The sequence below is a fragment of the Arthrobacter sp. TWP1-1 genome (genome assembly GCF_049897845.1).
Taxonomy (GTDB): Bacteria; Actinomycetota; Actinomycetes; order Actinomycetales; family Micrococcaceae; genus Specibacter.
In genome coordinates this window covers 25231-81047 of sequence record NZ_JAFCXC010000011.1, presented here as the reverse complement: position 1 = coordinate 81047, position 55817 = coordinate 25231, and the positions used below count along the sequence as shown (strand labels likewise).

At 61.4% G+C, this 55817-nt stretch carries 52 protein-coding genes, 4 tRNA genes and 1 pseudogene (1 of these 57 running past the window's edge); 24 read left to right on the top strand and 33 right to left on the bottom strand.

Annotated features, from left to right (window positions below; genetic code table 11):
• From ACP7B9_RS16160 to ACP7B9_RS16150, 3 genes are all read right to left on the bottom strand, one after another.
• A protein-coding gene (locus ACP7B9_RS16160; RefSeq protein WP_425864986.1) for a carbohydrate ABC transporter permease crosses the window boundary here: on the bottom strand, positions 1 to 751 show its 5' portion. The gene continues 140 nt to the left of window position 1, outside the view; 751 of the gene's 891 nt are visible here — the first part of the coding sequence; it begins with the start codon at positions 749 to 751; the stop codon falls past the left edge of the window.
• Complete coding sequence (locus tag ACP7B9_RS16155; protein ID WP_425864985.1) at positions 748 to 1779, bottom strand: carbohydrate ABC transporter permease; 1032 nt, start codon at positions 1777 to 1779, stop codon at positions 748 to 750. The genes ACP7B9_RS16160 and ACP7B9_RS16155 overlap by 4 nt, the downstream gene beginning before the upstream one ends.
• Before the next feature lie 123 nt (positions 1780 to 1902).
• Positions 1903 to 3192 carry an ABC transporter substrate-binding protein gene (locus tag ACP7B9_RS16150; RefSeq protein ID WP_425864984.1) on the bottom strand — a complete coding sequence of 430 codons (1290 nt, stop codon included), beginning with the start codon at positions 3190 to 3192 and terminating at the stop codon, positions 1903 to 1905.
• Positions 3193 to 3350: 158 nt separating this feature from the next.
• Here ACP7B9_RS16150 and ACP7B9_RS16145 point away from each other — a divergent pair, with 158 nt between their 5' ends.
• Positions 3351 to 5081 carry a glycoside hydrolase family 13 protein gene (locus ACP7B9_RS16145; RefSeq protein WP_425864983.1) on the top strand — a complete coding sequence of 577 codons (1731 nt, stop codon included), beginning with the start codon at positions 3351 to 3353 and terminating at the stop codon, positions 5079 to 5081.
• 73 nt (positions 5082 to 5154) lie between these two features.
• Here ACP7B9_RS16145 and ACP7B9_RS16140 read toward each other — a convergent pair whose 3' ends face one another.
• From ACP7B9_RS16140 to ACP7B9_RS16100, 9 genes are all read right to left on the bottom strand, one after another.
• Entirely contained in the window at positions 5155 to 5451 is a 297-nt protein-coding gene (locus ACP7B9_RS16140; protein ID WP_425864982.1) for a CsbD family protein, read from the bottom strand.
• A 69-nt stretch (positions 5452 to 5520) separates the two neighbouring features.
• A complete protein-coding gene (locus ACP7B9_RS16135; RefSeq protein ID WP_425864981.1) occupies positions 5521 to 6141 on the bottom strand; it encodes a hypothetical protein in 621 nt (206 codons plus the stop codon).
• Positions 6138 to 6722, bottom strand: coding sequence for a DUF6286 domain-containing protein (locus ACP7B9_RS16130; RefSeq protein WP_425864980.1), 585 nt, complete (start codon positions 6720 to 6722; stop codon positions 6138 to 6140). Before ACP7B9_RS16130 ends, ACP7B9_RS16135 begins: the two co-directional genes overlap by 4 nt.
• Entirely contained in the window at positions 6719 to 7093 is a 375-nt protein-coding gene (locus ACP7B9_RS16125) for a hypothetical protein (RefSeq protein ID WP_425864979.1), read from the bottom strand. The genes ACP7B9_RS16130 and ACP7B9_RS16125 overlap by 4 nt, the downstream gene beginning before the upstream one ends.
• On the bottom strand, positions 7090 to 7281 hold the full coding sequence (locus ACP7B9_RS16120) for a hypothetical protein (RefSeq protein ID WP_425864978.1): 192 nt from the start codon (positions 7279 to 7281) through the stop codon (positions 7090 to 7092). Before ACP7B9_RS16120 ends, ACP7B9_RS16125 begins: the two co-directional genes overlap by 4 nt.
• Before the next feature lie 2 nt (positions 7282 to 7283).
• Complete coding sequence (locus ACP7B9_RS16115; protein ID WP_425864977.1) at positions 7284 to 7796, bottom strand: Asp23/Gls24 family envelope stress response protein; 513 nt, start codon at positions 7794 to 7796, stop codon at positions 7284 to 7286.
• A gap of 174 nt (positions 7797 to 7970) precedes the next feature.
• Positions 7971 to 8043: transfer RNA gene (locus ACP7B9_RS16110), tRNA-Phe, on the bottom strand.
• Positions 8044 to 8102: 59 nt separating this feature from the next.
• Positions 8103 to 8176 (bottom strand) — tRNA-Asp (locus ACP7B9_RS16105).
• A gap of 100 nt (positions 8177 to 8276) precedes the next feature.
• Positions 8277 to 8349 (bottom strand) — tRNA-Glu (locus ACP7B9_RS16100).
• A gap of 182 nt (positions 8350 to 8531) precedes the next feature.
• On the opposite strand from ACP7B9_RS16100, the gene ACP7B9_RS16095 reads away from it, so the two are divergent.
• The gene (locus ACP7B9_RS16095; protein ID WP_425864976.1) at positions 8532 to 8939 is read left to right on the top strand and encodes a metallopeptidase family protein; all 408 of its coding nucleotides are present in this window, start codon (positions 8532 to 8534) and stop codon (positions 8937 to 8939) included.
• Between the two features lie 162 nt (positions 8940 to 9101).
• Entirely contained in the window at positions 9102 to 10604 is a 1503-nt protein-coding gene (locus tag ACP7B9_RS16090; RefSeq protein ID WP_425864975.1) for a C40 family peptidase, read from the top strand.
• 39 nt (positions 10605 to 10643) lie between these two features.
• Here the strand turns inward: ACP7B9_RS16090 and ACP7B9_RS16085 are convergent, their stop codons facing one another.
• Entirely contained in the window at positions 10644 to 11639 is a 996-nt protein-coding gene (locus ACP7B9_RS16085) for a universal stress protein (RefSeq protein ID WP_425864974.1), read from the bottom strand.
• Positions 11640 to 11882: 243 nt separating this feature from the next.
• Here ACP7B9_RS16085 and ACP7B9_RS16080 point away from each other — a divergent pair, with 243 nt between their 5' ends.
• The 3 genes from ACP7B9_RS16080 to ACP7B9_RS16070 all read left to right on the top strand — a co-directional run bounded on the left by ACP7B9_RS16080 (position 11883) and on the right by ACP7B9_RS16070 (position 15263).
• Entirely contained in the window at positions 11883 to 13229 is a 1347-nt protein-coding gene (locus ACP7B9_RS16080) for an amino acid deaminase/aldolase (protein ID WP_425864973.1), read from the top strand.
• The gene (locus ACP7B9_RS16075; RefSeq protein ID WP_425864972.1) at positions 13226 to 14533 is read left to right on the top strand and encodes a D-arabinono-1,4-lactone oxidase; all 1308 of its coding nucleotides are present in this window, start codon (positions 13226 to 13228) and stop codon (positions 14531 to 14533) included. Before ACP7B9_RS16080 ends, ACP7B9_RS16075 begins: the two co-directional genes overlap by 4 nt.
• 85 nt (positions 14534 to 14618) lie before the next feature.
• Positions 14619 to 15263, top strand: a complete 645-nt coding sequence (locus ACP7B9_RS16070; RefSeq protein ID WP_425864971.1) for an FAD-binding protein — start codon at positions 14619 to 14621, stop codon at positions 15261 to 15263.
• Positions 15264 to 15280: 17 nt separating this feature from the next.
• Here the strand turns inward: ACP7B9_RS16070 and ACP7B9_RS16065 are convergent, their stop codons facing one another.
• Complete coding sequence (locus tag ACP7B9_RS16065) at positions 15281 to 15895, bottom strand: copper resistance CopC family protein (protein ID WP_425864970.1); 615 nt, start codon at positions 15893 to 15895, stop codon at positions 15281 to 15283.
• A 240-nt stretch (positions 15896 to 16135) separates the two neighbouring features.
• Between ACP7B9_RS16065 and ACP7B9_RS16060 the strand changes: the two genes are divergently transcribed.
• Together ACP7B9_RS16060 and hutG are read left to right on the top strand one after the other, a co-directional pair.
• Positions 16136 to 17590, top strand: a complete 1455-nt coding sequence (locus ACP7B9_RS16060; protein ID WP_425864969.1) for an NCS2 family permease — start codon at positions 16136 to 16138, stop codon at positions 17588 to 17590.
• 172 nt (positions 17591 to 17762) lie between these two features.
• A complete protein-coding gene (gene hutG / locus ACP7B9_RS16055; RefSeq protein ID WP_425865035.1) occupies positions 17763 to 18716 on the top strand; it encodes a formimidoylglutamase in 954 nt (317 codons plus the stop codon).
• A 140-nt stretch (positions 18717 to 18856) separates the two neighbouring features.
• On the opposite strand, the gene ACP7B9_RS16050 is transcribed toward hutG, so the two are convergent.
• The 3 genes from ACP7B9_RS16050 to ACP7B9_RS16040 all read right to left on the bottom strand — a co-directional run bounded on the left by ACP7B9_RS16050 (position 18857) and on the right by ACP7B9_RS16040 (position 23877).
• Positions 18857 to 20884 (bottom strand): ABC transporter ATP-binding protein, encoded by a 2028-nt coding sequence (locus ACP7B9_RS16050; RefSeq protein ID WP_425864968.1) that lies wholly within the window; start codon positions 20882 to 20884, stop codon positions 18857 to 18859.
• The gene (locus ACP7B9_RS16045; protein WP_425864967.1) at positions 20884 to 22614 is read right to left on the bottom strand and encodes an ABC transporter ATP-binding protein; all 1731 of its coding nucleotides are present in this window, start codon (positions 22612 to 22614) and stop codon (positions 20884 to 20886) included. The genes ACP7B9_RS16050 and ACP7B9_RS16045 overlap by 1 nt, the downstream gene beginning before the upstream one ends.
• A gap of 171 nt (positions 22615 to 22785) precedes the next feature.
• Positions 22786 to 23877 carry an NADH:flavin oxidoreductase/NADH oxidase gene (locus ACP7B9_RS16040; protein ID WP_425864966.1) on the bottom strand — a complete coding sequence of 364 codons (1092 nt, stop codon included), beginning with the start codon at positions 23875 to 23877 and terminating at the stop codon, positions 22786 to 22788.
• A 104-nt stretch (positions 23878 to 23981) separates the two neighbouring features.
• On the opposite strand from ACP7B9_RS16040, the gene ACP7B9_RS16035 reads away from it, so the two are divergent.
• Positions 23982 to 24293: an ArsR/SmtB family transcription factor gene (locus ACP7B9_RS16035; RefSeq protein WP_425864965.1), complete on the top strand. Its 312-nt coding sequence runs from the start codon at positions 23982 to 23984 to the stop codon at positions 24291 to 24293.
• A 95-nt stretch (positions 24294 to 24388) separates the two neighbouring features.
• On the opposite strand, the gene hutH is transcribed toward ACP7B9_RS16035, so the two are convergent.
• Both hutH and ACP7B9_RS16025 read right to left on the bottom strand, forming a co-directional pair.
• Complete coding sequence (hutH, locus tag ACP7B9_RS16030; protein ID WP_425864964.1) at positions 24389 to 25960, bottom strand: histidine ammonia-lyase; 1572 nt, start codon at positions 25958 to 25960, stop codon at positions 24389 to 24391.
• A 130-nt stretch (positions 25961 to 26090) separates the two neighbouring features.
• On the bottom strand, positions 26091 to 26936 hold the full coding sequence (locus ACP7B9_RS16025; protein ID WP_425864963.1) for an IclR family transcriptional regulator: 846 nt from the start codon (positions 26934 to 26936) through the stop codon (positions 26091 to 26093).
• A 191-nt stretch (positions 26937 to 27127) separates the two neighbouring features.
• Here ACP7B9_RS16025 and ACP7B9_RS16020 point away from each other — a divergent pair, with 191 nt between their 5' ends.
• Positions 27128 to 28561 carry an amino acid permease gene (locus ACP7B9_RS16020; protein ID WP_425864962.1) on the top strand — a complete coding sequence of 478 codons (1434 nt, stop codon included), beginning with the start codon at positions 27128 to 27130 and terminating at the stop codon, positions 28559 to 28561.
• A 10-nt stretch (positions 28562 to 28571) separates the two neighbouring features.
• Here the strand turns inward: ACP7B9_RS16020 and ACP7B9_RS16015 are convergent, their stop codons facing one another.
• From ACP7B9_RS16015 to ACP7B9_RS16005, 3 genes are all read right to left on the bottom strand, one after another.
• Positions 28572 to 29435, bottom strand: a complete 864-nt coding sequence (locus ACP7B9_RS16015; RefSeq protein WP_425864961.1) for a spermidine synthase — start codon at positions 29433 to 29435, stop codon at positions 28572 to 28574.
• A 94-nt stretch (positions 29436 to 29529) separates the two neighbouring features.
• Entirely contained in the window at positions 29530 to 30033 is a 504-nt protein-coding gene (locus ACP7B9_RS16010; protein WP_425864960.1) for a GNAT family N-acetyltransferase, read from the bottom strand.
• A gap of 59 nt (positions 30034 to 30092) precedes the next feature.
• Positions 30093 to 30425, bottom strand: coding sequence for a thiamine-binding protein (locus tag ACP7B9_RS16005; RefSeq protein WP_425864959.1), 333 nt, complete (start codon positions 30423 to 30425; stop codon positions 30093 to 30095).
• A 114-nt stretch (positions 30426 to 30539) separates the two neighbouring features.
• Between ACP7B9_RS16005 and ACP7B9_RS16000 the strand changes: the two genes are divergently transcribed.
• Positions 30540 to 31214 (top strand): DUF5684 domain-containing protein, encoded by a 675-nt coding sequence (locus ACP7B9_RS16000; RefSeq protein WP_425864958.1) that lies wholly within the window; start codon positions 30540 to 30542, stop codon positions 31212 to 31214.
• Here ACP7B9_RS16000 and ACP7B9_RS15995 read toward each other — a convergent pair.
• From ACP7B9_RS15995 to ACP7B9_RS15980, 4 genes are all read right to left on the bottom strand, one after another.
• On the bottom strand, positions 31191 to 31502 hold the full coding sequence (locus ACP7B9_RS15995) for an AzlD domain-containing protein (protein ID WP_425864957.1): 312 nt from the start codon (positions 31500 to 31502) through the stop codon (positions 31191 to 31193). The two genes, ACP7B9_RS16000 and ACP7B9_RS15995, sit on opposite strands and share 24 nt — an antisense overlap.
• On the bottom strand, positions 31499 to 32296 hold the full coding sequence (locus tag ACP7B9_RS15990) for an AzlC family ABC transporter permease (RefSeq protein WP_425864956.1): 798 nt from the start codon (positions 32294 to 32296) through the stop codon (positions 31499 to 31501). The genes ACP7B9_RS15995 and ACP7B9_RS15990 overlap by 4 nt, the downstream gene beginning before the upstream one ends.
• A gap of 62 nt (positions 32297 to 32358) precedes the next feature.
• A complete protein-coding gene (locus tag ACP7B9_RS15985; RefSeq protein ID WP_425864955.1) occupies positions 32359 to 34206 on the bottom strand; it encodes a glycoside hydrolase family 15 protein in 1848 nt (615 codons plus the stop codon).
• Positions 34207 to 34218: 12 nt separating this feature from the next.
• Positions 34219 to 35145 (bottom strand): glycerophosphodiester phosphodiesterase, encoded by a 927-nt coding sequence (locus ACP7B9_RS15980; protein WP_425864954.1) that lies wholly within the window; start codon positions 35143 to 35145, stop codon positions 34219 to 34221.
• Positions 35146 to 35167: 22 nt separating this feature from the next.
• On the opposite strand from ACP7B9_RS15980, the gene ACP7B9_RS15975 reads away from it, so the two are divergent.
• Positions 35168 to 36463, top strand: a complete 1296-nt coding sequence (locus tag ACP7B9_RS15975; RefSeq protein WP_425864953.1) for a DUF445 domain-containing protein — start codon at positions 35168 to 35170, stop codon at positions 36461 to 36463.
• 98 nt (positions 36464 to 36561) lie between these two features.
• A complete protein-coding gene (locus ACP7B9_RS15970) occupies positions 36562 to 37617 on the top strand; it encodes a zinc-dependent alcohol dehydrogenase family protein (protein WP_425864952.1) in 1056 nt (351 codons plus the stop codon).
• Between the two features lie 67 nt (positions 37618 to 37684).
• On the opposite strand, the gene ACP7B9_RS15965 is transcribed toward ACP7B9_RS15970, so the two are convergent.
• From ACP7B9_RS15965 to ACP7B9_RS15955, 3 genes are all read right to left on the bottom strand, one after another.
• Entirely contained in the window at positions 37685 to 38587 is a 903-nt protein-coding gene (locus tag ACP7B9_RS15965) for a hypothetical protein (RefSeq protein ID WP_425864951.1), read from the bottom strand.
• 120 nt (positions 38588 to 38707) lie between these two features.
• A complete protein-coding gene (locus tag ACP7B9_RS15960; protein WP_425864950.1) occupies positions 38708 to 39157 on the bottom strand; it encodes a DUF2871 domain-containing protein in 450 nt (149 codons plus the stop codon).
• Positions 39158 to 39275: 118 nt separating this feature from the next.
• Entirely contained in the window at positions 39276 to 39917 is a 642-nt protein-coding gene (locus ACP7B9_RS15955) for an alpha/beta hydrolase (RefSeq protein ID WP_425864949.1), read from the bottom strand.
• Between the two features lie 138 nt (positions 39918 to 40055).
• On the opposite strand from ACP7B9_RS15955, the gene ACP7B9_RS15950 reads away from it, so the two are divergent.
• The 7 genes from ACP7B9_RS15950 to ACP7B9_RS15920 all read left to right on the top strand — a co-directional run bounded on the left by ACP7B9_RS15950 (position 40056) and on the right by ACP7B9_RS15920 (position 49994).
• Positions 40056 to 42113: a PhoX family protein gene (locus ACP7B9_RS15950; protein WP_425864948.1), complete on the top strand. Its 2058-nt coding sequence runs from the start codon at positions 40056 to 40058 to the stop codon at positions 42111 to 42113.
• A 228-nt stretch (positions 42114 to 42341) separates the two neighbouring features.
• Positions 42342 to 43130 carry a DeoR/GlpR family DNA-binding transcription regulator gene (locus tag ACP7B9_RS15945; RefSeq protein WP_425864947.1) on the top strand — a complete coding sequence of 263 codons (789 nt, stop codon included), beginning with the start codon at positions 42342 to 42344 and terminating at the stop codon, positions 43128 to 43130.
• The gene (locus ACP7B9_RS15940; RefSeq protein ID WP_425864946.1) at positions 43127 to 44074 is read left to right on the top strand and encodes a 1-phosphofructokinase family hexose kinase; all 948 of its coding nucleotides are present in this window, start codon (positions 43127 to 43129) and stop codon (positions 44072 to 44074) included. The genes ACP7B9_RS15945 and ACP7B9_RS15940 overlap by 4 nt, the downstream gene beginning before the upstream one ends.
• Positions 44075 to 44091: 17 nt before the next feature.
• Positions 44092 to 46119 (top strand): PTS fructose transporter subunit IIABC, encoded by a 2028-nt coding sequence (locus tag ACP7B9_RS15935; RefSeq protein WP_425864945.1) that lies wholly within the window; start codon positions 44092 to 44094, stop codon positions 46117 to 46119.
• Between the two features lie 29 nt (positions 46120 to 46148).
• Complete coding sequence (locus tag ACP7B9_RS15930) at positions 46149 to 47867, top strand: phosphoenolpyruvate--protein phosphotransferase (protein ID WP_425864944.1); 1719 nt, start codon at positions 46149 to 46151, stop codon at positions 47865 to 47867.
• A gap of 67 nt (positions 47868 to 47934) precedes the next feature.
• Positions 47935 to 48210, top strand: coding sequence for an HPr family phosphocarrier protein (locus ACP7B9_RS15925; protein ID WP_425864943.1), 276 nt, complete (start codon positions 47935 to 47937; stop codon positions 48208 to 48210).
• 179 nt (positions 48211 to 48389) lie between these two features.
• Complete coding sequence (locus tag ACP7B9_RS15920; RefSeq protein WP_425864942.1) at positions 48390 to 49994, top strand: MFS transporter; 1605 nt, start codon at positions 48390 to 48392, stop codon at positions 49992 to 49994.
• A gap of 107 nt (positions 49995 to 50101) precedes the next feature.
• On the opposite strand, the gene ACP7B9_RS15915 is transcribed toward ACP7B9_RS15920, so the two are convergent.
• The 3 genes and pseudogenes from ACP7B9_RS15915 to ACP7B9_RS15905 all read right to left on the bottom strand — a co-directional run bounded on the left by ACP7B9_RS15915 (position 50102) and on the right by ACP7B9_RS15905 (position 52133).
• Positions 50102 to 50863 carry an SDR family NAD(P)-dependent oxidoreductase gene (locus ACP7B9_RS15915; protein ID WP_425864941.1) on the bottom strand — a complete coding sequence of 254 codons (762 nt, stop codon included), beginning with the start codon at positions 50861 to 50863 and terminating at the stop codon, positions 50102 to 50104.
• Positions 50864 to 51199 (bottom strand): GNAT family N-acetyltransferase, encoded by a 336-nt coding sequence (locus tag ACP7B9_RS15910; protein WP_425864940.1) that lies wholly within the window; start codon positions 51197 to 51199, stop codon positions 50864 to 50866.
• Between the two features lie 99 nt (positions 51200 to 51298).
• A pseudogene (locus ACP7B9_RS15905) lies at positions 51299 to 52133 on the bottom strand (hydroxymethylpyrimidine/phosphomethylpyrimidine kinase).
• Between the two features lie 103 nt (positions 52134 to 52236).
• Here ACP7B9_RS15905 and ACP7B9_RS15900 point away from each other — a divergent pair.
• Entirely contained in the window at positions 52237 to 52884 is a 648-nt protein-coding gene (locus ACP7B9_RS15900; protein WP_425864939.1) for a cysteine hydrolase, read from the top strand.
• Between the two features lie 67 nt (positions 52885 to 52951).
• Here ACP7B9_RS15900 and ACP7B9_RS15895 read toward each other — a convergent pair.
• Positions 52952 to 53024: transfer RNA gene (locus ACP7B9_RS15895), tRNA-Lys, on the bottom strand.
• Between the two features lie 161 nt (positions 53025 to 53185).
• Here ACP7B9_RS15895 and ACP7B9_RS15890 point away from each other — a divergent pair.
• The 3 genes from ACP7B9_RS15890 (at position 53186) to ACP7B9_RS15880 (ending at position 55658) form a co-directional block, all read left to right on the top strand.
• The gene (locus ACP7B9_RS15890; RefSeq protein WP_425864938.1) at positions 53186 to 53833 is read left to right on the top strand and encodes a hypothetical protein; all 648 of its coding nucleotides are present in this window, start codon (positions 53186 to 53188) and stop codon (positions 53831 to 53833) included.
• Between the two features lie 193 nt (positions 53834 to 54026).
• Positions 54027 to 54644 (top strand): DUF47 domain-containing protein, encoded by a 618-nt coding sequence (locus tag ACP7B9_RS15885; protein WP_425864937.1) that lies wholly within the window; start codon positions 54027 to 54029, stop codon positions 54642 to 54644.
• A gap of 3 nt (positions 54645 to 54647) precedes the next feature.
• Positions 54648 to 55658: an anion permease gene (locus ACP7B9_RS15880; protein WP_425864936.1), complete on the top strand. Its 1011-nt coding sequence runs from the start codon at positions 54648 to 54650 to the stop codon at positions 55656 to 55658.
• Positions 55659 to 55817 lie beyond the last annotated feature (159 nt).

Sequence of the window (55817 nt, the reverse complement as noted above, 5' to 3'; positions counted from 1 at the left end):
AGCGGGCGATGGCCACGGTGACCGTTTGGGTAGCGTCATTGGAGAGGATGCTGGCAATCAAGTATTCGTTCCATGAAGCGATGAAGGCAAGGATCGCGGTAGTAAATACTGCCGGTGCCGCCAACGGCATGATGATCTTGCGGAACGCCTGCCCCTGCGTGCACCCGTCGATGCGGGCCGCCTCCTCCAACTCCCAAGGCATTTCCTGGAAGAAGGACGTCAGCGTGTACACGGTCAATGGCAAAACGAAGGAGATGTTCGGAATGATCATCGCCTGGTAGGTGCCGATCCAGCCAATGTTTCCAAAGAGCTGAAACAGCGGGGTGACGATGGCGACGCCCGGGAACATCGAGGCACCCAAGACCACACCCAGCACTATAAATTTGCCACGGAATTTCAGCCGGGCCAGCGCGTAAGCTGCGAAGACCCCGAACAGCAGGGCCACAACGGTGGTCACGGCGGAGATGAACAGCGAGTTCAGCAGCGCCCGGTCTAGGTGGTTGCCCATCTGGGATGAGAACGCCGTCTTAAAGTTATCCCAAGTGACGTGGGTAAAAAACGGGGTCGAATCAAAGGTGTAGCCAACGTCTCGGAAGGCGGTGACAATCATCCAGTAAAACGGCAGCAGACACCAGATGACGATGACGGCGGCGCTGACATAGGTGCGGGTGCTGGACCAATTTTCCCTGCGCCTAGCCACTGACTTGGCAGCAGCAGTATGGTCATTCACGGTAGAGATTGTGGTGCTCATTTCGTTTTCCCCCTTGCCCCGAAACTTGCGGACTCAACGGCGCTGGCCCCGAGGAACCGCACAAAGATAAATGCCACGATGAAGATGATCAGGAAGGTGATGGTGGACAGGGCCGCCGCGGAATTGAAGCCGACGCGAATCTGGTTGACCACCAAGATGGACAGTGTGGTGGTGCCGTTGGCGCCGCCCGTCATGATGGCTGGCAGATCGTACATGCGCAAGGCATCAAGGACGCGGAACAAGATGGCCACCATGAGCGCCGGCTTGACCAGCGGCAGGGTGATGAGGCGGAAGCGTTGCCACGCCGATGCGCCGTCGACCTTGGCTGCCTCATACACCTCGGCAGGGATCATCTGCAGCCCGGCTAGGATGAGCAACGCCATGAATGGGGTTGTCTTCCAAACGTCGGCGATGATGATGGCCGCCTGGGCGGGGCCCTGGCTACCGGTCCACAGGATCTCGGTGTTGAACAACGTGTTCACAATGCCATCAAAAGCGAAAATGAAGAACCACAGCTTGGCCGTAACTGCCGTGGGGATGGCCCACGGGACCAGCACGGCCGCCCGCAGGACGCTGCGGCCACGGAAGGTGCGGGCCATGATGAGTGCCATCCAGAAACCAAGAATGGTTTCAAAGAAAACTGTGACAACGGTGAAGAAGAAGGTGACACCGGTGGCGCTCCAGAACTGGGCACCCAATGTCCCAGGCGGGCAGCTGGCGGCACCCGTAGGTGTCTCACACTGTTGAAACAGCCAGTGGATGTAGTTGGCGAATCCGGCAAAACCACCGGCCACAAAACTACCCGTCACGGGGTCAAGACCCTCGTCCTGTTGGAAGGACATGAAGATGGCGTTGATCACCGGGTACAAGATGACGATGGCCAGCACGATCAGGGTTGGCGCAACCAGCAACGCTGCTACACGCCCCTGGGTTTTTTCCTTGCGGTCCTGGCCAACTTCTTTATTCTCACCACCCTTGTGGGCTCCTTTTCGACCGGGGAGTGCCTCCGGTTCAAGTTGCGTAGACATACTTCTTTCCTTTCACCACGACTCTGTGTGGCATCACGCAAGCGGTGATGCGAGGAACAGGCACTGCGGCGTTCCCGGCGCGGTTATCCACGACCGGGAACGCCACAGGTGCGCTCTAGCTGGCTACTTTGACCCTGCGGCCGAGATCGCCGCCTGCATGTCAGTCATGGCCTGATCAACACTCTTGCTCCCGTTGATGGCAGCGAAGCTGTTCTGCTGAATGGCCAAGGTCACTGCAGGATAGAACGGCGTCACAGGCCGCGGGACGGCGTTCTGGATGGAGGTCAGCAGGACCGGCAGGTACGGCAACTTTTCAACGAGCGCCGCGTCGCTGTAGAGGCTTTCCAGGACAGGTGCAAGGGATCCCTGAGTGGCATAGAACTTCTGCGTTTCCTCACTGATCATGAAGGTCACAAAATCCTTGGCCGTGGCCTTGTTCTTTGAATCAACACTGACCGCCAGGCTGTGTCCACCCAGGGAGGATGCGCCGGGGCCGTCCTTGCCGGGCAAGGGTGCAATGCCAAAGGTGTCCTTGACCTTCGAGGCACCGTCGGTCTTGGCCAGGTTGTACACGTACGGCCAGTTACGCAGGAACATCAATTTGCCGTCCTGGAAGGATGCCCTGCCCTGTTCTTCCTGGTAGGTCACTGCCTGCTTGGGGATATTGCCGTCCTTGTAGGCCTGGACCAGGTTGGTCAGCCCGGCCTTGGCCTCCGCAGTATCAACCGTGGCCTTGCCGTCCTTGTCCACGATGGTGCCGCCGGCGGTGTTGATGGCCTCGGCCACATTTACCGTCAGGCCCTCATACTGGGCAAGCTGCCCGGCATAGCAGTCGATGCCCTTTTCCTTGGCGATGGTGCACATGCCCATCATCTCTTCCCAGGTCTTGGGCGGGGTCGGCACAAGATCCTTGCGGTAGTACAGGATGCCTCCGTCGGAGGTTTGCGGTGCGGCGTACAGGGTGTCCTTGTAGGTTGCCGCTGCCACGGTTGCCGGCAGGAAGCCGGTGGTGTCAATGGTCATCGTGTCCTTCAGCGGCTGCAGCCAGCCCTTGGCCGCAAATTCAGCCGTCCACACGACGTCAACACTGGCAACGTCATAGTCGCCGTTCTTGGCCTGGAAGCGCTGGACCAGATCGTCGTGCTGCTGGTCGGCCTTGTCCGACTGCTCCTTGAACGTCACCTGCTCGTCGGGGTGGGCCGCGTTCCATTTGTCCACCAGCGGCCGAATCACCTCCGAGTTGTCCTTGCCCTGGACGTAGGTAATGGGGCCGCGGGCGTCGAGGTTCTCCGAAGCGGCACCTCCGCCACCGGAGGATCCTCCACCTGTTCCGCCGCTACAGGCGGAAAGAGCCAGGGTCAGCACTGCGACAGCCGCCATTGGCATGTACATCTTGGAAGTCTTGGTTCCCATGCTCATTCTCCTAAAGTGAAAATCTTCAGATGCGGCGCATGATTCAGGGCATCGCATTGAGTGGTCTTGAGTGGTTCATCTCACACACTAATCAGATCCAGTGCTAGAGTGCAAGCGCTTACACCTTTTCGTTACTCGTTTGTTTCAGGAGGAACAACATGACATCTTTTCAGCCAGCGCCGACCAAGCCTTGGTGGGCCAGCGCCGTGATCTATCAGATTTATCCGCGGTCCTTTGCCGATGGAAACGGTGATGGCATGGGTGATCTGTCGGGTATTTCCGGGAAATTGGAGTATCTGGCCAGCCTGGGCGTCAATGCTATTTGGTTGTCACCCTTTTACTTGTCCCCTCAGGCTGATGCCGGGTACGACGTGGCGGATTACCGCCGGGTCGATCCCTTGTTCGGTGACCTGGACGATTTTGACGACATGTTACGCAAGGCCCATGGTCTTGGTCTGCGAGTGATCGTGGATCTTGTCCCGAACCACACCTCGGATGAACATGCGTGGTTTCAGGAAGCCTTGGCGTCTCCGGCCGGATCGCCTGCCCGCAACCGCTACATGTTCCGGGACGGGTTGGGGATCGACGGGAACGAGCCGCCCAACAACTGGCGTTCCATCTTTGGCGGGAGGGCCTGGACCCGATTGACGGAGAACGGCACCCCTGGCCAGTGGTATCTGCACCTTTTCGACACGAAACAACCGGATCTGAACTGGGAAAACCCCGAAGTCCATGCCGAGATGGAGTCCGTGCTTCGATTCTGGCTGGACCGCGGGGTGGACGGCTTCCGTGTTGACGTGGCGCATGGGATGGTCAAGGCCCCCGGACTTCCGGACTGGGCGGGGCATTCAGCCATGGTCTCCGGCGATGAGAGCGAGACGACTTCAGTACAGGAGGCGGCGCACCAACAAAAGCCGGCCATGGACCCGCCGTCCCCGTTTTTTGACCAGGACGGTGTCCATGAGATTTACCGGGCCTGGAATCGTGTCCTCAAGGAGTACGACGGCGACCGCATGCTGGTTGCCGAGGCTTGGGTTGAGCAGCCCGAGCGATTGGCGCTGTACGTACGAGCCGACGAGATGCAACAGGCCTTCAACTTTGACTTCCTGCTTGCCGGTTGGGACGCCGAACGCATGGCAACGGCCGTGGATAATTCACTGGCCGCGAATGCCGCGGTCGGTGCGCCTGCCACGTGGGTGTTGTCCAATCACGACACCGTCCGTCACCCGTCCCGCTTTGGCTTGGCCGATCCAACAACATTCCCCAAGGGAATCAGCGCCGAGGATGAACAGCCGGATGAGGCCCTTGGGCTGGCTCGGGCCCGCGCGGCAACTTTGCTGATGCTGGCCCTGCCCGGTTCGGCATACATGTACCAAGGCGAGGAGCTGGGCTTGCCGGAGCATACTGCCCTTGATGCAGCTGTCCGCCAGGACCCGGCCTTCTTCCGCACAAACGGTGTCGAGCGCGGCCGTGATGGCTGCCGGGTCCCGTTGCCATGGAGGGCGGAGGAACCCGGCTATGGCTTCTTTTCCGGGGCCGCAGGTGGCGGGCAATCCACTGCGCCGTGGCTGCCACAACCGCTGTCCTTCGCCAACTATGCTGCCGACTCCGAGGTTGGAGTGGCAGGGTCCACGCTGGAGTTGTACCGCACGGCCCTCGAAATACGTGCCACGCATGCCCTAGGCGAGGGAACGCACACCTGGGCGCCGCAACACGACCCAGGTGCCGGCGTCGTTGCCTTCAGCAATGGCCCACTCACCGTCATCGCGAACGCTGGCAGCGCCCCGTTGGACCTGCCCCCGGCAGCAGAGATTGTTCTGGCCAGCGGCGTGGAGTCGGTGTCTGGCGGACAACTGGCACCCAATTCGGCCGTCTGGATCACCGGCTAAAAAAGTAGGCGCCGGGTTCCCTAGGAACCCGGCGCCTACCTGATCTGTACTAGCTGTGCAGATCCGGCTTGTGTTACTTGTCGTGCTTGAAGATTCCAGCGATCTTGGCGCCGAAGCCCTTAGCCTTCTCGGCTGCGTCGCCTGCGAATTCCTTCAGGTTCTCGCCAGCCTCGCCAGCGAATTCCTTCACGTTTCCAACCGCATCCTCGGCGAAGTCCTTGATGTTCTCGCCGGCGTCGCCAGCAAATTCTTTGATGTTTTCAGCAGCGTCGCCAGCAAATTCCTTGGCATTGTCCACTGCGTCCGCAGCGAAGTCCTTGGCCTTGTCTACGGCTTCGGCTCCGGTGTTTTCAGTGTTGTTCTCAGTCATGTTGCCCTCCATTGTGTGTCATTGCGGGCCCCCAAGCTTGTAGAACCCAAGGGTGGTGATGAATCGAGACTAGCGGACTCGTTCAGCTTTGGTGAAGCGAGACCTGGCACCGGAACCAATACTGAGCAGCACCGGAACCTCAAGTCCCAGCAATTCATCCAAGGCAGAAACCAATTCGGTGATCTCCGCGGCGATTTCATGCGGCGCAACTCCCGGGCGCGGCAAAACGCGGACTCTCAGGGCCGTCTGCCCGCGGAAGTCATAACTCGTCACGGAGACGCCAAACAAGTCGGTGCGCTCCAACAGGGCACTTTTTAGCGCCTGCTCGGCCACGGCGCAACTGAGCCTGACAGCGCCGGAGGCTCCGTCGTCGTCCGCGTTGCCCTCGTAATCATGCAGAGTGCTGGCCCGGCCCTTTCCTTGGTTGGCAATCCAAGAAATCATGACGATGACGACCATCAAGAAGAACACGGCGCCGGCGAGCCAGATCCAGCTCTGCGACGTCAGCAGCAGGCGTGTGCGGTCCGCGTAATCACCCAGCCATGCGAGCTGCGCTCCGGCCCATCCCTGCCACCAGCTGGCAGCGGTGGGGATGGTGGCAAGAACGATGGCTCCGCAGCCGGCGACGACCATGATCAGGCCGAGGAGCGTCAAGAGTAGGCGATTGAGGCCTCGAGGCGTGCCGTTCATACGCCAATCACCCCGCTCTCGGCCAATCTGACGGTGACCACCGGAGCGGGCTCGAGCGACATGGTCTCCAGCTCTGCTTCAACGGCGGTCTTGATCCCGTCTTCGTAAAGCCGAATCCCGGACGTGGGCCGAATATTGACCTGCACGGCCCGCGCCGAAACCACCACCATGACCTGCTCACGCGTAACGCCTGCGGCCATGCGGGCGGACTTGGCCAGAGCCGAAGCGATCACTTCATCATCCACAACGATGGCCACACGAGGATGGATGATGACGTGCCGAGCGCGTCGGCCCGGCAACAGTCCGTTGCACAGAAAGATCAGCCCGATCAGGGCGACAAGCAGCCCCGCGGCGCCGAGCAAAGCCGTGGGGGTAGCACCTGGCAGGCCTGCAGCCCGCCGGGCGGCCTCCATGGGGTGCAACAGCCATGCCGGCTGGCCAATCGCCCCCAACACCATTTCCAGCAAGCAATAGATTGCCACGGCCGCAACAAGGATGGCCGCAACGACAGCCACACCTGAACGTGGCGAATGGGTCTCTCGGCTAAGGATGCGCCGCAGATAATCCGTGCGATCACTCATAGAACCCGCCCGTCGGTGCGAGCAATGAGTCCGGAGATCCGGATGTCCACCCGGCTCAGCTGTGACCCACTCAAGAATTCAACCTGGTCAAGAATCCGGACCTTGGCCGCCGTTGCACGGGCCAGAATGCTGCCGCCGTTTTGCGCCGCCAGGCCTGGGTTGCGACGGATGTCGGTCAGTGACGGCGCACCCATGGCGGAGGAAATGGACAAGGCAAGGGCGCCGGCATCGTCATGCCAGGTGACCCGAACCTGGGCAGGAGCCACAGCTAAAACGTCAGCTGCTGCGACCTTTGCCACCGAGGTCAGGGCCTGCGTACTGATGCGGTTGTGCCCCGCAAACTCTGTAGATCTTGTGAGGTGCTTACTCACGACGACGAGCGCCGTCCGGTCAAGGCGTCAAGGACGCCACGCCAATCAAGCTTTCCGCCGGCGGCACGTCCCACAAAAACGCCTACGGCGATGAACACCACCGAGACGATAAACCCCCAAAACCCAAAAGCAAAAGCCATAAATGCCAAAAACGCACCAAATGCGGCGCACACTACGCTGAGATTCACGGTTATTCCCCGGCTTCCGTTGAATAGTTGATGTCGGTGGCTGGCTGCGCCTTGACTGCCGCACCCAAGCGTTCGGTGAGACGAGTGCGCGGTGCCGGCTTCTCGGCGTCGGGCGTTGGAATGAAGACATCGGTGATTTCAATATTCACTTCAATCACATGGCGGCCCACCAGCTCCTCAACGGCTGAGTAGACGGCACGCCGGACGGTGTTGGCGAGAGTCTGCAATGGATAGCCGTACTCAGCCATAAAGACGATGTCCACGGCAACCTGGGACTCCCCGACTTCCACACGGACGCCTTGAGTTAAGTCGGTTGCGCCGACAACTTCGCGGATGGCACCAAGGGATCGTGACGCACCTGAGCCGAGTGCGTGAACTCCAGCCACACCGCGAACCGCAACGCCGACCACCTTTGCCACGGCAGTCTCGGCAATGACGGTGCGCCCCTGGGTGTCCCCCGGGCTTGCAGCTACCGATGAAGATGAAGCCTGATTGTGCGAGTCGTTCGAGTCCATCAAGGGGCCCTTTCTGTTTCTCTTACGGTAAGCCTATGCACCGCAAAGATGAGGGGCAACGCCGGTGCACTTTTATCAAAGGAGAATTGTTTCGCCAATTATGACGTAAGACACAAAAGGTTATCGGGAGTTAAACAAGAAAGAACCCCTTATTTCTAAGGGGTTCTTCTGAGGTGGCTCCGACCGGCGTCGATCCGGTGACCTTTCGATTTTCAGTCGAACGCTCTACCAACTGAGCTACAGAGCCTTGGTGATCTGAAAATCCTCGTCACCAGATCATCTTGTAACTTGCCAAGACAACCAAAGCGACCCTGACGGGACTCGAACCCGCGACCTCCGCCGTGACAGGGCGGCGCGCTAACCAACTGCGCTACAGGGCCATACATATTTACTGCATTTGTTTCTCTCACACGTTTGTGTGATTTTCACGAGTCATAGCGTACCAGCATTTTTTCATCCGGTTTACCACTCACTCGCAAGTACCCCCAACGGGATTCGAACCCGTGCCGCCGCCGTGAAAGGGCGGTGTCCTAGGCCGCTAGACGATGGGGGCCTAGTCATCCTTCTTACCTCCGCGTTGTTTCCAGCGCTTCGGTCCGAAGTGGACTCCAAAAACTATAGGGGCATTTTGACCAGAACGCAAAACGAGCCTCCCCTCCTCAACTCGCCCTCTCCAGCCGGAGCCAAAAATCCCCGGAAATTCAACGTTTTCACGGCTGTCACTAGGCTGGGGGCATGCATGAGAATCCACTGGCCGGCATCCCCTCCTTCGCACCGTTCACCATGAACGAGGCAGAATTCGACGCTGCAGTGCAGGCTGCCATCGCTCAGATCCCAAAAAATATCAGTTCCGAGATGGATAATGTGGCGATCTTCACAGCCGACGACTATGTGCCTGGCCCTGGCGAAGACCCGGACACCGTCCTGTTGGGCCTTTATGAAGGTACGCCGCTCACGGAACGTGATTCTTGGTGGGAATCAGGGTCCCTGCCGGACCGGATCACCATCTTCCGCCAGCCCATTTTGGAGATCTGCCACAGCCGCGAAGAAGTCATCCATGAAATCACCGTGACTGTGGTCCACGAGATCGCCCATCACTTTGGCATCAGCGAGGAAAGATTGCACGAACTCGGCTGGGGGTAAATGACACCAGTGTGGTTCATGTTGCTGGTGTTACTGGTGTTGCCAAAGGCATCTACGCGCCGTAGGGTCAGATTAACTGTGTAAGTGTCCGTGCACCGCCAAACCGCTTTTTGCGGCCGGGCGCAGGCACCATTTACCTTCCATCTGCAGTAAGGCAACGGGATGACTTTGCGCTTTTTGGTTCGCGGCACCACCGCACTGGCCTGTGCGGCCGTGGTCTCCACTGCCTTCCTGGCCCCCGCCAACGCGGCCCCTGCGGCATCATCCTCCCCTGGCCTCGGCGCCCTGAGTGCCGCCGTCTTAAGTTCGACGGCGTCGCAACAGTTTTCGCTGCGCCCGCTGAGTCCCGCTATTCCCAGCGAGGATGAGATTGCCAAGGCCAAAGAATCCGAAGCCACCACGGCCGCGGCTTCTGCCGCGTTGGATGCGATCATCAGTTCAGCCAATGACAAGCTGCAGGCATCAACCGTGGTCGCCATGGGTGCCAACAGCGCTTACACCAACGCCCTAGTCATCCTGGAGCAGCGCAAGAGCGCGGCAGCTACCGCGAAGGCAAAGGCGGAAGCTGCGGCCAGCGCAAATAAGGCAGCCAAGGCACAGCTGGGCCAGCTCGCCGGCAGCTTGTACAAAAATGGCGGATTGGACCTGAGCGTTCAGGGAATTCTGGCCAGCTCCGACGCTGATGATGCCATGTACCAGGCCTCCACCCTGATGGCGTTGAGCGCCAGCCGTGCGCACACCTTCGACACCGCGGAGGCAACCGCCGCAACATCGACCGCGCTGCAGGCACAGGCAGACCAAGCCAGCAAGGCAGCCGATGAGGCCATCGCGGCCGCAGACGCCTCACATACTCAGGCGCAGGCCGCCGCGGATAGCCAAGCAGCAGTCGTTGCCGAAAACGAGGCCCAGCGCAGCACACTGCTGCAGCGGTTGGCCACATTGCACAACACCACCGTTGAACTCGAAGGCGCCCGCGTGGACGAGTTGACACGGAAAGCACAGGAAGAAGCGCTGAAGCAGCAGATCGCCGCCTCCGCTAACACTCCGGCACCCACCCAGCCGCCAGCAGCTGCCCAGCCCGACGCCAAACCGGTCACATCTCCCGTGGTTGTGGCCCCGAAGCCTGTCACGCCTCCCGTAACGGCCCCCAAGCCGGTCACGCCGCCGGTGGTAGTTGCTCCGAAGCCGGTCACGCCCGCACCTGCTCCAGCGCCGGCACCCGCGCCTGCACCGGCTCCCGCACCTGCGCCTGCACCGGCACCTGCACCTGCACCCGTGACGCCGCCGTCGGGCTCCTACACGCAGGTCATGGTCAATTACGCCATGTCCAAAATTGGCGGGCCATACCAGTGGGGTGGCAACGGACCCACCGCCTTTGACTGTTCAGGTTTGGTCCAACAGGCATTTGCCGCGGCCGGCATCTCCGTGCCGCGTCAAGGCACCGACCAGTTCTGGGCCGCGCCAACACGCGTTCCGCTGTCCCAGATGCGCTACGGCGATCTGCTGGTCTTCGACGACAACGGATCCGGCCAATTTGGTCATATTGCCATCTACATCGGCAACAACCAGGTGGTGCAGGCTCTGTATTACGGATACCCCATTGCCGTCACGAACTTGGCTAACATGCCCACTATGGCGCTGTACCCGTACGCTGCCCGGTACTAACCCGCTACGGCTGCGCTGATTTAGCGCAGCCGTGTCAGATCAGGCCTGCAGCAGCGGACCAAACGCTGAGCGGTCGCCCTGACGCGGATCTTCCCGGTCGCGGACAACCATGATGGGGCCCTTGGCATGGTGGCGCACACCGTCGGTCGTGGAACCCAGCATCATTCCCGCAAAGCCACCGCGGCCGCGAGTTCCCATGACCACCAGTTCGGCCGTCTCGGAGGCCGTCACGAGGGCATCAACTGCCGATCCTTCAAGGAGTTCAACTTTGATGGGCAGCTTCGGGAAGTGGCTGCGCAGCCACTTCTCTCCGGCGTCCAACTGGATCTGAATTTCCGCAAACAAGGCTTCGCGATCCACCGGTGCCGGCATCCAGGCAAGTGTTCCGGTGTAGGGCTGCACCGCACAAATGATGTGCAGGCTGCTGCCAGAGCGCTCGGCCTGTTCGGCGGCAACCAGCACGGCATACCGGGCCTGATCGGAACCGTCAACGCCTACGACAATAACTTTTTCAACCTTTGCCGCTTCGGCGGTGCCCTCATTCAGCCGTGCCGCACATTTGAGCGGGATGGTTACAGTGGGGCACTTGGCATGGGCCGGCAGGGCCGTACTAACACTGCCAAGGAGGCGGCCAATGAATCCGCCGCGGCCACGCGAACCGAAGACCAGCAGTTCAGCGGTTTCGCTGAGTTCCAACAGGACACCGGCGGCGTCACCGTTTTCAACCCGCGCGTCCATCTGAACATTGAGGTGGGAAACCTTGGCGGCCGACTCCCGGAGGACAGCCTCGGCACCCTGGCGGATGACGTCGTCGTCCACGGTGGCGTAACCGCCGTCGAGCCCTGAAGCGGCAAAGATGGGGACAGTGTAGGCGGTGACCAAATGTAGCGGAACCTTGCGGGTTTCGGCTTCCCGGGCCGCCCAAATCAAGGCACAGTTGCTTTGCTCGGACCCGTCGATCCCCACCACGATTCCCGTGGGACTGGGGACCTGCTCGGGCGTGGAGCCCTGCGTTGATTCCTCTGAGCTGCTCATGCTGCGCCTCCTCGTACCTCTATGCCGGAGGGTACAAAAACGCCGTGGCGCCTCCCCTTCGCGGCTTGTACTTGTGACTATTGCGGGTTCAACAAGGCACGTCAAGCCGCCCCGCACAAAGATCTCAAAGGTGGCGTAATGCAGGGCGCAAAAGTCGTCCCCGCAAGTAACGCTTTCGGCCGTTCACAGATGCCGTTCACATATGACAGAGTGGGTTTCAAGATCACCCATGGGAGGTTGCTTGTGACGCAGTGGACTGGAAATTCAGTGGAATTCGCCGTTCCGGAGGGGCTCGTTAAGCTGCCAGCGGCCGCTCTTGCGGACGGGCGCAGCGGTGGCCGTGCGCCGTCGGACAGCTGGGCCCTAGCCGATGCCGCGTGCGCCAATCTTCCCGCGCCGCTTGCCGTCTTGAATGTCCAGGCCCTCGCCTTCAACGCAGGCTCGCTCTTAAGACGCGCAGCGGGGAAGCCAATTCGCGTTGCCAGCAAATCCATCCGCAACAAGGACGTGCTCCGGGCTGTATTGGCCCAGCCAGGCTTCGCCGGCATCCTCGGCTTTACGCTGCCCGAGGCCCTGTGGCTGGCGACCGACCCCTCGAATGCCTTCACGGACATTGTGGTGGGGTACCCAACGGCCAACGCGCAGGCCGTTCGAACCCTGGCCGCAGATCCAGTGGCCTGCGCCCGCATCACGCTGATGGTGGACTCCACAGAGCAGTTGGAGTGGATGGCGGCCGCCCTGCAGGAAACGACCCCCAGCGCTCCCATCCGCCTCTGCCTTGACCTCGACGCCTCGTGGCGACCTACTGTGGGCGGACGGACGTTGGGCCATGTTGGCGTGCACAGATCCCCACTCCGCACCGGCGCTGACGCCCTTGCCATGACCTCGTCGATCGGCAGCTACAAGCGCGGGTCAAGCAAGCTGTTCACACTGGTTGGCATGATGGCCTACGAAGCCCAGATCGCCGGCCTGCAAGACACGCCACACACGGGCAACAAGGTGGCTGATCTTGCCAAGGGTGCCATCTTGCAACAGATCCAGCGGACGTCCATGGCCGAAATCACCGATCGCCGGGGCAAGGTGGTCGCGGCGGTGCGCAACGTCACCGAGCTGGAATTTGTCAATGGCGGCGGCACCGGCAGCCTCGAGCTGACCAGCGCAGATCCCTCCGTGACCGAGTTGGCGGCAGGTTCCGGATTGTTTGGCCCCACCCTCTTTGACGGCTATTCGCGCTTCACCCCGGCCCACGCCGTCGGATTTGCCGTGCCCGTTGTCAGGCGACCCGCCCCTGACATGATTACGGTCCTCGGCGGTGGCTGGATTGCTTCTGGACCGCATGGACCGGACCGCTCCCCTGTGCCCGTTTATCCGGAAGGGCTGAGCATGATCGGCACTGAGGGCGCCGGCGAGGTTCAGACTCCACTGCGCGGTGACGCGGCGGGCCGGCTGGGGATCGGCAGCAAGGTGTGGTTCAGGCACGCCAAGTCCGGCGAAGTCTGTGAGCACGTTGATGCCCTGGAAATTCTCGACGGCGGCCAGTTGCTGGGCAGCACGCGCACCTACCGCGGCGAAGGTAAGGCATTTGTATGAGTGAGTGGCGCAATTGGTCTGGGGACCAGCGGTGTACACCAAGCCACGTGGCGCGGCCGGCAACGGTGGCGGAGGTGTCAGCCCTCGTTGAGCGGGCCACGGCAGCCGGCACAACTCTGAAAGCGGTGGGGGCAGGCCACAGTTTCACGGACATTGCACTGACCCGCGGCATTCAATTGCGGCTCGACGGCATGAGTGGACTACTCACGGTTGACCGCGTAGCAAAACTGGCCACTTTTGGCGGTGGTACACGCCTCCATGAGATCCCGGCGCTGCTGGAGCCCTATGGCCTGGCCATGGAAAATCTGGGCGACATCGACCAACAGTCCGTTTCCGGGGCAATCTCCACCGGAACCCATGGGACGGGGCTGAAATTTGGTGGCCTAGCCACTCAGGTCAGGGCCTTGACGTTGGTGACCGGCACCGGCGAGGTGTTGCAGTGCTCCGAATCCGAAAATGCCGAGGTCTTTGCCGTAGCCCGGATTGGGTTGGGCGCCTTGGGCATCATCACTTCCGTGACCCTGCAGTGTGTGGACGCTTTCATGATTCATGCGGTGGAACGACCCGAACCCCTGGCAGATGTTCTGGAAAGTCTTGCCGAGCGCAATACAACCCTTGATCACTTCGAGTTTTATTGGTTCCCACACACCCAGATGGCCCTGACTAAAACCAATACGCGCCACGCGCCCGGGGCCCTTCCCGCCGGCGTGGGCCCGCTCTCGGCTCGTGCACATCTGGTGGATGATGTGCTGGTCTCCAACACCTTGTTTGCAGCCCTGTGCAATGTCACGGCCAAGGTCCCCTCGATCATTCCGCGCGTCAATCAGATGGCGTCCGCACTGACAGGCAACAGGGAATTCGGCGACGCCTCGCACAAGGTGTTTGCAACGACGCGGACAGTGCGTTTCAGGGAAATGGAATACGCGCTTCCCTTGGCTAGCATTCCGGAGGTTCTGGCCGAACTGGACGCCATGATTAAGCGATGTGACCTGCGTGTCTCGTTCCCTGTGGAGGTCCGTAGTGCGGCTGCCGACAACATCGCACTTTCCACGACAAACGGCCAACAAACTGGCTATATTGCCATTCACCAACACATAAATACGCAGCCCTTTGAGTACTTCAAAGCTGCCGAGAAAATCTTCCGTTCGCACTCCGGCCGACCCCATTGGGGAAAGTGGCATTTTCTCCAATCGAATGACTTTGCCGAGCTCTACCCAGACCTTGGAAAATTCTGTAAGGTTCGAGATGTTCTCGATCCCAAGCGGGTTTTTAGCAACGCATATCTGGACCGGGTTTTGCTGTAAGTCCCACCGCTCTGCGCCCCACGGCACAACCACGCTCCCGGATGTGCCGCCCATAGTTCTCCTACCGTTCAAGGAGGCATTTGCCATGTCCGCTGCGCCTGTCACTACTACGCCACGAGCTACTGCTTCCTCTTCTGCCATCACTGCTCCCGACTTGCCAGCGGAGGCCACGACCGCCGTGGTGATCGGCTCCGGTTTCTCCGCGCTGGCCGTCGCTGCCGAGCTCAACCGTCAGGGCGTCAAGGCCATCATGGTTGACAGCTTTTGCCCCGTGAAGCAAAGTTCCCCGCCACCCACCACCGGCGGCATCAGCCTCGACGCCTTGAGCGAGCGAAGCGAAGTTGTCCGGCTGCTGGAAAACTATGCCCGCCGCCATGACCTGGACATCCGCCCGGAGACCCAAGCGCTGGAGCTCACCCGGGCCGGCCACACCCTGCCTGCCGACCACCCATGGCTGATACACACGGCAACCGGCGTTCTCAACGCCCACAGTGTTGTTTTCACGCGTGCGGCACTCATTCAGCTGCGCCATGTCCTGCACAGCGTGGGAGTCACTACAGCCGCGGATATGCGCACGGGAATGCACGCCCTTGGCCTGTACCTGGTTGGTGTTGGCGATCTCGCCATTCCCACCACGGCGGAGATCCTGCATCAGGCCAAGCGCGCCGGCCAGTCCATCGCGGCGCGAGTGGTCTCCCGCGAAGTCAGCTCGGCACTGGCATTGGCTTAGCGCCTAGTCCTTAGCGCCTAATCGTCCTTGGACAAACGACGCCGGGCCACCACAACCAGCGCAACAACCAGTCCCAGCAGCACCGCCATGAGGCCGATGACACTCCACGGCACGGCGCTTTCGTCCTGCACCGCTTCCGGAGCCGCCTCGGGCTGAGCCTGGACCGAAACGATGGGTCCCGCGCCCACTGCCGCTCCAGCGGTTGAGGTCGATGCGGCCGTCGCGGTAAAACTGAATTCACCTTCGATGGGGTGCGAATCGGAGGACACCAGACGCCATTTCACCGTGAACTTGCCGGCGGGGGCGCCTGGACGCACGTTTTGCGTGGCCACGGTATCCAAGACGTCAACGCTGCCGGTACTCCAGTCGGTGCCGGTCGAATCCAGGACCAGTACTTCTGAGCCAATCACGGCCGGGGTATTACTCATGCTGATCTCAATTTTCGCCGGGACGGTGGCCACGGTTGAACCGTCCGCCGGCGTTGTCCCTGTTACGGCATCATGCGCCAGCGCCGCCGTCGAGGATCCCAGCAACAACAGCATCACGGCCAAAAGTGCCGTAAAAGCACGCCGCACCAGCGCCTGCGGTGTCATGTTCGTCTCACTGGGCCGGTGACTTGCGGGGTTCTTCACAGCGGGCAATCCTTTGAAAGTTAAGGCGAGGGCACCTCACGGTAACCCAGAATCTTGGGAGTTTCCTCAAGAACGCGGCGGCTTGGCGACCTTCGGCAGCTGCTGGGGTCCCGGCGTCGCACTTGGAACAAGCAGCGAAAACCCGGCTGCCCGATGATGGCACAATCCTGCCCCGGCGCTCGAGCGGCTAAGATTTCCTCGGTTAACTATTTTCTTTTTTCTTCGCCCGGAGGGCATCTTATGGCAACGAAGACGGCACCGCGCCTGTCGGCGGTCGACAAATACTTCAAGATCACCGAACGCGGCTCAAACTACTCACGCGAAATCCGCGGCGGCTTCGCCACGTTCTTCGCAATGAGTTACATCGTGGTGTTGAACCCGCTGATCCTTGGCGGCGCCGACTCCGCCGGCGGCGAGCTTGGGCTGGAACGCATCGCCGCCGTCACGGCGTTCGTGGCCGGTATTCTGACGATCCTCATGGGCGCCTGGGCCAAGCATCCCTTCGCCCTGGCCGCCGGTTTGGGCGTCAACGCGTTTATTGCCGTCACCGTGGCCACCAACCCGGGGCTGACGTGGCCCGATGTCATGGGCCTTGTGGTCCTTTCCGGCATCACCATGTTCGTCTTGGTGCTGACCGGCTTCCGAACAGCAGTGTTCAAGGCCGTCCCTGAGGGACTAAAAACCGCCATTGTGGTGGGCATCGGCATGTTCATCGCCCTCATCGGCCTGGTCAACGCCGGCTTTGTGCGCCGCATCCCCGACGTTGCCGGAACCACCGTTCCCGTGGGTCTCGGCTTCGACGGCAAGCTCATGGGCTGGCCCACCTTGGTCTTTGTTGTTGGCTTGGTGCTGACCATCGGCTTGGTGGTTCGTAAGGTCAAGGGCGCCATCCTGATCGGCATCCTGGTCTCCACTGTTCTGGCAAACATCCTCGAGATGACACTGCACATTGGCCCGTCCTTCGACGGCACCACCAGCAACCCGCAGGGCTGGTCGCTAGTTGCGCCTCAGTTCTCGGCTTGGTCATGGCCCGATCTGTCCCTGATTGGGCAGGTCAACATCTTCGGCGCGTTCAGCAAGCTGGGCACACTGGCGGCACTCCTGATGGCCTTCGTGATTTTGCTCAGCATCTTCTTTGATGCCATGGGCACCATGGTTGGCCTGGCCTCAGAGGCCGGAACCCTGGACAAGGATGGCAATATCCCCAACGTTGACCGCGTACTGCTGGTCGACGCTTTCGGCGCCATCGCCGGTGGTGGCGCGTCCGCCTCCTCCAACCAGATCTACGTGGAATCCGGCGCCGGAATCGGTGAGGGTGCCCGCACGGGCCTGGCCTCGGTGGTGACCGGCTTGCTCTTGCTGGCCGCCATGTTCGCCACCCCGTTGATAAAACTCGTTCCCTTCGAGGCTGTTGCTCCCGCCCTTGTGGTGGTTGGTTTCATGATGGTCTCCCAGGTGGGCAAGATCGATTGGTCCGACTGGGGCATCGGTATCCCGGCCTTCCTGACGTTCACGCTCATGCCGTTCACGTACTCCATCGCCAACGGCCTCGGCGCCGGCTTCATTGCCTTCGTCCTGATCCGCCTGTTCCAGGGCCGCGCCAAGGAAATTCATCCCTTGATGTGGGCCGTTGCCGCAGCGTTCCTGCTGTTCTTCGGCATCGGTGTCGTGGAGGACCTGTTCGGGGTCAAGTAACCCGCAGATCTGTGTGGCAGTTGTTGCACCAATTTCACCCATTTTCGGTGTTTTTGGTGCAACAACTGCCACACAGTCTTTTAAGCACTACCACTGGGTGGGATCTGTGATGGCAGACGGGGACTTCTCGGCCGGGCTGGCATTCTCCGGCTCACTGTTGTTCTCTGGAAGCATGGACTTTTCTACGCTTGCCATTGATGTTCCTCCCACCGCTTGGACCGGAAGGAACGACGGCGCCGACCCCGCCCACCGCCGCTGGTGGCAGGCCGTCACCACCTCCCCCACCCCCTCACTGGATGCAGCCCTGCCCGGACCGGCTGCGCTCATTGGCTTTTGCTCGGACGCCGGCGTGCTCCGCAACCACGGCCGCACAGGGGCAGCCACTGCTCCGGCGGCGATCCGGGCCGCCCTTGGCTCGCTGGCCTTCCACGGCTCCCGCTCCGTCCTCGACGCCGGTGACATTGTGGTCTCCGGGGACGCGCTGGAGGATGGCCAGGCCCGCGCCGGCGCCGCGCTCACGCAAATGCTCGACGCCGGATATCTCACCTTTGCCCTCGGTGGCGGGCACGAAACCGCGTTTGCCAGCTACCTTGGCGTTGCCGGAACGACGGCCGTGGCCAATGGTGCCCGGTTGGGCGTACTGAACCTTGACGCCCACTTTGACCTGAGGGACGCCCCGGCACCGAGCTCGGGAACGCCGTTCCTGCAGATGGCCCACGCGGAAGCCGCCGCTGACCGGGAACTAAATTACGCCGTCGTGGGTATCAGTGAACCCAACAACACGCGTGCACTCTTTGACACCGCCCATGAGCTCGACGTGAAATACCTGCTGGATGAGGACTGCTCGGCAGAGCGCACGGCCGGTTTTGTGGATTCGTTCTTAGAAACTGTCGACATCGTGTACCTGACAATCGATCTGGACGTGCTGCCCGCCGCCGTGGCGCCCGGTGTCAGCGCCCCCGCCGCCTATGGCGTGCCGCTGCCGGTCATTGCGGCCGTGTGTCGCCAGATAGTCGCCAGCGGGAAATTGTTCCACTTTGACGTGGCCGAGCTAAACCCCGAGTTCGATATCGACAACCGCACGGCCAAGGTCGCCGCCCGGCTCATCGACACTCTGCTGCGCTAACGGTTTCGCGAGGGCGGCGGAGCCAGCATTTTTTGTCGGATAGTCGCCGGAAAAATGGTGGGCCGCCGCCGGATTTGCTGCCCGCTCCGCCGGATCTCGACAGGCTCGATCACCGAAGTCGGGCTCGATCACCGAGGGTGTCAGTGAGCCTCCGACGCCGTCTCTTCCTCCAGCTCGTGCCCGCCCTGGAACTGGGTCATGTAGAGCTTGTAGTAGGCACCCTGGCGGGCCAGCAGTTCTTCGTGGCTGCCGTGTTCGACGATATCGCCGTCCTCCATGACCAAGATGGTGTGAGCGTCACGGATCGTGGAGAGCCGGTGCGCAATGACGAACGATGTTCGGTCGGTGCGCAGCGCCGCCATGGCGTGCTGGACCAGCAGCTCCGTGCGGGTATCCACGGAGGAGGTTGCCTCGTCCAGAATCAGCAGCGACGGGCTGGCAATGAACGCTCTGGCGATCGTGAGCAGCTGGCGTTCGCCGGCCGAAACCGTCCCGCCGTCAGCGTCGATCACCGTGTCATAGCCGTCCGGCAGCTGGCGCACGAACCTGTCGACCATGGTGGCCTCGGCCGCCGCAACGATCTCCTCGTCCGTTGCATCCAAACGGCCATAGCGGATGTTTTCGCGGATGGTGCCCTCAAATAGCCAGGCGTCCTGGAGCACCATACCCACCTGCGAGCGCACCTGTTCGCGGGTGAGCTCACGGGTGTCCACGCCGTCGAGCAGGATCCGCCCGCCGGTGATCTCGTAGAAGCGCATGATGAGGTTGACCAGCGTTGTCTTGCCGGCACCCGTGGGACCCACAATGGCGACGGTCTGTCCCGGCTCCACGGTGAGGGAAACCCCTCGGATCAGCGGGGTTTCCGGCGCGTAACTGAACGAGACATTCTCGAAGCGCACGTGTCCGTCCGTCCGTTCCGGCATGTTCTCAGATTCCTTTTCGGCTTCCTGTTCCTCGGCGTCAAGGATCTCGAAGGTCCGCTCCGCAGAAGCCACACCGGACTGGATCATGTTGGCAATGCCAGCCATTTCACCGATGGGCTGGGAGAACTCGCGGGAGTACTGGATGAACGCCGTGGCGTCACCGAGGGTCATCTGCCCCGTGGCCACCCGGACACCGCCAACGACGGCGACCAGCACGTAGGAGAGATAGGAGACAAATTGCATGGCCGGCATGATCATGCCGGAGACAAACTGGGCACCAAACGAAGCCTTGAAGAGGTGTTCGTTGCGTTCGTCGAATTCGGCCAGCATCTCCTCGTCACGCCCATAGGCGCGGACGAGTTCCAGCCCGGAGAACGTCTCTTCAATGTGTCCGTTGAGTGATCCGGTGTGCTTCCACTGGGCCGCGAACAGCTTTTGCGAACGGGTGCCGATGACACCGGCGATGATGGCCGAAAGCGGCAGGGCGATGAGGGCGATGAGCGCCAGCTGCCAGGACACGATGAACATCATGACGCCGATGCCGATGACCGTAAGCGCCGATTGGACCAGCTGCGAAAAGGCCTGTTGGAGGGCAGCCTGGATGTTGTCGACGTCGTTCGTCACCCGCGACATCAAGTCGCCGCGCTGGCGGGTGTCAAAGTAGCCCAGCGGCAGTCGGTTGAGTTTGCGTTCAATGTCTTCGCGCAGCTTGAAGACAACACGCATCACGAGCGCGTTCAGCAGGTAGCCCTGGAGCCACATGAGCGTTGAGGCCACCATGTACAAGACCAGAACAATGAGAATGAGCCTGCTGAGTTCAACAAAATCAATGCCCGCGCCGGGAACAATGTTGGCCTTGGCAAGCATGTCGGCGAACTGCCCGTTGCCGGCCGCCCTTTGTGCCTCCACGAGAACTTCCAGGGGAACCCCGGCGGGCAGCTGTGAGCCCATCACACCATTGAAGATGACATCCATGGCCGCACCAAGGATCTTGGGAGCGATAACCGTCAGGACCACCGAGGCGGCCACCAGCACAATGACCACAGAGAACATGAAGCGCTCGGGGCGCAGCAGCCCTACGAGTCGCTTGACCGATGGCCAGAAGTGCTCAGCCTTCTTGGACGGGGTCCCGCCAAACATGCCGCCGTCGGCGTCGGTGGGCTTGTATTCCTCGACGAGTTCGTCCTCGGAGTTGGCTGCTTCCACCGAAACCCTGGAGATTTGTTCCTTGCTCTTGCGCGCCATCAGGCAACCCCTTCAATGCTCAGCTGCGACTCAACAATTTCCCGATAGGTTTCGTTGTCCTCCAGCAATGTTTCATGCGTTCCGGAGCCCACCACCTCACCGTTATCCAACACAATGATGTGATCGGCCTCCCGGATCGTGGAGACTCGCTGGGCCACGATGATCACGGTTGCTCCCGTGGTGGCCTCGTGCAGGGATTCGCGCAACCGTTGGTCGGTGGTGACATCCAACGCGGAGAAGGAATCATCAAACAGGAAGATTCGGGGGCGCGCCGCGAGTGCCCGGGCAATGCACAACCGCTGCCGCTGGCCGCCTGAAACGTTGGTGCCACCCTGGGCAATGGGAGTGTCGAGCTGCTTTGGCTTCTCGGTGACAAAGTCCTTGGCCTGGGCCACGCGGAGTGCCTCCCACAGCTCGTCGTCGTTCGCGTCAGGACGGCCAAACTTGAGGTTGGAGGCTACGGTTCCGGAAAATAGGTACGGTTTCTGCGGCACGAGCCCCACGAGCTCTGCCATCTGGGACCGGCTGAGCTCACTCACATCGACCCCGCCGATGCGCACCGTGCCACCCTGCGGGTCAAAGAGACGCGGTATGAGGTTCAGCAACGTCGACTTCCCTGATCCAGTGGACCCAACAATCGCCGTGGTCTGCCCCTCGTGAGCCGTGAAACTCACGTTGTTCAGCACCGGCCGCTCGGCACCCGGGTAACCAAAGGAAACACCTGAAAATTCGACGGCGTGCCGCGCCGGGAGTTCCCTGCCAGCCGGGACGGCAAGGCTGGGTTTCGCCGTCAGGACATCGTCCAGACGTTCAGCCGAGATCGCCGCGCGCGGAATCATCATGACCATGAAGACCCCCATCATGACGGCAACCAGGATCTGGAGCAGATACTGCAGGAAGGCCGTCAGGGAACCGATCTGCATCTGTCCGGCGTCGACACGGTGCCCACCAAACCAGAGCACGGCGGCAGTGGCCAGGTGCAGGATCATCATGATGACCGGGAACATGAGCACAAACAGGTTGCCGACCCGCACCGAGACGCGAGTCAGCTGCTGGTTGGCATCACGGTAGCGTTCGGCTTCAAACTTCTCCCGGACAAAAGCCCTGATGACTCTGATACCAACAATCTGTTCACGCAGCACGCCGTTGACGGAGTCAATCCTGTCCTGCATTTCCCGGAAAAGCGGCAGCAACTTGACCACCAGAAAACCGACAACTATGAACAACAAGGGCACCGAGACCCACAGCAGCCAGGACAGCCCAATGTCTTCGCGCAGGGCCATGATGATTCCGCCGATGCACATGATGGGGGTGGACACCATGAAATTCAGGGCCATCAGCACCAACATCTGGACCTGTTGAACGTCATTGGTATTACGCGTGATCAAGGTGGCCGTCCCGAAGCGGCTCACATCCAGGGCGCCGAGGGCGTTGACGCGGTAGTACACCTCGCGACGCAGGTCCCGCCCGATGGCCATGGCGGTGCGGGCACCAAAGTAAATGCCGCCGATGGCCGCAGCCACCTGAATGAAACAGACAACCACCATGGTGAGGCCCGTGGACCAGATGAAATCGGTATCGCCGGTGGAGACACCCTGGTCAATAATCTTGGCGTTGAGGCTTGGCAGGTATAGCGCCGCAATAGTGGAAATCAATTGCAGGACCAACACCGCAGTGACCCACGGCCAATACGGGCGCGCGTGATGGAAGGCCAGTCGGGCAAGTTTCACGAGGGATCCAATTCGAATAGATGTTTGAACTTCCGCTACCTCCGAACATTATGCACGCCAAGCCCCCATCTGGCAATAGTTAAAAAATGCCCCGAAACGGGGCACTTGAGAGTGGCGTTTCGGGGCAATTTTTCGCTCTATCTGGAGCGGGCTAACTACTGGTCCGAAGGGTTAAACAGCGTAGTCATATTGGCGGATGAACCGGCCACGGGCGCCCAGCGCAGCCGCTGCATTATTGGCCCACGAGGCATCGCGCAGCAGAGCCCGGCCGATGAAGACCGCATCTGCCGATTCGGTTGCAAGCAATTCCTGCGCCGCAACAGGATCACTAATACGGCCGACGGCGGCCACCAACGTTCCGCTTGCCGCCTTCAGCAACGCCGCATTGCGGGTTTGGTAGTCCTCCCGGTGCGGAATCTTGGCCGGAACCAGGGCTCCCGAGGACGCGTCGATCAGGTCGGCACCATGCTCGGTGGCCCAGCGCGAAAGAACTATGGAATCCTCCACAGTCCACGCTTCCCTGCCATCTTCGGCATCCTCGGTCACCCAGTCGGTCGTGGAGATGCGCAGGAATACAGGCTTGTCCGCGGGCCAGACGCTCCGAACGGCGTCGAGCACCTCAAGAACAATCCGGGCACGGTTCTCGAGGCTGCCGCCGTAGTTGTCCGTGCGGTTGTTGCTCAACGGCGAAAGGAAGGAGTGGAGGAGATAACCGTGGGCGCCGTGAACTTCAACCACTTCGTAGCCAGCCTCCAGCGCGCGGCGGCTTGCTTCAGTCCACGCCGCAACAACGTCGGAGATATCCGTCAGGGTCATGGCGGCCGGTTCCGGATAGCCGGGGAAGGCAATGGCACTGGGGCCGGAGACTGACCAGCCGCCGTCGTCCGCGGAGACAGGCTCCCCGCCGAGCCACGGCCGCTCCATGGAAGCCTTGCGTCCGGCGTGGGCCAGCTGAATCCCGGGCACCGCACCTGCATCGGCAATGGCGCCGGCCAACCTGCGATGGGCGGGGATCTGGGAGTCGTCCCAGAGTCCAAGATCGTAAGGCGAGATGCGGCCTTCAGGAAGGACTCCTGTCGCCTCCACAACGGCCAGCCCCACACCACCTGCAGCGCGGGCAGCATAGTGAGCCACATGGAAATCGTTCGGTGCACCCACGTCCGGACCCTCGGATAATGCCGAATAGGTGCACATCGGGGACATCCAGACGCGATTGGGGATGGTTGTCCCCCGGACGGTCAAAGGCTCAAAAAGCTCGGTCATGCGGGGATCTCCCAAATTCGGTGCGACAGATTTTAAGTACGAGAATCATCGTAGTATGATGATTCTCGTACAAGCAAGCCGCTCGACAAGGAGAGCAATAAACCATGGGCCCCGCACGCCGCCTCGAGCACCCCACTCCCGGACAGATGAGCCTGGACACAATACTCTCCGCTCTTGCGGATCCGGTCCGCCGCACCATTGTGGCCCAATTGGCCAACGGTCACGACGATCAGGCTTGCATCGCCTTCGATCTGCCCGTGAGCAAATCCACCTCAACTCACCACTTCCGCGTGCTGCGCGAAGCCGGCGTGATCTCCCAGCAGTACCGGGGCACCTCGATCCTGAGCAGCCTCCGCAACGAAGACTTAAACATCCGCTTCCCGGGCCTGCTCAACGCCATCCTCGGGGCCGACTAACCGCCACTTCGAACGCGAGGGAGCGATGGGCCCACGCCTGCGAGGGGCCCCAAACGAAGGCGCGCCAGCGGCTTCGTTTGGGGAGCAGGTGGGGATTAGTTCAGCGGACCGGTGGCCTTCTCGGCTGCCGCGCGAATCGCGCCGGAACCTACTAAGCGATCGGCCTCTTCGAGCTCCGGTGAGAGGAACCTATCGGATCCGGGACCCTGCACGGTGGCACGAAGTACCTCAAGCACGGCCGCACCGGCCGGTCCGGGGACCAGTACGCCGTCGGACATAGCAGTGCGCATGTCGATGGCGCGGGTGGCTGTGACCAGTTCGATAGCCAACACGCGACGCAAGTTCTCCACGGACTTACGCAGCTTGCGGGCGGCATGCCAGCCCATGGACACGTGATCCTCCTGCATGGCGGAACTGGGGATCGAGTCCACCGACGCAGGAACGGCGAGACGCTTGGAGTCCGAAACCAGACCGGCCTGCGTGTACTGCGCGATCATGAGGCCGGAATCCACGCCGGGATCGCCGGCCAGGAAGGCGGGCAGGCCATGCGAACGGGCTGGGTCCAGCATCCTGTCGGTGCGGCGCTCGGCGATCGAGGCAACGTCCGCGGACACGATCGCCAAGAAATCCAGCACGTACGCCACCGGAGCGCCGTGGAAGTTGCCGTTAGAGGAGACCCGACCATCGGGGAGAACTACCGGATTGTCGATCGAGGCGGCAAGTTCGCGGGTGGCCACCATGAGTGCGTGGTCCACGGTGTCACGGGCCGCGCCGGCAACCTGCGGTGCACAACGCAGCGAGTAAGCATCTTGGACGCGGGAATCGCCCACCCGGTGTGAGGCAACGATGGGCGAATTCGCGAGCACGCGCAGCATGTTGTCGGCGCTGGCGGCCTGGCCGGGGTGCGGACGCAGCTCCATGTGCAGCTCGGGCACGAACACCTGGTCGGTGCCCAGCAGGCCCTCGACGCTCAATGCCGCGGTCACGTCCGCCGTCGTGAGCAGCATTTTGAGGTCGGCGATGGCCATGAGCAACATGCCGAGCATGCCGTCGGTGCCGTTGACGAGTGCCAGGCCCTCCTTTTCGGCCAGCTCAATGGGCGTGATGCCGGCCTCAGCGAGAAGTTCCGGGACGGGGCGGACGACGCCGTCGGGCCCGGCTGCCTCACCCTCACCCATGAGCACCAGCGCGCAATGCGAGAGCGGAGCGAGGTCGCCTGAGCAACCCAGCGAGCCGAATTCGCGAACGACGGGCGTGATGCCGGCATTGAGCACGTCAACCATGGTTTGCACCACCACGGGGCGCACGCCGGTCCGGCCGCTGGCCAATGTCTTGGCGCGGAGGAACATGAGCGCGCGCACCACCTCGCGCTCCACAGCCGGGCCCATGCCGGCGGAGTGGCTGCGAATGAGCGATTTTTGCAGCTGGGTGCGCATGTCCGCCGGGATGTGGCGGTTGGCCAGTGCACCAAAGCCAGTGGAGATGCCGTACGCCGGGGTGTCGGAGTGGGCCAGCTCCTCGATGTGCTTCCTGACGCGTTCGACGCCGGCCAGCGCCTCCGCACTGATCACCACCTTGGCATTGTGGCGGGCCACGGCGATGACGTCTTCAGGCGTGACACCTGAGAAGGAGAGAGTGACTTCGTGGGAACGAACGGCGGTGGTCATGGCGGAATCCTTTTGTTGCGGTGGTCTTGCTTCCCACTATCCCGCTAAATGACGCGGAAATCTGCACCTTCGAACGCGGGCTGTCCGGGATTCCAGACATGCCGCCTCGGAGCCAAATCCGCCGCTAGAATCATCCTTCGCGGCGGCCGTAAATCCGCGCGGACAGCTCCTTGGCCGCCTTCTCAACGCGCAGCGCCAGGTCCGGCCACTTCTCGGCCGGGACCTTTTCTTCCAGGAACGTCACAGCCACGGCGGCAACGGGCCACCCGAGGTGATCGGTCACAGCAGCCGCCACCGAACCAAAGCCGTCGGTCACTTCGCCGTTCTCCGTGGAGTATCCGCGAATACGGACCTGATCCAGATGGGCGGAGAGCGTTGAGTACTTGCCAATGGGATCCGGCACGTCTGTGCGCGTGCTGAACGCGGCGGCATTCGGGTACAGAGCCCGAACCTGGGATTTCGGCAGCGCCGCCAAAATGGCCCGGCCGCTGGCGGTGAGGTGGCTCGGCAGCCGCACGCCGACGTCGGTCACCAGGGACGGACGATTCTTGGCCCGCTCCTCCACGATATAGAGGACATCACGCCCGTGGAGCACGGCGAGGTGGGCGCTTACGCCAATCTTGTCCACCAGCGCAGCAAGCAAGGGTCGGCCCAATCGGGACAGCGGCTCCTGCCGTGAGTAGGCGCTGCTGAGCTCAAAAGCCGCGACCCCCAACCCGTAGCGCTGCTCTTCGTGCAGGTGCATGACAAATCCGCTCTGCTCCATGACACCGAGCAGGTGGTAGACGCTTGAGCGTGGGAGCCCCAAGGTCGTGGCAATCGTTGAGGCTGCAAGCGGCCCGCGTTTTGAAGACAACAATTTCAAGATGCGCAGGGTGTTCTCGGCTGCGGGGACCTTGGATGGGGCTTTCGCAGGCGACTTGGCAACTGGCCGCGCGGGTGCGTTCTCGGCGGGAGTCCGTTCAGGAATTGTCATGGCCCCTCAGGATAGGTCCAGTATCGCGATCACTGTGCCCACACTATAGAATATTGCAGTCTGAAATCCCAGATTATGCGGTGAATTTACGCTCTTTTGATCCCCATTCGATCGAAAAAGTGAGAACCGCCACCACATTTGCGCCAGAAGTGGCGCAGGCCACCTTGTACATATTGTTAGAAAGCTCACGCATGAACCCCAAGGGATCTGTCCTGAACCGTGGTCTGAACGCCCGGCATATCCGCTTCATGGCGCTCGGCTCTGCCATCGGCACGGGCTTGTTTTATGGTTCCTCGAGTGCCATTCAAAAAGCCGGTCCGGCTGTTCTGCTGGCGTACATCATTGCCGGCGCCGCCGTGTTCATGGTCATGCGCGCCTTGGGTGAATTGGCAGTTCGGCATCCTGTTTCGGGTTCCTTCGGCCAATACGCCAGCCGTTACCTCGGGCCACTGGCGGGATTCATCACCGGGTGGACCTACGTTTTTGAAATGGCCATTGTTGCCATCGCCGATGTCACCGCGTTCAGCATCTACATGGGTTTCTGGTTCCACGACGTCCCGCGCTGGATCTGGGTTCTGGCTATCATCTTCTTCCTGGCCGCGATCAACCTCCTCAGTGTGAAAGTGTTTGGTGAGCTCGAGTTCTGGTTCTCCATCGTCAAGGTCGGTGCCATCATTGCCATGATCGCTGGCGGCGTTGCCATCATCGTTTTCGGTTTCCATGTGGACGGCGGGGAAAGCGTCCCAGGCCTGAATAACCTCGTGAATCACGGGGGCTTCATGCCTAACGGCTGGACGGGACTCCTGGCCGCGTTCGCCGTGGTCATGTTTGCCTTTGGCGGTATTGAAACTATCGGCGTGACCGCTGGCGAGGCGGAGAATCCCGGCAAGAGCATCCCGGCGGCCGTCAACACCGTCCCGGTGCGCATCCTGCTGTTTTACGTACTGACGATCGGCGTCCTGATGACCCTGATCCCGTGGAACGAAATCACCGGCGAGACCAGTCCGTTCGTGCAGATTTTTGATTCTCTCGGTATCCCGCTGGCAGGCCACATCCTCAATGCGGTTGTCATCACCGCAGCGCTTTCAGCCATCAACTCCGACATCTTTGGCTCCGGCCGTGTCTTGTTCGGCCTTGCCCAACAGGGCCATGCACCCGCGGTTTTCGGTCGGATTTCACGTTCGGGCGTGCCCTGGATGACAGTTGTCCTGATGACCGGGGTGCTGCTGGTGGGTGTGGTTCTCAACGCCACAATCCCTGAGGATGTTTTCCTGGTCATCGCCTCCATCGCCACGTTCGCCACGGTATGGGTGTGGATCATGATCCTGGCGTCGCACGTTGCCATGAAACGGGAAATCTCCCGCAAGGCCATCGCGCCGTCCAACTTCCCCGTCCCATTCTGGCCCTTGGCTTCGATCCTGACAGCCGTGTTCATGGCGGGTGTGATTGTGCTGTTGGGCATCTATCCCGATACCCGTGTGGCCCTCTATGTAGGCGCGAGCTGGCTGGTCCTGCTGACTCTGGCTTTCAAGCTGTGGGTGCGCGGCAAGGGTCTGGAACGCGCAGATTTGGTTGACACCTCCAATGTGGTCCACGTTCCGGATGACGCGCTCAGCGCGCGTTGAACCGCCTGGGTTAGTGGTCGGTTTCTGAGTCCGTCAGTACCACTGCGCTGCGGCCAAACTGACGAACCTTCGCGTCATCCCAGACCTGGGCGGGCATTGCGCCACCAAGCAACGTCCGTGGCAGTCCAGCACCATCACCTAGGGGCGCATCGCTTCCGGCAATGATCACATTGCCGGAGCGCCGGCCCTTGAGCATGGGCGGATCGGCAATGATGACGGTGTGCTTGAACGCGGCAGCAATGGTAGCTGCCTCCCTGCGGGCGGTGAGCAATGCCGGCGAATCTCCGCAGTTCACCACATATACGCCCCCTGGAATAAGTACCTTTCGGGCTGCTTGCGTGAATTCGGCGGTGGTGAGCGCATGCGGGGTTTTAGACCCGGAAAAGACGTCACGGATTATCAGATCTCGGCTCGCCTCCGTCAACGTCTCGGTGACCTCACGTGCCTCACCCACCCGAATCTTCAGCAACGGTGCCCGGGGCAGATCAAACCAGTCACGAACATGGTTGGCCAGCTTGCCATCGATCTCAACCACCACATTGCGGGAGTTGGGGTAGGCGGCCACCAGGTAGCGGGGCATCGAACACGCCGCGCCACCAAGGCTCAAGCTGCGCAACTTCTCCCCTGACGTCCACCGGTCTTGCACCAACGCCATGATCCAGCGCATGTATTCAAAGTCCAGACGGAGCGGATCGGCAAGGTCCACGTGCGAGCTTTGCACCCCATTGAGCATGAGCAGCCAGCCGTTGGGGTTGTCGCCGTCAGGAATCAGCTCAGCCTTGCCCGTATCGGTTGTAAACATGCCGGCCACGGGACCCTTGAAGTCCGCAACAGCTTCGAGCTCGATATTCTTTGGCGCGCGTTGACGGCCCATCAGAAGCACTCAGCCTTGTGGAAGACGGCGGGATAGAGGGCGGCAGACCGCGGCGAAATAGTCACCCTGCAAGCGTAGTCGAGCTCCCGCCCGCCTAAGCCCAGATAACAGCAGCCCTGACCATCCGAACCATGGGCAGCTTGTGCCAGGTGTCATCCATACGGTCGGTGGCCCCGTCCGCAACGAAGCCATTCTTGGCATAAAAGGCCTGGGCGCGCGGATTGTCTTCCAGGACCCAAAGGAAGGCCGCATCCGCACCGATGAGCGCGTCGAGCAGCAGCTGCCCGGCCCCGCTGCCATGAACCCGGGCCAGGGTGTAAATCATTCGCAATTCCAAGGGAGCTGGAGCCCCGGGATCTTCCGAAACGCCGCTGGCAGCAACACCCACTAGCCCCGCAGCGTCGTATGCCACGGTTGGAATATGCCCGGCCGCGATCCCCTTGCGAAGGGTTTCGATCCGTCCGCCCAGCGTCTTTCGCCGCATCGCAAAGAACTCCGGCGGCAGGTGCCTGCCATAAGCTTCCTCATGACAGCGCAGGTGCAGGCGCATGACCGCTTCTGCGTCCTCATCAGTGGCTGCTCGCAGCAATATGCTCATGCCACATCCTCGCAGATCTCCGCCCTCGATCCGCTGTACCGCCGGAATGCTCGACGCCGTTACTCGCCCAAGGCGTCGAGCGCGCCTTCCAGCCGCTCGACCTTGCCGCTGAGTTCGCCCGTGTGGCCGGGACGGATGTCGGCCTTCAACACCAAGGAAACCCGTGTCCCATAGCGGGCCACGGCCTCCGTGGCCCGCTTGATAACGTCCATAACCTCATCCCAGTCACCTTCGATCTCGGTGAACATGGAGCTTGTGTGATTTGGCAGGCCCGATTCGCGGACCACCTTTACCGCTGCCGCAACCGCGGTGTGGACCGAGGCGTCGTCGCCCGTTCCTGCAGCCGTGTCGGTGGGTGTACCGCTGGGTGCCAGTGAAAATGCCACAATCATGAAAGTCTCCTCAAATTGCTTTGTTCAATCTGCTTTGTTCAATTCTTGAACCTCGTTCCATTATGGGCACTTCTGCCCATGGGACGGCCCCCATATCGGGGCTAAGGTTGCACCATGCTTGCTTCCTTTGCTGCCTTCGCGCGCCCTTTTACCACCAGCCCCGATCCTTACGGAGATTCCTACTACAACGAAAGCACCATGGATCCTGCCGCCGTTACTGGACTCATCGTCATGATGACCTTCATCTATCTTTTGATATTCGCGGTGGCTTTTGTGGTCTCGGGCCTCGTCTGGGCGGGCGCCTTTAGCAAGGCGGGCCACGCAAAGTGGAAGGCCTATGTGCCGTTCTACAATATGTGGATCTTAGTGAAAATGGCTGGCCGTCCGGAATCGCATTTCTGGCTCTTGTTCATTCCCTACTTCAACATCTATATGCAGATCGTCATCATGAATGACATTGCTAAGTCTTTTGGCAAGGACACCGGGTTCACCGTTGGTCTGATCTTCCTGCCGGTGGTCTTCGCTGCGATTCTCTCCTACGGCGATGCCCGGTATCTTGGCCCGGCCTACCTGACGCCGGCACAGAAGCAGTACGCCCAACAATATGCACAGCAGTACGGGCAGCCGCAGTATGGGCAGCAATTCGCGCCGCAACAATTCGCCCAGCCCTACACGCAGCAGCCTTACCAGGGGCAGCCTCAGTCCTTTGACCAGCCCCCGACTCCGCCTTATGCGCAACCGGAGCCCAGCCAGAACCCCTACGGATCAGGGCCAGCCCAGCAGCCGTAACCCGGCGGCGGCAGCGGCTCCGGCCAGCACAACCACCAAAAATGGTGCCTTGAACCAAAGCGCGATGGCGGCCGCTGCCAAGGCGCCAAGCCGCGCATCGATCACCACGTTCGTGCCCGTGGCCGCTGCGTTGACAACTGTCAACGAGGCCAAAAGCCCAATGGTCAGTGTTCCGGCAACACGCGACATCCGCGGGTTCGCCAGCACCTTGGCCGGCACCAGGTAACCCAGCAACTTGGTTGCATAGGCCACCACGGCCGCAATCAAGAGCCACACCCACAAACTCATGATTTCTCCACTTCGCGAGTTCCGGCGTCGTGCTTGTGCGCAGAGTGGTCGTGCTTATATACAGATTGCGTATATGGCTCAATGTCCGGTTCCAGGCCGTCGCTGATGTGCCCGGGCGCATGGTCCGGAGCACTATCTCGCCGGAACCAGCCGATCAATCCGGCCACGAGCGCTGCCACGAGGATGGGCACGCCCGGTGGAACGAGCGGCACGGCCAGCAGCGTCACTACGGCACATACCGCGGCGATCGCGGCAGGCTGGAATGCCTTGATGCGGGGCCACAACAAGCCAAGGAATGCTGCCACGGCAGCCCCGTCAAGGCCCCACTGCTTGGGATCACCTAGGGCGTCGCCAATCATGGCCCCCACCGCGGTCATGATGTTCCACAGGACAAAGACCCCAACACCGGCCACCCAGAACCCGCGTTTTTGCTCATCGGGATCGCTTTGGCCGGTGGCGGTGGCTGTGGATTCATCGATCGTCACGTGGGCTGCGGCAAAGCGACGCCACCCCGTGGGCCGTATCAGGGCGTTGAGCTGCATGCCGTAGACGCCGTTGCGGATGCCCAGCAGCGCAGAGGCGCTCATGGCGGCGACTCCGGTGCCCCCGGCAGCCACCACGCCAATGAAGGCAAATTGCGAACCTCCGCTAAAAAGCATCAGGCTCAGCACCATGGTCTGCCAGAACGAAAGTCCGGAGGCCGCCGAGAGCGCACCAAAAGAGACTCCGTACAGGCCCGTTGCGACGGCGATCGAGGCACCAATCTTGGCTGCTGGCGAATCCTTAAGTTTCATCTCCCCCATGCTTTCACGCCAACATGAGCCAACTCATGTCCGTCCACATGGCAAGAATCGGATTAGCCTTGAAAAATCACAATCGGCATGGTGTTGGTGTCGATAGCCTCGGTGGACAGGCTGAGACTTTCGGTGCCGTGCAAGGCATCGGCCGCGCGCACCAGGGCCAGATGCGAGAACGCTTGGGGGAAGTTCCCGGCCATCCGGCCCTGGTCCATGTCGTACTCCTCGCTGAGCAGGCCCACTTCGTTGGCCAACCCCACCAACCTGTCCATGAGTGCGACGGCGTCTGTGTGGCGGCCAGAGTGCGCATACTGCTCAACCAACCAGAAGGAGCAGGCAAGGAAGGGGTGCTCGCCCGGTTCCAGGCCGTCAAGGCCCGATTCCGTTTGGTAGCGCAGGATCAGCCCGTGCCGATCCACCAATTCATTTTCCAAGGCAGCCACGGTGCCCAGCATTTCCGGGGAACTGTACGCCACAAACCCGACCTGTGGCAGGACAAGTAGGGAAGCATCGGTTGTCGTGCCGCCGTACGTTTGAGTAAAGGTGTTCAGTTCCTTGTTGAAGCCATGCTCCATGATCTCGGCGTGAAGCTGATCCCGGAGAGTTTCCCAACGCTCCACCGGCCCTTCAAGGCCGTGATCGCGCACCGCCCGCGCACCACAGTCAAAGGCCGCCCACATCATGACGCGCGAATGGGTGAAGTGCAGCAGCTCCCCCCGCATTTCCCAGATGCCGTGGTCTTTCGCGGCCAGATGCTTCTCGACAAAACCCAACATGGCCTGTTGCAGCGGCCACGAGAAGTGATCTTCATGTCCGCCGGCGAGCCGCAACTTCTCCAAGGCGACCAGCACCTCGCCTACAACGTCGGCCTGATACTGGCCAACAGCGCCGTTGCCGATCCGCACGGGCAGGGCGCCTTCGTAGCCAGGCAAATGGCTCAGCTCACCCTCCGCCAGCTCGCGTTCCCCCGACAGCCCATACATGATCTGCAGGTCTTCCGGATCGCCCGCCACCGCCCGCAGCAGCCAGTCGCGCCACTTCATGGCCTCGTCGTCAAAACCGTGGGTAAGCATCGCCTCTAGGGTCAGGGCCGCATCCCGCAGCCAGCAGAATCTGTAATCCCAGTTCCGGGCGCCACCAAAGTCTTCGGGCAACGAGGTGGTGGGTGCCGCAACAATCCCGCCGGTATCCTCATGTGTCAACGCACGCAGCACCAGCAGTGAGCGCTCCACGATGGCAGCATATTTGCCGTCTTGGTTGTACCGAGCGGCCCAGTCTTCCCAGTAGTCAATGGTCTGCCCAAGGGCAAAGTCAATGTCGATCGCGTCCGGAACGGGACGGTGCGACGGGTACCAGGTCATTTCCTGTTGCACCCACTCCCCGGCCCGAACAGTGAAGGTCCCGGCGTGTTCATGGTCGACGGCGACAGGCAGCTCATCACCGCGCAGCACCAAGGCGTCGGGCCCGGCAACCGCTACGATCGCTTCTGTCCCGTCGGCAGCGTCCATCCTGCGAACCCAGGGCAAGACCTTGCCGTAGCCGGGGCGGACGCTGATCCGTTCGATGAATTCAACGCTGCCGCTGAGTCCCTCGATACGGCGGACAACGGAGGCGCGGCGGTCCTTGACCGGCATGAAATCGGTGACCCGCGCGGAACCTTCAGGGGTTTCCCACACGGTCTCAAGGACAAAGGTCCGCCCAACGTACGTACGGCGCTGGACAGCAGCCTCGGTGTGAGTCGGCGCCATCAACCAGCGGCCGTGATCAGAGGTTCCCAACAGCGCCGTGAAAACGGAGGGTGAATCAAAACGTGGAAAACACAACCAATCGATACTCCCGTCCCGGCCCACCAAGGCGGCCGTGTGTAGATCCGAGAGCAGTGCATAGTCTTCAATTCGCGATGCCATGGTTACATGCAATCACATGGCGTCAAGCCCCTCCGTCAACAGTCCCGACCCCGGTTGTTCAACTACCTGCCATGAAGCAAGCGAGGAGGCAAGAAGCTCCCTGATCTCACGCGGCTTATTGGTCGTCACTTGGGTGACACCGGCCGCCAGACACAACGTCAGGTCTTCGGGCGTGTCAACGGTCCAGACCCGCAACGCTCTTCCCTTACGCACCCATGTTGCGGCGTTGCCCGGGTTGGCCCGCAGGTACTCGACGCCGGGGCCCGCCAGGTGGGCCACGCCGTCGTTCACCAACTTCTCGCCTTCTGCCATGGCTCGGCGCATCAGGAACGCAACCGTGTGCCCGGCAATGGCTCCGACCTCCAGTTCCTCCTTGACGTCTTCGATGTCCACCTGCTCCAGGAGCTGGCACAGGTGGTCCGAGGGAACCCGCTCGGAGAGATATTTCACGGCCGACGGGTGGAAGCTCATGAAGGAAACCAGCACACGGCCCGTGGTGGAACTCTCCGGGTTCCAGCCATGGTTGCGCAGAGTTTCCAGCGTTTTTTCGATCAGCTGCGGGCTGAAGGAGGCGCCATATTTGAACTCAATGGCCAGCCCTACGTCTCTGCCGGCTCCGTCCAGAATTTCCAGCAGCTCCGGCAGGGTGAGCAACTGCTCTGATGAGCCGCCAAACTCGGCAGGGATCTCGCTACCGTGCCAGGAGCAGAAGTCCAGCTCCCGCAATTGCGCCAGCGTCTGCGAAGCAACGGGTCCCGAGCCACTGGAAGTCCGGCCGACATCGTCGTCGTGGAGCAGGACAAGTTCACCATCGGCAGTGAGATGAAGATCGCACTCGACCCCGTCGGCGCCGTCGGCCAGGGCCTGTAAATAGGCGGCTCGGGTGTGCTCGGCAAAGGCGGCGCTTGATCCTCGGTGGGCGTAAATCTGAACGGTCATGGCTCCACGCTACGCTTACTTCATGGCGCAGACACAAAGGCTGGATCCATCCGGCACCACATTGACTTCCGCACCGAACCCCGACGCCGAAAAGGCCGCGGCCCTGAAACGGATGAAAAACATCGCACTGGGACTGCTGGTGTTTATGGCGGTGGTGTTCTGCTTTGCCTTTGCCCTGCAAGAGCAGTACCCGTGGCTCGTGTATGTACGGGCAGCGGCCGAGGGTGGCATGGTGGGTGCCCTAGCTGACTGGTTTGCTGTCACCGCGTTGTTCAAGTACCCCATGGGCCTAAAGATCCCCCACACGGCCATCATCCCCAACCGCAAGGATGAGATCGGTGCGTCGTTGGGCGACTTCGTGGAGACCAATTTCCTCTCCGAAGAAGTGGTCTCACAAAAGCTGGCCACCACACAGATCGCCCAGAAGGTTGGTGCCTGGCTGTCCAAGCCGGCCAGCGCCCAACGGGTAGCAACAGAAGGTGCCACCGCGCTCCGCGGCGCCATTGAGGTGTTGAAGGACGACGACGTCCAGGACGTCATCGAATCAATGGTGCGCAAGCATGTGCTGGAGCCGCCGTGGGGCCCACCCATCGGCAAGCTGGCCGAGCGCATCTTCGCTGAAGGGCACCACCACGCGCTCGTGGATTTGTTGGTTGACCGCTCAGCAACCTGGATCCGTGCCAACCACACGACTATTTCCGGTCTGGTCTCCGATCGCTCCCCCAGCTGGGTTCCGCAGTTCGTGGACGGTCTGGTGGGCGATAAGATCTACACCGAAATTTACAAGTTTGCCCGTGCCGTGCAGGACGATCCACACCACGAGGTGCGCCTGCAGTTGGATAACTACCTGAAGGATCTGGCCCAGGAGCTCCAGCATGATCCGGCCATGATCGCCAAGGCAGAGTCCATCAAGGCCCAGGTTCTCGGTGATCCAGAAGTCCGCGAATTGGCCGGGCGGACGTGGGAGACCATCAAATCAGCCCTGACGGACGCGGTTGAAGATCCGAATTCCGAGCTTCGCCTCAAGTTCGCCGGGGCCGTGCAAGAGTTCGGCGTCCGTCTCGTGGAGGACACCGATCTGGCAGACAAGGCCAACAAATGGATCTCCAACGCCGCCGCCTACCTGGTGGGCACCTACAAACACGAGATCACGTCCCTGATCACCGACACGGTTGAACGTTGGGACGCGGAAGAAACCTCACAGAAGATCGAGCTCCAGGTGGGCAAGGATCTGCAGTTCATCCGCATCAACGGCACCGTGGTGGGTTCCCTTGCGGGCTTGGCGATCTTCACCATCGCAACACTCGTCTTCGGTTAGACGGCAGGCCCCGCAGGCCTCTTCACCCTATGAACAAACCTGATGACCGATCAGAACTAAACTCGACTTCAAAATAGTCCACGAACCGAGGAATCTTCATGCGCGCAACCATCATCTACGGCCCCGGCGACATCCGCGTCGAAGACCGCGACTACCCCACTATCCTGCAGCCCACCGACGCCGTCGTGAGGGTCACCGCCGCCTGCGTTTGTGGCTCCGACCTCTGGCCCTACCGCGGTGTGAAGCCGACTCACGAGCCCTCTGCGATCGGGCATGAATTCATCGGTCTGGTGGAAAGCATCGGCGACGACGTAGCCGATTTGGCCGTGGGAGATTTGGTCATCGCTCCGTTCGTGATCAGCTGCGGAAAGTGCGCGCAGTGCCTCAACGGCGTCACCGTAGCCTGCGATCACTTGGCTGGCTGGGGCGGCAAGGACGGAGCCGGACTGCCGATCGACGGCGGTCAGGGTCAGGCTGTCCGTATCCCCCTGGCCGAATCGACCCTGGTAAAGGTTCCGGGAATCACTGAGCCTGACGACGCTCTGCGCGCCAGCTTGTTGACCCTCTCTGACGTCATGGCCACCGGCCACCACGCGGCCCTCGCCGCGAAGGCCGGGCCAGGCCGTACCGTCGTGGTCGTCGGCGATGGCGCTGTTGGCCTGTGCGGGGTGCTGGCAGCCAAGCGATTGGGTGCCGAACGGATTATTGCCATGTCTCGGCACGCTGACCGGCAGGCAATTGCCCGGGAATTTGGCGCCACGGACATCGTGGAAGAACGCGGGGAAGACGGAGTGGCGAAGGTCCGCGAACTCCTCGGCGGCGTCCTAGCCGATTCAGTCTTGGAGTGCGTCGGTACCAAGGAATCCATGGAGCAAGCGCTGCACAGTGTTCGCCCGGGCGGGGCACTGGGCTTTGTCGGCGTTCCCACGGGCGGCGCCGAAATTCCGCTGCGCTACCTCTTCGACACCAACATCAGCATCGGCGGCGGCATGGCCCCGGCCCGTACCTACATCCCGGAACTGCTTGCCGATGTCCTGGCTGGCAACATCAACCCTGGCCGGGTGTTCGACGTCGTCATGCCGCTCGAGGAAGCACCCGAGGCTTACCGCGCTATGGATGAACGACGCGCCATCAAGGTCCTATTGGTCCCCTGAACGACCGCCCAGCCCCTCCGAGAGATGTTCTCCGGAGGGGCTGCTGCTGCACGAAGGCCAATGCATCTCACTTCTGGCTGCGCGGCGCCTTCGGTGGTTTCGGGGCCTTCTTTACCTTCGGTGGTTTGAGCGCCTTCGGTGGCTTCGGCTGCTTGGCGGTCGCCTCAAGTTCGGCCAAAAGATGCGCTGGAATTTCCATCGGGGCCGGCCCAAATGCGCGATTGGCTGAGGCGATGACGGCCTTGCCCATCATGTAGTTTCCGACTCCACCAACGGCTGCACCAATACCAAATGGCAGGGCCTTGCCCACAATGGAGGCGCTGCCCTTGGCGGCCATCTTCTTGAGAAACATTTTTTGCATGGGACCCACTAAGCCCTTGACGGTGGCCAGCGGCATGCTCTTGCTCACCGTCTTGCCCCACGCCTGCATGGGCGTTTTGCCTGTTCCCAGCGCATGGCCGGTCAGGCCGGTCAACATGGCCTGACCTTCTTCACCGAGAATGATGGCCATGACCGTGAGCTGGGCGCTCTCTGGATCCTGGAGCCGGACACCATGGAGTTCGGCAATGGATTGGGCGTAGAGGGCCGTTGCTTCCAAGAACACGAGCGTTGCGGCCGCCGAGATGGATAACGCCACAACGGTTCCCACACCAGGAATGATGGCCGTGGCCCCAATGGCCGCGCCTCCGGTGCCGACGCCGTTAAGGAAGTCGCGCTCCAACCGCTGGCTGAGCTCGTAGGCCGTTGCGTGCGGGTAGCGTTTGCGCAGGCGCCGCAGATTTGCCAGCACCAGCGGGCGTTGAACCTCGACAGCCTTGAGCAGCATGTTGTGGACGGCGGGCGTGGGGTTTCCTTGTTTATCAAAAGCCGCGTCAGCGGCAATCTTGACCGCCGGATTGGCCTTGACGCCCGATCGTGCAAAACCGGGACCGGGCGGCATTCCTACGTGATTAAGGTCTTTGCTTGCCATAAATTCTCCCTGCAGAGTCTGTGCTTCTAGGGTAACTGCCAATTCTGACAGGAGCCCGGCGTTCACTGTAGGGAGAACCCTTCACTTTCAGGAGAACTGTCAGGAAACCACAGCGGCAGCCTAGCCTGCGAGCGCAACGGGAAGGCCGACGTCGTGCTTGGAGTCAGGGCCAAAGAGGCGGGTGCGCAGGGCCAGGAAGAGGAAGACCATGCCGGCGCTGAGCAGAATGTGGCCGAGTCCGGCGATTCCGGGAATGGCGGCCGAGACGTCGGTGTTGCCATTGACCTGCATCATTCCGTGGACAACCATGATGGCGGCGGTGAGGACCAGGCCGGCGTTGTACGTCCAGAAGAACCAGCCGAACAGTCGTGATTTGCTCAGCGAGAACAGCTTTTCAAGAATCAGCACAATCAACAGGACGATGAACCCGAGGGTGAGCAGATGCGTGTGAACCACCGAGAGCTGGGTGAAACCGGAGAAGTCCTTGCCCTTGGTGAACTCACGGTAAAACAAGCCGGAGAGTACGCCAATGACCATGTAGGCGAATGCTGAATAAAAGAGCTTTTTCACGAGGCAACCTTTGCTACGGGCCCCATTTGCGGGCCTTTATATCCAGCCTAGGGACGCAGTAGACCCGGGCCATCAACCATTTGGTTGACTTCGGGATAACACTCCTACCCGCTTGGGCCTATCCGCTTGGAACGAACGAGCCGGGCACCTGTCCGGTCAAGAAAGATGACACATCGGCGAGCTCGTCGGAACGGGTGTTGTGGCCCATGTCCGCATAGCTGGCGGCAGAGAGATCCGTATTGCTTTCAAGCCATTCGGCGGTGAAGTTTGTGGCGTCCTGGTTGATGACTAGGTCGCCAGGATCTCGAGCCCAGAAGAATGGGATCTGGTGTGCCAGCGGTTCCATGGCGGCAAGAAGCTCATTGTGCAGCACGAAGCCGGACAAGCCAACGCCCACCGTGAACGTCTGCGGCCGGAGCCGGATGAGCGTGGTGGCCATGGCCATGCCCTGCGAATAACCCAGCACCGATACGCTGCTGAACTTGTAGCGGGCCACGACCGTGTCGAGCCAGCCAAGGACGGCTGAAGCCGAACTCACCACCTCGGCAAAGTCGTTGTTGAGGAAGTAATCAAGCAAGAACCAGCCGTGGTCACCCGAGATGTCCTTCGGTGCCCGCGGCGCCGCGCAGGTGAACCCCTTCGGTAGCTTCTGGAACAACTCGCCCATGCGGTTTTCATCCGAACCATAACCATGCAGCATCAACAGCAGCGGGGTGCCCGCACGTTCATTCTCCGGCCGGGACCACAAAACCGTTTCCATGGCCCAAGACTACCCACCAGGGTCATCTCGACTCGCATGATTGGCGTCGCGTTAACCCGCGGTTCAACCAAACATCTCCCTTTCGTTTTCCGAGACTGCCATTCTGGGCGCAACGCATACATCGATGGAAGGCAAGCCATGAATGACCTGAAGAAGCTTTTGCCCATGCTCGGACACACGCGCGGAAAGCGCAGCGCCGTGACCTGCGGCCTCAAGTGTGACAACGCCTGCTCCAAGGCCGTGTGCAACACCTCAGCCAACAACTACTTCCGTGACATCGCCTCCACCGAGTTCTCGCGCCGTTCGGCGCTTGGCATTGGCCTGGCCGGCGCGCTGAGTGCAGCCGTCCTGGTTCAGGGCCAGAACAGCAAGGGCAACCAGGGCCAGAACGGCGTCGGCAATAGTGGCAAGGGCGGCAAGTTTGCCTTCGATCCGATCCGCCCTGTCGACGCGTCCGTAGATACCTTCAACGTCCCCGAAGGCTTTGATTGGTCCCCGATCATCCGCTGGGGCGATCCGCTCTTCAACGACGCACCCGATTTTGACTTCGCCAACCAGACGGCTGCCTCACAGGCCGGCCAATTCGGTTACAACAACGATTACCTGGAGATCCTGCGCCAGCCCAACGGCAAGAAGGGACTGCTGGTCTGCAACCACGAGTACGTGAACCCGCAGATCATGTTCCCGGCCGCCCCAGCTTCGGCCGCCGAGGAAGCCGAGCGCCGCAACATCTTCCGCAACGCCGTCGGCATGACAGTGGTAGAGCTGGAGCGCAGCAAGAAGGGACAGCCGTGGGGCTACGTTCGTGGCGGCGAGCTGAACCGCCGCATCACCATGGACACGGAATTTGAGCTGACCGGCCCACTGGCAGGCACCGACTTCGTCAAGACCGCGGCCGATTCCACCGGCACCAAGGTCTTCGGCACCTTGGGTAACTGCTCCGGCGGCACCACGCCTTGGGGCACCATCCTCTCCGGCGAAGAAAACTTCAACGGCTTCTTCCGCACCAACGGCACCAGCGCCGAAGACCGCCGTTATGGCTTGGGCGACAGCGCCACCGGCATGGGCTGGGAGCTTGAGGATCCCCGCTTCGACGCGCGCGGCGAGGATTACCGCAACGAGCCCAACCGCTTCGGCTACATCGTGGAGATCGATCCGGAAGACCCGAACTCCACCCCGAAGAAGCACACGAGCCTTGGCCGCTTCAAGCACGAAGGTGCCAACGTCATCATCGCCGACAACGGCAAAGCGGTTGCCTACTCCGGCGATGACGAGCGCTTCGATTACCTGTATAAGTTCGTCTCCAAGAACAAGTACAAGAAGAACAACAAGGCCCACAACATGACCCTGCTGACCGAGGGCGATCTCTACGTTGCACAATTCGCCGGCAACTCGGCCGCGGAAATCGACGGCTCCGGGACGGTTCCCGCCGACGGCTCCTTCGATGGTTCCGGTATCTGGCTGCCGTTGGTTGTCGGCGGCAAGAGTGCCATTTCCGGCATGAGCGTCCAAGAGGTCTTGGTCTACACGCGTCTGGCCGCCGACAAGGCCGGCGCCACCAAGATGGACCGCTGCGAAGACGTCCAGCCGAACCTTCAGACCGGCAAGGTTTACGTGGCCTGCACCAACAACACCAAGCGTGCGCTTCCCGGCCAGGCCGCTGCCGACGAGGCCAACCCCCGCGCCGTGAACCGCGACGGTCACGTTGTGGAGCTCAGCGAAACCGGCGGGGATTCAACGGCAACGACGTTCAACTGGAACCTGCTGCTGCTCTGTGGCGATCCCGCCAAGAACACGCAGACCTACTTCAGCGGTTTCCCGGCCGACAAGGTCAGCCCCATCTCCTGCCCCGACAACCTTGCCTTCGACACCCAGGGCAACCTGTGGATCTCCACCGATGGCGCACCCTCTGTCATCGGCTACAACGACGGCCTGTTCAAGGTTGGACTGGAAGGTGCCAACCGCGGCAACGTCCAGCAGTTCGCCTCCATGCCGCGCGACGCCGAGACCTGCGGCCCGCTCATCCACGATGACGAATCCATGGTGTTTGTCGCCGTGCAGCACCCGGGCGAGGACGGCACATATGGAGCGCACAGCTCCTACTTCCCCGACTACGTCGCCGAAGGCACGACGCCGGCTCCCGGCCAGGTGCGCGCGCCCCGCCCGTCGGTGATCCAGATCCTCCAGACGAGCTAATCTCAAGCAAAACCAGCCTCACCACACTCCGGTCCGCACCTGCGGGCCGGTTTGTGTTTAAGGAGCGTTGTGGCGATCGATAGAACTCACCGCAGCGCCCTCCCCACACACTCAATCTTTGTTTATGTGGGAACTGCATTGACAAACAAAGATAAACACAGATAGAGTCGTATAAATCAACATCTTGTGACACCCGTCACGCACCAGAGCCGCTGCGGAAGGACCGCCATGTTTGCTGAAGAACGGCAACGCCGAATCGCAGAACTCGTCGCCGCCCAGGGCCGCGTCAGCGTCCAGGAACTGGCAGAACTTTTCTCCGTCACCCAGGAAACCGTCCGCCGCGACCTGGCCACCCTCGAGGAATCCGGCCAGCTGCGCCGAGTCCACGGCGGGGCCGTTAGTACCGACCGGCTCACTCGCTCCGAACTGAGCCTGACCGAACGCCAGAGCCAGCGCCTGGATGAGAAGCAGCGCATTGCCGCAGCAGCCATCGCGCTCGTGCCCAACGCCCCAACAGCCTCGATCCTGCTTGATTCGGGAACCTCCACGGCAGCCCTGGCCGAGCTTCTTTCCAGCTGGACTCCGGCTAACCCCGGCGATGAACTGCTCGTTATCACCAACTCGCTGCCCACCGCGGCATCACTGAGCAACAACAAGCACCTGCTGTTGGACATTGTTGGCGGCCGCGTTCGTGGCCTGACCAGCGCGGTAGTCGGCGCCCGTGCCACCGAACAGCTCGGCGCGCTCCGCCCGGACATCGCATTCATTGGCACCAACGGCATCCACGCCGATTTTGGCCTGAGCACTCCCGACCCCGTTGAGGCGGCGACCAAGACCGCCATGGTCAGGGCCGCCCGGCAGGTCGTGGTCCTCGCAGACGCCTCAAAGCTCGGCACCGAAACTCTTGTCCGCTTCGCAACCCTAGAGGAGATCGACACCTTGATCACCACCTCCGCACCGTCCACCGAACTTGCCGCCGCGTTGTGCGCCGCCGGCGTTGAGGTCGTGGTCGCATGATTCTGACACTGACCCCCAACCCGAGCCTTGACCGCACCATCGAGCTCGCTGGAGTTCTCGAGCGCGGCGAAGTTCAGCGCGCCACGGCAGCTTCCCAGCACCCCGGCGGCAAGGGCGTGAACATTGTCCGGGCCCTGTCGGCGTCGAACATCGAGTCCCTAGCTCTGCTTCCCGGCGACGCGGATGACGCCGTCGTCCGAGCCCTCTCGGCCGAGAACATTCCCCACCTGACCCTGCCCATCGGCGCTGCACTGCGCAGCAATGTTGCCATTACCGAACCCGATGGCACCACCACCAAGGTCAATGAGCCCGGCCCCGAGCTGACTCCCGCACAGCTTGCCGAGCTGCTGGCGCTCACGGTTGAGAAGTCCGACGGCGCTGCCTGGCTTGTGCTGGCAGGCTCACTCCCGCCGGGCGTTCCGGCCGATTTTTACGCCCACGTCATCGATGCTGTACGTAGCGCTTACGGCCCCAATGCCCCCAAAATTGCAGTAGATTCCTCCGGCGCACCCCTGCTGGAGAGTCTGCGTTCGGCTCCTGATCTCATCAAACCCAATGGTGAGGAACTTGCCGAGCTAACTGGCACCTCAAACGGCCAGGACCTCGAATCCAACCCGGAATTGGCCGCCAACACCGCTTCAGCCCTGATTCTCCGCGGCGTCGGTGCAGTCCTTGCAACCCTTGGATCCAAGGGTGCAGTTCTGGTGACCAAGGATGGTAGCTGGCACGGCAACGGCCCAGCCATCGAGGCAAAAAGCACAGTCGGCGCGGGCGATTCCGCCTTGGCCGGATATCTGTTGAGCACCTTACGCGGCGATTCCGCGCAGGCCTGCTTGCAGCAAGCAGTGGCCCATGGGGCGGCCGCAGCTTCCCTCCCCGGAACCATGGTTCCTTCCGTTGAACAAACCAACCCCGCCGCCGTCGTCGTGACTGCACTGGCCTGAAGCCGAAGAGACCTAAAATGACTACTCTTATCACCACCGATCTGGTGCTCCTTGATGCCGATCTCGGCACGGACACCACCAGCGTTATCCGCAACCTGGCCGAGCTCGTCACTGAGACCGGCCGCGCCTCCGAGGTTGAAGGCCTGTTTGCCGATGCCTTGGCCCGCGAACAAAAGACCGCCACGGGCGTTCCCGGCGGCATTGCCATCCCGCATTGCCGCTCCGAGGCTGTCCTTGAACCCACCTTGGCCATGGCCCGACTGAACCCGGCCGTCGACTTCGGCGCCAAAGACGGCCCGGCCGACATCGTGTTCTTCATTGCAGCCCCGGCTGGCGCCGACAACGCCCACCTGAAACTGCTCTCAAAGCTTGCCCGCTCCCTCATCAAGAAGGACTTCACGGCAGCCCTGCGCGCAGCAGCAACCCCGGCAGACATCGTTGCCCTCGTCGAGGACGCCCTGGCGGACAAGCCGAAGGCTGCCGCGACTACTGCGGCGCCGGTGGCAGCCGCAGCGGCGACCGTGGACACCCCCACAACACGCCAGAAGCGGATTGTTGCCGTGACGGCATGCCCCACCGGCATTGCCCACACATACATGGCAGCCGATTCCTTGGTGCTAGCCGCACAGGAAGCCGGCGTTGACCTGCAGGTTGAAACACAGGGCTCCGGGGCCGTGACGCCACTGGATCCAGCCGTCATTGCCGCTGCCGATGCCGTGATCTTTGCTGTGGACGTTGACGTGCGCGGCAAAGAGCGCTTTGCTGGCAAGCCCGTCATCAACGCACCTGTGAAGCGTGGCATTGATGAGCCGGCCAAGATGATCCAGGAGGCCCTCGCGGCCGCCGACAATCCCAACGCGCACCGGGTGCCGCACTTTGGTGCCGAGGAGGCAGCCGAAAACAGGGCTAATTCCTCGGGCGAGAGCCTTGGCGCCAAGATCAAGAAGGTTCTGCTGACGGGCGTCAGCTACATGATCCCGTTCGTGGCCGGTGGAGGTCTGCTGATCGCGCTGGGCTTCTTGCTCGGTGGCTACGATGTGACCGATGTTGCCAAGGATGTGGTCCTGAAGAACAGCCTCTTCAACCTGCCTGACGGCGGACTCATGATTTACCTCGGCGCCGTTGCCTTCACCATCGGCAACCTGTCAATGAGCTTCCTTGTCCCGGCGCTTGCGGGCTACATAGCCTTCGGCATCGCGGACCGTCCTGGTATTGCACCGGGCTTCACGGCAGGCGCCATCGCCGTCTTCATGGGCGCGGGCTTCCTCGGTGGTTTGGTGGGCGGTATTCTTGCCGGTCTCGCAGCTTACTGGATCGGCAGCTGGAAGGTTCCGCGCTGGCTGCGTGGCCTCATGCCTGTTGTCATCATCCCGCTTTTGGGTTCCATCATCGCTTCCGGCGCCATGCTCTTGTTCCTTGGCGCACCCATCGCTGCCCTGTCCAACGGTTTGAACAGCTGGTTGACCGGCATGACCGGCACCTCCGCCGTCATTCTTGGCATGATCCTTGGCCTCATGATGTGCTTCGACCTTGGCGGTCCGGTCAACAAGGTTGCCTACGCATTCGCCGTCGCCGGTCTTGGTACGGGCACCGCATTGAACCAGGCCCCGTGGGAAATCATGGCAACCGTCATGGCTGCGGGCATGGTTCCGCCGCTGGCATTGGCACTGGCTACCGTGTTGGACAAGAAGCGCTTCTCACTGGCCGAGCGTGAAAACGGCAAGGCGGCCTGGCTGCTCGGTGCCTCCTTCATCTCCGAAGGCGCCATCCCGTTCGCCGCGGCCGATCCGCTGCGCGTCATTCCCGCCACCATGGTTGGTGGTGCCATCACCGGCGCAATGACAATGGGCTTCCACGTCACCTCGCAGGCACCCCACGGCGGAATCTTCGTCTTCTTCGCCATTGGCAACGTTGGCATGTTCATCCTGGCCATTGTGATTGGCACTATCGTGTCGGCTCTGGGAGTTGTGGCCCTGAAGCGCTGGGCTGTACGCAAGCCCGTTGATACCCTTGCAGCAGCACAGCCCGCAGCCCAGGCCAACTAGGACCTGAAATGAATTTCGAAGGAGCAACCGTGCAAAGCTTTGTTGGAGTCGGTGTCTTCAGAGGCCGAGTCATTGGCCCTGTCAGGCACATGCCGCCCGCCTTGACCGCCCCTCCCGGCGGCGAAAGATTGGACAGTTCGACGACGGCCGAGGCTGCCGCCGCGAGCCTCAAGGAGGCTGGGGCAACAGTCAAAGCCACCTTGGTGGAACGGGCAAGCCGGGCCACGGGCGACGGCAAGGCCGTGCTTGAGGCAACGGCACTGATGGCAACAGATCCCATGCTCATCAAGGCCGCCATCAAGCTCATCAACACGGGCAGCTCCGCCGAACGTGCCATTTGGGACGCCGGTGACACGGTTGCGGCCATGCTCATCAGCCTCGGCGGATACATGGCAGAGCGCTCTCACGATGTCCTCGACGTCCGGTCCCGCATTGTGGCGGCCCTGCGCGGTGTTCCTGCGCCGGAGATCCCGGATTCCCTGGTGCCCTTCATTCTGGTCGCTGATGACCTGGCCCCGGCCGACACAGCAACCCTTGACCCCACAAAGGTCATTGCACTGGTCACCGCCGGCGGCGGTCCCCAGTCACACACGGCCATCATCGCCCGCAGCCTTGGCCTGCCGGCCGTGGTTGCGGCAGCCGGGGTTGCTGCCCTTGAGGAAGGCTCGGAGCTTTACGTTGACGGCTCTGCCGGAGTTGTCAGCACCGAACCCGGGGACGCCGAGCATGCGGCTGTCGCCGTGTGGCTGGAAAAGGCCTCGTTGCTGAATGTCTTTGACGGGGACGGACAGCTCGCTGACGGCACCAAGCTGGCCCTGCTGGCCAACGTTGGTGGTGCCAAGGACGCCCAGGAGGCTGCTGCCGCCAACGCCCAGGGCGTTGGTCTGTTGCGCACCGAATTCTGCTTCCTCGGCAACAGCACCGAACCCACTCATGAGGATCAGGTGGCAGCCTACAAGGGCGTCTTCGATGCCTTCCCCGGCAAAAAGGTTGTTGTTCGAACCCTCGACGCCGGAGCGGACAAGCCGCTGCCGTTCCTGACCGACAGCACCGAGCCGAACCCTGCCTTGGGTGTGCGGGGCTATCGCACCGATACCACCACCCCCGGTGTTCTCGCTCGTCAGCTGACTGCCATTGCGGACGCCGCGGCGCAGTCGGAGGCCCTGGTCTGGGTCATGGCTCCCATGATTTCCACACCGGCCGAGGCCGCCGATTTTGCCGCCATGTGCACCACCGCCGGACTCAACACTCCCGGCGTCATGGTTGAGGTGCCTTCGGCTGCACTCACGGCCCGGCATTTGCTGGACCGTGTGGAATTCGCCAGCTTGGGGACCAATGACCTGACTCAGTACACCATGGCCGCCGATAGGCAGCTGGGCACGTTGGCTGCACTGAACGATCCGTGGCAGCCAGCCGTACTGGCCTTGATCCAGGCCACCGTTGAAGGTTCTATCGCGCAGGCCAAACACTCGGCATTACTGGCACTCGAGGACTCGCAGCCCAAGCCGGTTGGCGTGTGCGGCGAGTCGGCGGCGGACCCTGCCCTCGCCGTCGTCCTTGCAGGCCTTGGCGTGACCTCACTGTCCATGACGCCACGGGCGCTTCCCGCGGTTGCCGCCGTCCTACGCACCATCACCATGCCTGAAGCCCGCCAACTGGCATATCGTGCCGTAGGCGCCGCCTCCGCAGCCGAGGCCCGCGAGCTTGTTCGCGCCGGGCTGCCCGCTCTGGCCGAACTAGGCTTGTAATTCCCTCCGCTGGTCGAGCTTGACCACCACACCCCACTGATCATCAAACAAAGAATTGGAGCACCCCATGATTGAACGTACCGCCACCATTGCCAGCACCGTAGGACTGCACGCCCGTCCGGCAGCCATCTTCGCCGAAGCCGCTGGCGATTTGGGTGTTGAAGTAACAATTGCACGCGTTGGCGAGCCCCTTGACGAGGCAGTCGATGCCGACAGCATGCTGGCCTTGATGGGCCTTGGTGTTGAGTACGGCGAGGCCGTTGTTTTGCGCACCGAAGATGACTCTGCAGCCGAGGCTCTCGAAGCCCTGGCACGCATTCTAGAGACCAACCACGACGCCTAAATTCGGCGCCCAGAAACCCCGTGTCGAAGCCTGTTTACAGCCTTCAGCACGGGGTTTTTGCATGGTTGACAGGAACCCCGCAATGGGTCCAGAATGACCCATCTGGTAGAATTTATGGTCTGCCCGTAGCGATGCAGCAGAAAGTCGCAAGCAAATGACCTCCTTAAGGGGATGAACAAATGCCCATAGACCGAAGCATGACTCAACCGGATTCAGGTGTTAAGGACACCGCAGATCGACCGCAGACGCGGCTAAAAAAGCCCCGTCTGACAAAACTAAAGAAACGCCGCTTGGGCGTGGATCACGTAAATATTGTTGATGCGCCCATGCTCAAAAAAGCCCTCGGCGGAACCGTCGTCGGAAACACCATGGAATGGTACGACGTAGGTGTCTTCGGATACCTGATCGCCACCATGGGACCAGTTTTTCTACCGGATTCAGACCCCTCAGTGCAGACCCTGTTCCTACTGGGTACCTTCGCAGCCACGTTCCTTGCCCGCCCCCTCGGCGGCGTGGTGTTTGGCTGGCTCGGCGACAAGGTGGGGCGCCAGAAGGTGCTTGCCACCACGCTGATCGTCATGGCCTCCTCGACGTTTGCTGTGGGGCTCCTGCCCGGATACGCACAAATCGGCATCTGGGCCGCGGTACTACTTGTAGTCCTGAAGCTTGTCCAGGGCTTCTCCACTGGCGGTGAGTACGCCGGTGCAACAACCTTTGTCAGCGAATATGCGCCGGACAACCGGCGCGGGTTCTTTGCCAGCATCTTGGACCTCGGCAGCTACATGGGATTCGCCATCGGTGCCGCACTGGTCTCGGTGCTGCAACTAACCCTTGGCCAGGAAGCCATGGAGGCGTGGGGTTGGCGACTGCCTTTCCTAATTGCCGGTCCACTAGGCCTCATCGCCGTGTACTTCCGCATGAAGATCGAGGAGTCTCCGCAGTTCCAGGCAACTTTGGACGCCAACGAGGAAAACTCGAAATCCGCTGCAGCTAACGACGAGGACACGTCAGGCGGTCCCGTCCGCCTAGTGAAGGTTTATTGGCGTCAGGTGGTGCTTGCCATGGTGTTGGTAGCCGCAGCCAACACAGTGGGTTACGCCCTGACCTCTTATATGCCCACGTACCTGACGGATTCAAAGGGCTATGACCCCGTACACGGGACCCTGCTGACTATTCCCATCTTGGTCGCCATGGCCCTGTGCATCCCGCTTACTGGGCGCCTTTCCGATAAGATCGGCCGCCGTCCCGTGCTGTGGGTCGGTGCGATAAGCACCGTGGTGCTCGCCATTCCGGCCTTCATGCTGATTGGCGTTGGGCCTGTCTGGACCACCCTGCTGGGCCTGGCACTTATTGCCTTCCCCGTCACGTTCTACGTGTCGAACTTGGCCTCGGCGCTGCCAGCGTTGTTCCCGACGTCCAGCCGTTACGGCGGCATGGGCATCTCCTACAACTTTGCTGTAGCGATCTTTGGCGGCACGGCTCCGTTCATCATTCAGGGCCTGATCACCATGACCGGCAATGACATGATGCCTGCGTACTATCTAGTGCTAACCTCCGCCATTGGCGCGGTTGCTATCTACTTCCTACGCGAGTCCGCACAGAAGCCACTGCCGGGCTCCATGCCCAGCGTGGCAACTCTCGAGGAGGCAGAGGAATTGGTGGCCACCCAGGATGAAAACCCGTTGTTGGACATGGACCACATGCCCTTTGACGAGACCTATGAGCCGGCAACGCCCGGAGCTGGCATCCCCGTCACCGTGGGCCGTCCTGAAACCGAGAATTAGCACCGGAAACTCTCGGGACTTAAAAATCTAACCCGCAGTAGAGACCGAAAAACACGTCAAAATCGTGATTTTCAGCCTCTACTGCGGGTTAGCTGTCTATAGGAGGGTCAGCGGCCGCGATTGCCTGCCGCCGCAGCAAGCCTGTCGGGTACCAACCGGCTCAGCGCCATGAGCGTGGCATAGCGGCGCGACGGAATACTCACGGCTTTTCCTGCCGCGTTGTCGGCCAGCCCCTCACGCACCACCTGATCGGCGTTGAGCCACATCCATGAGCGCACGCCGCCCATATTTGCTCCCATTCGCTCATGAAATTCAGTGTGCACGAATCCCGGACATACGGCCGTTACCTTCACTCCCTTTGGCCCGTAACGAAGGTTGGCGAACCGGCTAAAGCTCACCAGCCAAGACTTCGCGGCACCATACGTTCCTCGCGGGATGAACGCTGAGACGCTTGCAATATTGATGATCTGACCTTTGCCGCGTGCCAGCATGAGCGGCAACACGGCGTGGGTGAGTTCCATGGGCGTTTGAGCCAAAATGCGCAGGTGAGCCGCTTCTTCGTCGATGGTGTTGCGCTCAAAGGCGCCAACCAAACTAAAGCCGGCGTTGTTCACCAACACGGTGACGGGGCGTGCGGGCTCTGCCAAACGGGCACAGACGGAGGCAACTCCGCTGTCCGTCACCAAGTCCGCAGACAGGATTTCCACCTCAACGCCAAAATCGGTCCGCAGCCGCACGGCCTTGGCCTCCAGCCGGTCAACATCCCTGGCGACAAGGACCAGGTCATGTTGCGAGCGGCCCAGCTGCTGGGCAAACTCGGCGCCGATGCCGGAGGTGGCTCCCGTGATGAGAGCTATTGGACGCTCCACCTAAACGCCCTCGGGGAAATCGGTGTACTGGGTGTAGAGGTCCGGGTGCTTGCCAATGAACCGGGCAACATACGGGCAATGCGGGATGACACGCTTCCCTGAAGCCACCACATCGTCCAAGGCGTACCGGGCAAGCACCTTCGCCAGACCGCGGCCTTCGAAGCCGGGCTGGCTGATGGTGTGCTCGAAATCGATGTGGCCCGGCAGGTCTTTGAAGGTGATGATCACGGCCAGCTCGTCCTGCTCAAAGAGCTCGTAGCGATGCGCGGAATCGTTGCGGGTCATCCGGACGGAGGCGTCGAAGGAATCGGATTCTTGGGCTGCGTTGGCGCTCATGAACCGAGCTTTGCACACCAGCGCGGTGCTGGCAACAGTACCCCTAGCCACAGCTGGTGCTCGAGTTGGGGTGCTGCGCCAGCGCCTCCCGCCAAACCGCTAGGCGCGGGCGCCGCCCTGCCACAATGCGGTGAAGGGAGCTCCGGAGGTGACCCGGTTCTTGATGCCCTCGGTGACGAATGCCTTGGCTGTGCGGGCCGCCTCCAGCGGAGTGGCGCCCTTGGCGAGTTCTGCCGTCACAGCGGCGGCCAGCGAGCAGCCAGCACCAGACACGGCAACTTCGCCGACCTTGGGAGCGGTAAGGACTTCCAACGTTTCGCCGTCGAAGAATACGTCCACGGCCTCCGAACCTTCCAAACGTACGCCGCCCTTGGCCAGAACTGCGGCGCCGCTGATTTCGTGGATCTTACGGGCAGCAGCCTTCAGGTCCTCGACGTTGTTGATAGTCAGGCCGGAAAGAGACTCTGCCTCGAAATGGTTGGGGGGTGACAAAGGTGGCCAGCGGAAGGATCTGAGACTTGAGTGCCTGATCCGTATCCAGCGCATGGCCAGGCTCCTGGCCCTTGCAGATCAGGACCGGATCCAACACAACGTGTTTGAAAGATGCGGCTTTGAGCGCGGTTTCCACCGTACTGATGGTGGCGGGGCTGCCCAACATGCCAATCTTCACGGTCTCCAACACCGTTGGCGCCCCCGAATCGGCACCGTATGCCGCCGTCGTGGCTTCCAATTGGTCGGCAATGACCTGCTGGTCAACCGGCACAAAGCGGTGGTTCCAATTGTCGTTCGGGTCAAAGGAGACAATGCAGGTGAGGTTTACGATCCCGAAGACGCCCAATTCCTGGAAAGTCTTCAGATCGGCTTGGGCACCGGCACCGCCTGTCGCTTCGGATCCGGCGATGGTCAGGGCAAGTGCGGGGGCGTTCATAGTCATGTGACTATCTTGCCACCTTGGAAGGCTCTACCAATGTGCGCGGCGCGGCGGTAGATTCAGCGAGGACAAGAGATTTTTGCTCTCGACGCTGAAGGAACACCTCATGGATACCGATTCAACAGCAGTAGTTTTTATCGAATTCCAAAACGATTTCACCTCCGACGGCGGGGTTTTGCACGGCGCTGTCAAGGACTCGATGGACGCCAATGGCACGTTGGATAATGCCGAAAAAGTTCTGGCCGCGGCCCGTGCCGCAGGAGCAACCATCATCCACTCCCCCATCAGTTTTGCCCCGGGGTACAACGAGATCTCCAAACACCCCTATGGCATCCTCAAAGGCGTGGTTGATGCCACAGCGTTTGTGAAGGGTGGCTGGGGTGCTGAAATCATGGACAGGTTTGCCCCTGTGGAATCCGACATTGTCATCGAGGGCAAGCGTGGTTTGGACGCCTTTGGTAGCACTAACCTCGACTTCATCTTGCGGGCCAAGGGCATCAAGACTGTCGTGTTGGCAGGATTTTTGACCAATTGCTGTGTTGAATCCACCATGCGCACGGCGTATGAACGCGGCTACAACGTGGTGACGCTAACCGATGCGGTTGCCGCCACCAGCGTTGAAGAGGGAGAATCTGCCGTCAAATTCGACTACCCCATGTTCTCCAACCCAACTACCGCAGCAGAGTTCATCGCTACCTTGGGCTCATCAGAAGTGCTCGATGATTCCTCCAGAGGCTACGAGGGAGTCTCCTAGGCTGCCGCTAAAGGGCATAAAAAGATCCCCGAACACTTTGCAGCGTTCGGGGATCTTTTTTGCTCGGTGGGCCCTGCGGGGCTCGAACCCGCGACCCACGGATTAAAAGTCCGATGCTCTACCAACTGAGCTAAAGGCCCGAGCTAAAGACAACCAGCGCAAAGATGAATCCACCTTTGCAAAAGTTGACGCATATTAGACTACCGCACGCCATACGCCAGAATGCAATCGAACCGCCGTTTTCCACACGTTCGTCCCGCCTCCCTCGACCACACTGGGGCCGCGGGGGTAGTGTCGTGTCATGAATGATCGAGCAGCCACCAACGTTCCCCGGCCGCACAAGCCCTTGCCGTTTGCACCCATCGACTTTGAGCCGTATGCAGGTGGAATCGACCCGGCACGCGTTTCCGAGGCAGCCCACCTTGCAGCCCGCGCACTGGTCCATAGCGGACGCGCCAGCACGGATCCGGAGGTCACTAAACGGCTGGTGAAACTTGCGGATAAGCAGGGCCTGGAGGCCATCGCCGAGATGTGGGCGGCAAGCCCTGCCCGGTCACTCCCCGGGGCGCTATGGCGCCTCTACGCCCTCCGGGCTGCCACGCTGCAGGATCCCGAGGGCATCAGTGTTTTCTTCCGTGCCGGCCAGCTCAAGGCGCAGGTGGCAACTGCGGTGGCCGGAGTTGCAGAGCCTCCCGGAGCCGAGGAAATCACGACCATGGCGAATGCCATCCTTTCCGGCGCGTTCGACGGCGACTTCGACGTTGCGCTGGACCGTTCGGCCGCGTTCTGCCGGGTGGTCGCCTTGGGCCAGGCGACGTTGGCCATCGAGCGTGAGGCTGCTCACCCCGAGCACTCAAGAAAGCTGACCAAAAAGGCACACCAACTGGTTCGAACGGCCGAAGATCTAGAGGGTGCAGCCAAGTCTTGGCGCAAGGGCGAACTGGACTAATCCACAGGCCCCAGTTGACACTCGAGCCAAGACGTATAAGACTGAAAGCGGTGTCGAACCGTGGAACCCCCGGGCTCCATTTTATAGCCGCTTTGAGCGGCCCAGTGCCGAGAGGCGCTCCCGGTTCGACACCACTTTTATGTCTGAATACAACGGATTTTCCGACCCGGTCCGCTAACACGAAGGCCTCACGATGAAGCTTCGACTTTTCCCTCAGGAAACTGCCGGAATTCAGGCATTGGCAAGCATGGCTGAACATGTCACGACTGGAACCCAGACCTTGGCTGAGCTCCTCGGAGCCGCCCGCGGTGATTTCCCGTCCCTTGTCGAATCACTTCGCCAGCATGAAGCAGCCTCCACCGCCGATTTTGCAGGACTACTTACCGGGATGCGGACAAGTTTCATCAATCCGTTGCCGCGTGAAGACCTCTACGCGCTCGGTCAGCTCCTTAATGAAACCAACGAAAAGATCACGGGCGCCGGGGAAGCTATTGAGCTGTACGGTTTGGATCGCATTCCGGCCCGTGTCAGCGACCAGTTGGAAATCCTTTCACGCCAGGCCGAACTGACGGTCACTGCCATGAAGTCCCTGAACGATCTAGACAGTCTTGAGGACTACTGGCTGGAAATCTTGCGTTTGGCCAAACGGGCCGATCACACCCACAGGGTGGTCATTGTCGAGCTACTCGGCAACCACAGCCCTACCTCGTTCATCAAGTACCGGTCACTCTCCGACGAATTGGCGGCGGCAAGCCAGCAAATGCGTTCAGTGGCCACACAAGTTGGCAGCATCATCGTCAAGGAATCTTAAGTCTTGATCACCGCCCTGCTGCTGGCCGTGATCGTCACGGCGGCGATTTTCGCCTTCCTCAACGGTTTCCGCGATGCCTCGACCGCCGTCGCTCTTTCGGTGCGAAACCGCGCACTCACCCCCTCGGTCGCCGTCCTGCTGGCGGGTATCTGCAACTGCCTTGGCGCTCTGGTCAGTGTGGTCTTGGCCGCGGCGTTTGCAGACAGGCTATTTACGGTACCTCCGGGGCGCAACGGCCTGGTCCTGCTGCTTGCGGCACTCATCGGGGCAAGCCTGTGGGGTATCTATTTGTGGTGGCGCGGGTTTCCGTCATCCTCCACACAGGCTCTCATTAGCGCGCTGGTGGGTTCATCGTTGGGCTCCACCGCCATTGGTCACCCGCCGATTGAAGGCATCCACACAACCCTGCTGATACTTGTCCTGCTGCCAATGCTGATATCCCCCGTAGTGGCGTTTGTGCTGGGGTTCTTGGCCGTTTACCCCGTCTCCTGGACCGCGCGAAACACCGCACCCAATCAAGTCAATCGGCGCACCCGGCAATTACAGTCCGTGGCCGGCGCGGCAGTTGCCTTTGGGCACGGCTTGCAGGATGGTCAACGCACGACGGCGATTGTCCTGCTGGCGCTGCTCGCCGCCGGTTCCAGCGCGATCCACGACATACCCCTTTGGCTGCCGTTCTTCACGGCTGGTTTGTTGACCGCAGGGACCATTGTTGGCGGCTGGCGGATCTCCTATACGCTGGGTCACCGATTGGTCCGGCTCGACCCCATGCGAGGCTTTGTAGCCCAAATCGTGGCTGCAGGGCTGCTGTTTGTTGGCACCATTGGCCTGCACATACCGTTGTCCACCACTCATACAGTCACGGCGGCCATTGTTGGGGCCGGGGCCAACCAACGCTTCTCGGCGACCAACGGCCGGGTCCTGGCCCGCATCGCGGCCGCTTGGATCACCACCCCTATTGCGTGCATGCTGCTGGGTGCCTTGTTCTTCCTGGCCCTGTCACCACTGACCTAGAGGCGCACACAGATTTAGGCACACAGACTAAAGACCCGCAGCAACGACGTCGGCCCCCCCCCCAAGGGGGGGGGCGGCCGCGGGGGGTGGAAAAAAAAGGTTACCCCACCCGCCGGGGGCGGAGTGTTACGGGGGCGTTTGGGGGGGGGTGGTGGAGAT

What these genes read in the sequence shown, in the direction of transcription:
- ACP7B9_RS16155 (WP_425864985.1), bottom strand. Translation starts at nt 1,779, where the DNA reads ATGTCTACGCAACTTGAACCGGAGGCACTCCCCGGTCGAAAAGGAGCC.
- ACP7B9_RS16150 (WP_425864984.1), bottom strand. Translation starts at nt 3,192, where the DNA reads ATGGGAACCAAGACTTCCAAGATGTACATGCCAATGGCGGCTGTCGCA.
- ACP7B9_RS16145 (WP_425864983.1), top strand. Translation starts at nt 3,351, where the DNA reads ATGACATCTTTTCAGCCAGCGCCGACCAAGCCTTGGTGGGCCAGCGCC.
- ACP7B9_RS16140 (WP_425864982.1), bottom strand. Translation starts at nt 5,451, where the DNA reads ATGACTGAGAACAACACTGAAAACACCGGAGCCGAAGCCGTAGACAAG.
- ACP7B9_RS16135 (WP_425864981.1), bottom strand. Translation starts at nt 6,141, where the DNA reads ATGAACGGCACGCCTCGAGGCCTCAATCGCCTACTCTTGACGCTCCTC.
- ACP7B9_RS16130 (WP_425864980.1), bottom strand. Translation starts at nt 6,722, where the DNA reads ATGAGTGATCGCACGGATTATCTGCGGCGCATCCTTAGCCGAGAGACC.
- ACP7B9_RS16115 (WP_425864977.1), bottom strand. Translation starts at nt 7,796, where the DNA reads ATGGACTCGAACGACTCGCACAATCAGGCTTCATCTTCATCGGTAGCT.
- ACP7B9_RS16095 (WP_425864976.1), top strand. Translation starts at nt 8,532, where the DNA reads ATGCATGAGAATCCACTGGCCGGCATCCCCTCCTTCGCACCGTTCACC.
- ACP7B9_RS16090 (WP_425864975.1), top strand. Translation starts at nt 9,102, where the DNA reads ATGACTTTGCGCTTTTTGGTTCGCGGCACCACCGCACTGGCCTGTGCG.
- ACP7B9_RS16085 (WP_425864974.1), bottom strand. Translation starts at nt 11,639, where the DNA reads ATGAGCAGCTCAGAGGAATCAACGCAGGGCTCCACGCCCGAGCAGGTC.
- ACP7B9_RS16075 (WP_425864972.1), top strand. Translation starts at nt 13,226, where the DNA reads ATGAGTGAGTGGCGCAATTGGTCTGGGGACCAGCGGTGTACACCAAGC.
- ACP7B9_RS16070 (WP_425864971.1), top strand. Translation starts at nt 14,619, where the DNA reads ATGTCCGCTGCGCCTGTCACTACTACGCCACGAGCTACTGCTTCCTCT.
- ACP7B9_RS16060 (WP_425864969.1), top strand. Translation starts at nt 16,136, where the DNA reads ATGGCAACGAAGACGGCACCGCGCCTGTCGGCGGTCGACAAATACTTC.
- hutG (WP_425865035.1), top strand. Translation starts at nt 17,763, where the DNA reads ATGGACTTTTCTACGCTTGCCATTGATGTTCCTCCCACCGCTTGGACC.
- ACP7B9_RS16050 (WP_425864968.1), bottom strand. Translation starts at nt 20,884, where the DNA reads ATGGCGCGCAAGAGCAAGGAACAAATCTCCAGGGTTTCGGTGGAAGCA.
- ACP7B9_RS16040 (WP_425864966.1), bottom strand. Translation starts at nt 23,877, where the DNA reads ATGACCGAGCTTTTTGAGCCTTTGACCGTCCGGGGGACAACCATCCCC.
- ACP7B9_RS16035 (WP_425864965.1), top strand. Translation starts at nt 23,982, where the DNA reads ATGGGCCCCGCACGCCGCCTCGAGCACCCCACTCCCGGACAGATGAGC.
- hutH (WP_425864964.1), bottom strand. Translation starts at nt 25,960, where the DNA reads ATGACCACCGCCGTTCGTTCCCACGAAGTCACTCTCTCCTTCTCAGGT.
- ACP7B9_RS16025 (WP_425864963.1), bottom strand. Translation starts at nt 26,936, where the DNA reads ATGACAATTCCTGAACGGACTCCCGCCGAGAACGCACCCGCGCGGCCA.
- ACP7B9_RS16020 (WP_425864962.1), top strand. Translation starts at nt 27,128, where the DNA reads ATGAACCCCAAGGGATCTGTCCTGAACCGTGGTCTGAACGCCCGGCAT.
- ACP7B9_RS16015 (WP_425864961.1), bottom strand. Translation starts at nt 29,435, where the DNA reads ATGGGCCGTCAACGCGCGCCAAAGAATATCGAGCTCGAAGCTGTTGCG.
- ACP7B9_RS16010 (WP_425864960.1), bottom strand. Translation starts at nt 30,033, where the DNA reads ATGAGCATATTGCTGCGAGCAGCCACTGATGAGGACGCAGAAGCGGTC.
- ACP7B9_RS16005 (WP_425864959.1), bottom strand. Translation starts at nt 30,425, where the DNA reads ATGATTGTGGCATTTTCACTGGCACCCAGCGGTACACCCACCGACACG.
- ACP7B9_RS16000 (WP_425864958.1), top strand. Translation starts at nt 30,540, where the DNA reads ATGCTTGCTTCCTTTGCTGCCTTCGCGCGCCCTTTTACCACCAGCCCC.
- ACP7B9_RS15995 (WP_425864957.1), bottom strand. Translation starts at nt 31,502, where the DNA reads ATGAGTTTGTGGGTGTGGCTCTTGATTGCGGCCGTGGTGGCCTATGCA.
- ACP7B9_RS15990 (WP_425864956.1), bottom strand. Translation starts at nt 32,296, where the DNA reads ATGAAACTTAAGGATTCGCCAGCAGCCAAGATTGGTGCCTCGATCGCC.
- ACP7B9_RS15985 (WP_425864955.1), bottom strand. Translation starts at nt 34,206, where the DNA reads ATGGCATCGCGAATTGAAGACTATGCACTGCTCTCGGATCTACACACG.
- ACP7B9_RS15980 (WP_425864954.1), bottom strand. Translation starts at nt 35,145, where the DNA reads ATGACCGTTCAGATTTACGCCCACCGAGGATCAAGCGCCGCCTTTGCC.
- ACP7B9_RS15975 (WP_425864953.1), top strand. Translation starts at nt 35,168, where the DNA reads ATGGCGCAGACACAAAGGCTGGATCCATCCGGCACCACATTGACTTCC.
- ACP7B9_RS15970 (WP_425864952.1), top strand. Translation starts at nt 36,562, where the DNA reads ATGCGCGCAACCATCATCTACGGCCCCGGCGACATCCGCGTCGAAGAC.
- ACP7B9_RS15965 (WP_425864951.1), bottom strand. Translation starts at nt 38,587, where the DNA reads ATGGCAAGCAAAGACCTTAATCACGTAGGAATGCCGCCCGGTCCCGGT.
- ACP7B9_RS15955 (WP_425864949.1), bottom strand. Translation starts at nt 39,917, where the DNA reads ATGGAAACGGTTTTGTGGTCCCGGCCGGAGAATGAACGTGCGGGCACC.
- ACP7B9_RS15950 (WP_425864948.1), top strand. Translation starts at nt 40,056, where the DNA reads ATGAATGACCTGAAGAAGCTTTTGCCCATGCTCGGACACACGCGCGGA.
- ACP7B9_RS15945 (WP_425864947.1), top strand. Translation starts at nt 42,342, where the DNA reads ATGTTTGCTGAAGAACGGCAACGCCGAATCGCAGAACTCGTCGCCGCC.
- ACP7B9_RS15940 (WP_425864946.1), top strand. Translation starts at nt 43,127, where the DNA reads ATGATTCTGACACTGACCCCCAACCCGAGCCTTGACCGCACCATCGAG.
- ACP7B9_RS15935 (WP_425864945.1), top strand. Translation starts at nt 44,092, where the DNA reads ATGACTACTCTTATCACCACCGATCTGGTGCTCCTTGATGCCGATCTC.
- ACP7B9_RS15925 (WP_425864943.1), top strand. Translation starts at nt 47,935, where the DNA reads ATGATTGAACGTACCGCCACCATTGCCAGCACCGTAGGACTGCACGCC.
- ACP7B9_RS15920 (WP_425864942.1), top strand. Translation starts at nt 48,390, where the DNA reads ATGCCCATAGACCGAAGCATGACTCAACCGGATTCAGGTGTTAAGGAC.
- ACP7B9_RS15910 (WP_425864940.1), bottom strand. Translation starts at nt 51,199, where the DNA reads ATGAGCGCCAACGCAGCCCAAGAATCCGATTCCTTCGACGCCTCCGTC.
- ACP7B9_RS15900 (WP_425864939.1), top strand. Translation starts at nt 52,237, where the DNA reads ATGGATACCGATTCAACAGCAGTAGTTTTTATCGAATTCCAAAACGAT.
- ACP7B9_RS15890 (WP_425864938.1), top strand. Translation starts at nt 53,186, where the DNA reads ATGAATGATCGAGCAGCCACCAACGTTCCCCGGCCGCACAAGCCCTTG.
- ACP7B9_RS15885 (WP_425864937.1), top strand. Translation starts at nt 54,027, where the DNA reads ATGAAGCTTCGACTTTTCCCTCAGGAAACTGCCGGAATTCAGGCATTG.